We start from the raw sequence: 57,671 nt of genomic DNA, 5'->3' as shown, positions 1-57,671 counted from the left end.
CGTAGAGAGGATATGGATAGCATTGTCTTTGGCAAATTCGATATAGCCTTAAAAAGAGTCAAGTGTAGAAGAGGTTTTAACCGTAACAAACATTGCCCAGAAACCTTGATTGAATACGATAAAAAACGTGCCATGGCTTTAGAAAATTGCAGCCAGCAATAAAAATCCCAAATCACAAACAGACTTCTCTTTGGGAATTGCAATAATAACCCCTAAATCCTTCCTACTTTCTACTTCCTACTTCCTACTTTTTTTTATCTTTTCCCCGTAAAATTACGGAGTTTTTATGTCCAACTATTGTCCTGTTATCGGTCTCGAAATCCATTGCCAGCTCGCAACTAAGACGAAGATGTTCTGCGGCTGCGAAATCGAAGTGAATACGACCCCGAACAAGCACGTTTGCCCTGTTTGCCTCGGTATGCCGGGTGCCATGCCCGTTCCGAACAAGAAGGCGGTGGAATACGCGATTCGCCTGGGCCTTGCCCTGAACTGCGAAATCGACCTGAATGCGATGTGGACCCGCAAGAACTACTTCTACCCGGACCTGCCGAAGGGCTACCAGATTACCCAGACGGGCGGACTTCCGGTGTACGACCACCCGATTTGCAAGAACGGCTGGCTCGAAATCGTCAAGGAAGACGGCACCAAGAAGCGCGTGGGCATTACCCGTATCCACATGGAAGAAGACGCCGGTAAGCTCATCCACGACATGAGCCCGACCGATTCCCATTTTGACGCGAACCGTTGCGGCACCCCGCTCTGCGAAATCGTTACCGAACCGGATATCCGTAGCCCCGAAGAAGCCGTGCTCGTTTTGAAGAAAATCAAGCAGACTCTCGAATACACGCGCGTTTCCAACGCCAACATGGAAAACGGCAACATGCGCTGCGACGGCAACATTTCTCTGCGTGCCAGCGAAGACGCTCCGTTCGGTATCCGCGCCGAAATCAAGAACCTGAACAGCTTTACGAACCTCGAAAAGGCTCTCTACTGCGAAATGAACTTGCAGGCCTCGACGCTCGACGCCGGCAAGGAAGTGGAACAGTGCACCAAGCGTTACGACCCCAACGCGGACAAGACCATCGTCATCCGCAGCAAGGAAGACGCCCACGACTATAAGTACTTCCCGGAACCGGACATGGTCCGCCTCGTGACCGACCCGGCCTTCGTGGAAGAAATCCGCCGCACGCTTCCGGAACTGCCGGATGCCCGCCGCAAGCGCTTCATGGACGACTTTGGTGTTTCCGAATACGACGCCATGGTGCTGACCGAAGACCGCGACGTGAGCGAATGGTACGACACCGCCGCCAAGAACTGCAAGAACGGCAAGGTGCTCGCCAACTGGGTGATTACCGAACTCCTCGCCAAGGTGAAGGAACTCGAAGGTGGTCTTTCTGCCCTCAAGATCAAGCCCGAAGACCTCTGCAAGCTCGTGAACCTGATTGCCGATAACACCATCAACGGTAAGATTGCTAAGACGGTCTTCGCCGAGATGTTCGAAACCGGCAAGGATCCCGAAGCCATCGTGAAGGAAAAGGGCCTCGTGCAGGTGACCGACACCGGCGCCATCGAAGAAGTTGTCCGCGCCGTGTGTGCCGAGAACGCTGCCCAGTTCGCCGAATTCAAGGCTGGCAAGGTTGCGCTGAAGGGCTTCTTGGTCGGTATGACCATGCGCAAGTCCGGCGGCAAGGCCAACCCGGGCCTCGTGAACCAGATCCTCGACAAGCTCGCGAAGGAATAATTTTAGAGATTAGAATCTAGGGGCTAGAGGCTAGCGTGAATAACGAAGTTCAAAAGGAACAGCCCCGTAGGGGCGTGGCAATCCAGGGCAGTTTATTGCTCGTGGTCTTGCTGGCCCTGTTCCTCGCGATTCCCGCAGCCGCTGCCGACACCCAAAATAGGTGCGACAGCCTTAACATAAGCACGCTGAATATGAGCGATGAGCAGATTGCTGAAATCTGCGGCGTAGATTCAACGAAGATTAATACAGGACCGACACTCCAGGAACTCAACGAAGAAGACCCCAAGTACGTCAAGCGCGATTACGACCACCGCCAGCAAGTCGTTGTCGGCAGCGTCGTGATGCTCTGCATCGCCGTCGCCATGGTCTTGATGAACAACTACAACCCGAAACGGTAGTTTCGTTTATAAATAAATTAGCTGATAAAATTTTCTCCTTTCGGGGGCAAATTTATTGCATTATACATAATGTATAGTATTTTGTGCTTGCTGGGCAAGAGTTGCTGGAAAAGCGTGATTTTTGCTCAAAATTCTTAATTTCGTATATTTTTTTTTATTTGCGTTTTGAAGAACATAACGTATATTGTATAATATGAGGCCGATTCTTGAGTTTCGTTCCAGGAAAGGTAAAGGGGGTTGACTTGAAAAAGACACTTGCACACATTGTCGTCTCGGCTCTGATTCCGTTGACCCTGGCCCTTGTGGCCTGCGGTGACGAAAAGACTTCAAACGCGATTGACCTGAATACGGTCAATCAAGAAATACCTGGCATCTCCGATAACGATTCGGTATCCCTAAAAAAAGTGCTTGCCAATTCGGGCCCTTGTAGCCTTAATCGTACCAATGGAGGAGAACTAGCCTACCTGACTAATAACGAAAAAGTCGGTTACCAGATTATTATTCCAGATATGAGTGGTAGGAGAACTTACACTAATCATGAACTTAATGCAGAACGTGTGGGGGATACTTTGCGTGTCTTGAATGGTACGGATACCATCTTAACTTGGGAATGTTATGCGTACTTCACCTTTAATATTCCGGCAGAAGATGCGGATGTCAAATATTTTGAGTACGATAATAGAGGGTTCAAGGTCGTTCCTGGCCCTGCTCCCGAAAAAGCGCCCGATACGTCATGTCATCGTATTCCGCCTTTGGATAAACCTTATGAAGAAGGAGTTTACGATACAACCTTCTGTATAATAACTACATTCACCCCGTCTGCCGAAGGTGTTTATGATTCGACCTGGACCGTCTTTCCGTACGACATTTATCAATCATCTTCGTCCGATTCAATTGACCGCCGTTCCTATTAACGATTAGGGCGGGTTGCCAAGAATATTTAAAGGGAGGAAATATGAAAAAGATGCTTGCATACGCCATGGTTATGGTTTTCGCTCCCTTGCCGTTCGTGGCTTGTGGTAGCGATGATTCGCCGGCTGCTTCTGGACAGGGCGCTGCACGAGAAGTGAACATGGACTTCAAGGGCTGCTACGAAAGTCTTTCCAGAATTCTGTTAAAAGATGGCTCGGAAGATTTGCCGAAAGCGTATCTATATCATGAAAACGATAAATACCAGGTGATGATCCCGAAGTTAGATGATTATTGCGGGTTTGCAGATGTGAAATTGGATGTGAATCGTTTTGGTGATACGCTTTCTGTCGATGTAAAATCAATCATTCCAACAAAATGCATGTGCGTGAGCGACCATTGGTTCGATATAGAGGCGAGGGATGCGGACATCAAGTACTTTGCATTCAGTCCTAAATCAAGTGGCAAAACGGTGTACGAGGTGGTCCCTGGCCCAGCTCCGGAAGGACCGTAATAATTTATTTTTTGAGTATGAATGCTTAGGGAGGTGGAATTATGAAAAGAATGATTGTGTGTGCTGCTGCACTGTCGTTTGCGCTTGTTGCTTGCACAGAAGACTGCTGCGGGGACGAGTCCTCGTCGGGTGCCGACAGGAAGATAATAAACCAGGCAAATTGTGTCCACCGTGGAAACTGCGATGGATCTTACAGAAGTTGCACTACTGTGAAGACTGCGTTCTTGCTCCAGAGCGAAGAAGGGGGGTATCAGGTGCTTCTCAGGGGGATTCAGTCAACACTCCTTCGGATTAGCGGCGATTATTACTCGAAACGTTCCGGTGATACATTGCGTGTTTGGGACGAAATAAAAGAAAGTGACGATATAAATTTATGGTGTCCAGCCGATGTCAAGTTTGATATTTCTGCCGAAGAAGCCGATATCAAATATTTCATGCACTACAGTGATGTCTATAAGGTCTTGCCGGCGGATTCAATCGAAACCACGCCTTATTGCCTTGAAGAATCGAACTAAATTTTCCCAAAACATAGGAGGCCAGTCCTCCTTTTTTTATTTTTGTAACTGCAATGCGCCGAAGGCGCCCCAACCACCAACCACTATTTACTAATCACTATGTCCTACATCGACGAAGCAAAACAGAATTTCAAAGCCCTCTCCAAGAACCCGTATCCCGGTCGTGGCATCGTTCTCGGCGAAAGCGCCGACGGCAAGTCCTACGTGCAGGTCTACTGGATCATGGGCCGCAGCGTCAACAGCCGTAACCGCGTTTTCGAAATGGAACCGAAGACCGGCTTCATGAAGACGAAGGCCTTCGACGAGTCCAAGCTCACGGACCCGCACTTGATCATCTACTACCCGGCCCGCCACACCGCCGACGTCCAGATTATCACGAACGGCGACCAGACCGACACCATTTACAACGCCATCAAGCTCGGCGGTACTTTCGAAAGCGCCCTCGCTACGCGCCAGTACGAAGACGACGCCCCGAACTTCACGCCGCGCATCTCGGGCATCCATTACAAGAACGCCCAGCCCGCCGTGTACAAGCTCTCCATCCTCAAGAGCAGGGGCAACTGCGAAGACGCCGGTTGCGAACGCATGACGTTTGAATTCGAGAAGGCTCTGCCGGGTCTCGGCCACTTCATCAGCACCTACGAAACCGACGGTAGCCCGATTCCCAGCTTCAACGGTTTCCCGAAACTGATGCCGATCTTCGACAACGCCGAAGACACGCTCAAGAAGTACTGGGCCGCCCTCGACAAGGACAACAAGGTTTCCCTGATGGTCAAGTGGATTGACAAGAAGACCTTCAAGGCCAAAACCCTGATCGTCAATAAGAATAAGTAAGTTCAAGGCTACAGTAGACAGTCAACCACTTACCGTCTACTTCCTACTTCCTACTATTTACTATTTACTTCTCCACCACGTTCCCGAGGATGTGGTGGATTTTATTTTTCCCGATTTCGGGATTTTCCAAGTAGTAGAACATTTGTTCCACGAGCGCGTCGGTGTTGAAGTCGTAGCTCCGGATGCGCAGCAGGTAGCTTTCGGCGGAGTTGTCGAATGCGATGATGTGAGGCTGGTTCCTGTCGCCGGGCAGCGTGCATTCGCCGTCTTCGGCCATTTCGATGAACAGTCCCGCAACCTCGTCGTTGACGCAGACCCACCATTCGTCGGGAGCCCATTCGTCCCGTGCAGGAATCAGCGTCTTGAGTTTTTTCTTCAGCAACCTGCGCGAGTAGGCTTCCACGGACTGCTTTGCGACGGAGGCGCGCGCAATTTGCCTGTAATCCCAGGGGCTTGCGAACTCCACGTCCACCTGGCTGTCCACTTGCAGTCCTGCCTTCTGCAGGCCTGTCAGGCGGTCCTTTGACCATGAACTGTTGTGGTACGGCGAGAAGAAGGTGACATGGTTGACATCGTTGTTGACAAGGTATTTTCCCACCTCGATTCCCGGCAGTTCACCGAAGGTCGAATTGAAAAATGCCCAGTGCGGCTTGTTCAGATAAAATTTCGGGATGCTGTCCACTGGCTGTTCCCACCAGACGGCAACAGGGAATTTGACTCCCGCGAAAAGTTGAAGGAGGGGGAGGGGTTTCTGAATGAGCAACGTGCTCAGCAGCGCTCCGATGGCATGCGTGTAGTCTTGCAGGCGGACAACTTGGCCGCTACGGTCAATCAGGTCGCCGCTGTTCTCGTCCATTCCCAGGAGGATGAGCTTGTACTTGCGGGCACCGGCTGTTTTATAGATAAGGCGCAAAAAGTCTAGTTCACGTTCGCTTTCAGCGGTAAAGCCGCCCCAGCTATTGCATCGCGTGACGAAGATGAGTTCGCTGAGGCCATTCCCGGAATTCCCGAAGGAATCCCTGTGGTTTTGAGCGAAAAAATAACGCCTGCCATTTTGCTGGAGGATGCCGGCCTCCATTTTTTGCGCCAGAAACTTGCGCAGAAGGGGGAGGCTCGCATGGTAGCGTTCTGCCATCTCTTTCAAGAGGGGCAGCGGGTCGGTCGGCTTGTATTCCCCGTGCTTCCAGTCGTCTTCGAAAAGGCGGTTGAGCTTGGCGAGGGCGCTTTCCCTGGGCTTGGGGAGTTGAATCTGCGTCGGCGAACTGCCCCAGAAACAACCTTTACCGCGGATGCAGTAAATCTGTCCGTTATCCTGAAGCTGCCGGAGGACGGCCTGTACGGTTCCGGAACTCGCCTTGAACGTGGCCATGAGCATGCGGACGCTGGGCAGCGCATCGTCACGTTTGTGCGGGGACTGGATTAATGCTTGCAGGATCTTGTTGCGCATAGGCTCGGCACGGGGTTCGGTGGATTAGCGGTATTGTGCGCTCCAACGGCGCTTGAAACGCGGTTCGTCAAGAACCTTGGCCCAGATGAAACCCCTGCGCACGTCGGCGATGTTTTTCGTCGAGACCGCGGGGGAGCGTTGCTGCGGCACTTCGTTTGCGGATTCGGCAGCTGCAAGCGCAGCAAGATCCGTGCCGGCGGCTTCTCGGGCAGATTTTGCACGGCCTTCGAGTTCGTTCAGCTTGCGCTGGCGTTCCAACTCCAGGCGGCGTGCTTCTTCGCGCTCATCGCGCAAAGCCTGCTCGCGTTCCGCTTCGGCATCTTGTTCTTCTTGCCGATGTACACGATTTAGGAGATTGTCCAGTTCGTCCATGTCGTGCACGAGTACGTCGCAGTCGCCTTCGCCCATGTCGTGGCCTACGATGCGGTGGGCCTGCAGTGCCATGAGCATTTCGGCGGCCGTATTTTCGTCGACCTCGAATTCATCCATCAGGAATTCCAGATTGACAATATCGACTCCGATAACGACTTCAGCAACATCGCGCAGCGTGATAGGTTTGTTCGGGTCACGACGCTTTTCCACAGGGGGAACGGGCGGCTCGATGTTGCCCTGAGCAGCCTGCCGCTGCGCTTCTTCGAACTGCCGGATTAAATCCTGCAAGGAACGCGGCGCATGCGGGGCTTCTTCAGTCCTGTATTCGTCGCTTTCCTGGTCGTCTTCAATATCTTCACGCCTGTTTACGGTCGGCGGAATCTGTTGCTGCTTCTTTCGGTTGGCGGCAACCTTCTTGATGACGATGTCGAGGACCCAGATGCCGATGAGAATGAGTAGTCCTTCCATAATAGTGGTCAGTTGTCAGTTGTGAGTTATCAGTGGTCAGTTATATGTTAGGAGTGTTGTGAGTTTATTTTTGAAAGAGCACATCATTTTTCTAATTTCAGTGATGTTTTGGCTTAGTGATTTCCAAGTTTCTTCATTTATATATTTCAGGTCTTTTGCTAATATGAGTTGATATTCAACTTCAGATGATGAGCCTATAGCCATTTGGATAAAATGTGCAAAATCTTTACTTGTTCGCCTTCCGCAGCCTTCTGCAATGTTTGTCGGAATTGATGATGCAGATCTTCTTATTTGCGATGTTAGGGCGAATTGCTCGCTTTTTGGAAAGTTGTTCTCTGTAATTTTGTAAATAGACAAAACCAGCGAATGACTTTTTTTCCAAATTTCAAGAGACTGAAAATCTTGCACAATTACCTCACAACTCAAAACTCACAACTCAAAACTCACAACTCATAACTCAAAACTCATAACTCAAAACTACTTCGCGGCTTCGCCGCCAGCACCAATTTCCTTGCGCATCTGCGTGTCGGCTTCGATGTTCTTCAAGTTATAGTAGTCCATCACACCGAGCTTGCCGTCGCGGAGAGCGGTGGCCATGGCCATCGGGATCTGGGCTTCGGCTTCCACGAGCTTGGCCTTCATTTCCATGACCTTCGCCTTCATTTCCTGTTCGGCGGCGTATGCCATGGCGCGGCGCTCTTCGGCCTTGGCCTGGGCAATCTTCTTGTCGGCTTCGGCACGGTCGGTTTCGAGGATGGCGCCAATGTTCTGGCCCACGTCCACGTCGGCGATGTCGATGGAGAGAATTTCGAAGGCGGTACCGGCATCGAGGCCGGAGGCGAGCACCTTCTTGGAAATCATGTTCGGGTTCTCGAGCACGTCCTTGTGGCTCTTGGCAGAACCAATGGAAGACACGATGCCTTCACCCACGCGAGCAATCACGGTGTCTTCGCCGGCGCCACCGACCAACTTCTGGATGCTGGCGCGCACGGTAATACGGGTCACGGCATGGAGCTGGATACCGTCGAGGGCCACGGCGGAAACCTTCGGGGTCGTGATGACCTTCGGGTTCACGGACATCTGCACGGCTTCGAGCACGTTACGGCCGGCGAGGTCGATGGCGGCAGCTTCCTTGAAGTCGAGCTTGATGTTCGCCTTGTTGGCGGCAATGAGGGCCTGGATTACGCGGAGCACGTTACCGCGGCTAAGGTAGTGGGCTTCGAGCAGGTTCGTGTCGACGGGGAGGCCAGCCTTGCAGCTCAAAATGCGGGCTTCGACAATCACCTGCGGCGGCACCTTACGCAGGCGCATACCGATGAGCTGGAAGATGCTCACGTTCGCCCTGGAGAACAAGGCCTGGAGCCAGAGGCTGAAGAACTTGCCGATGAAGGCGAGCAGGATGATGACGGCAATCGCCGCGATAACAATTCCAACGATTAAAAGAGTATCCATTTTTTTCTCCGTTTTTTGTTTTTAAACGCTTGTGTCCAGACCCACCCAGATGTGGCCTTCCTGTACGGCTTCCACTTTTACGCGGGAGCCCGCTTCGATAATCTCGCCGTGCGTCTGGACGTCGAATAGCTTGGTTGAGCCATCGGTTAGAGTAAAGCTTGCTTGGCCTACCGGGCGCAGGAAGGTCTTGGCAACACCGACATCACCGACATTCACTTCTTGCACGGCTTCGGTGGGAGATGCTGCTGTTTCCAAATCGGTCTTGAGCATGGGCGTCCAGCCTTCGGGCAAAAGCGGAATCAGGTACTTGCTTGCGGCAATCGGGAATACAAGCGCAATACCGGCACAGCATAGCATATAAAGTAATCCGAACAGCCACGGGGTTGCGTCGAAGGTCGTTTCGACTGTCTCGGGGATGTATTCGGGCATCTCGGAGGGCGAGAACGAGAGCGCGAGGGCGAGTATCATACACGCAATGCCCCCGACGCCAAAAAGGAACGTTCCTGGCATCACGAAGATTTCGACGAGGAACAGCGCCACGCCTGCCACGAGCAGGATGGCGGGGATGTAGCCGTCGAGCTGCGGGGCGAATTGCCCGAGGAACACGATGGCGATAAGGATGATGCCGATGATGCCGAACAGCCCGAATCCCGGAGTCTTGAATTCGATGTAGAGCGCACCGAACCCGAGGATGAGCAAGATTCCAGAGATGGCGGCGATGGCGGCAGCGATGTCTTCGCCGAGAGTCGTTTCGACTTCGCTACGCCTTTCTATAGCAAGTGCGGTCTCGAAGTCGGCCCTGTCCTTGAACGTTCCCTTAGAGAAACCGAGTTCTTCGGCTTCCTTGTCGGTCATCGTTAAAAGTTCGCCTTCTTTCACGAGGATTTTGGGCGCTCCCCAGAATTCCTTTTCGGCCTTGTCGAGGACTTCGTATTTTTCGCCCTCGATGATAAGCACGGTGTCGCGCTCCGTCTTCTTGCCCTTGTCGAGCTTGGCCTTGAGTTCCAGGATTTCAAGTTCCGGGGTCACGAACGATGAACTCAGCAGTTCGGGGTAACCGTTCCGCTGGGCGAGGTTCCTGAACTTCGCCCGGAGCGGGGACTGGATTTTTTCGCCGACGATTTGCGGGGTGCCATCGCCGCCCTGCACGATGGGCGCACAGTCACCGATAGTCGTGGCTTCGAGCATGTAGAGACGCTTGCAGGTGAGCGCGATAAGGCTCCCCGCACTGATGGCTTTTTTCTTGACGAGAGCGATGGTCTCGGGGCCCTTGATTGCCATGATGGTGTCTACAATGTCGAATGCAGCGTCGAGTCTGCCACCGAAGGTATTGATTTCGAAAATGATGTAGTCGGGGTTTTCCTTGAGCGCGTCGTCAATGGCGCGGGCGCAAAAATCGAACATTGACGGTTCCACGTCGCCTTCGAGCTTGATCCACACTGCGTGCTTCTTTTCGAGTTCCTGGATGGAATTTGTAGAGTCGACTGGCGAGACGGATGTTGTCTCGGCGAAAGCGAATGCCGAGACGATGGCGAGAAGGGTAAAAAGCCTTGCGAATATATTCATGTTACCAATGTATAAAGTTTTCTAGGCAAAGAAATGATTGGCTGGCTTTTTTGGAAGGAAAGTAGGATGGTGAAATGGATATTTTTTTTTACCAAATGGGCCGAAAATGCCCCGAAAAACATTTTTTTTAAACAATTTGTAACATCTTGTTTACAGAATAAGACTATATTTACCATAGAGGAGTCTGCATTTGGCGAGTAGAATATGAAGAGTAAGATTTTCAGTTTCAATGCTATCATTACGTTCGTGTTAATCGCGTTCCTTTTTGGCGTTACTGAAATAGGTTTTTTCTACATATCAAAAAAGGTTACTGCGGATTGCTGGGAAAATCTGCACCAGATTGCTAAAAATGCGGATTCTCGACTTGTTTTCGTTTCTCGCTCCCAGATGGGCGCTCTTATTAACATTACGGATCTCTTTACCTCGGTAGAAACTTTTGATAATCCCGAAGTCGTGAAGTATATCCAAGAAGTGAGAATCGGCCCTCTTCAGGCTCCAGTCCGCGTTTATCGCCGCAATGGCTATTATATATATGAAAAGGGTAGTGGAACGAATCCAAAGGTCGTGGGGCTTTTGAACAAGTATTTCTCCCCGGCACCCTACATTACCCCAATTCACGAAGATGTGTTTCGACCTGGAGTGATGGTTGCCGAACAATTTTTCCCAATTCGTTACAAAGGTGAAATTGTCGGTGTCTTGGCCGCTGTAGTCGACCTGCATGTTTTGCCTGGTTTCTTCGCTCAGTCCAATGTGAATAGTGACGGATTGAATCTGCTGATTCTCGACCGTCGTGACAGTTTGCTCTTTGTGGATACGTTCCACAAGAAGATGTCAAAGATTACGGACTACGCCACGCGGAAGACGAAACGGGGCTATTCATACGAAAAATGGGTTTCGGATGTCATGGGCAAACGAACCTCCGACTTTGCATTCTTGCGCGAGGATGGCGAGGTTACTTTCTTAGCGGCTTTACCCTCGCTTGTCGAGAATTGGACCATGTTGGTAGCAATCTCTGAGGATGTCGCCCTAGCTAAAGCGCTCCTTGTACGAAAGACTTTCGTCATCATATCGCTAATTGAGCTTTTCGCTCTCATCTTCTACTTGTTCTGGATGGTCCGCGATATCAAGAAACGTCTGGAATCCGAAAACCGTGAATATGCTGATATCCTTTCGACTTTGAGCGGCAGTTTCGATGACCTTTTCTACGTCAACCTGAAGGACGATTCCTTTATCGAATTTGTCTCGCATAAGAAATTCCAGAAGTTGGAAATGAAGACCGGTAAGGAAGACTTCTTTACTTGGGCAAAGGCGAAAATTCAGGAATACTGCAATTTTGAAGACCAGGAACTTGTGCTGGACTTCTTGACCAAGTCGCGCTTTGCGGATGGCTTGAATCCCGGTGAATCTCTTTCTGTGGAATTCCGGTTAGATGACCAGCATAGGAAGAACCGGTATTACAGGTTGAGAGCGCATAAGGCCGTCAGCGCGCATGATCATGTGATATTCACTCTAGAGAACGTCGATGATGAAGTTCGTAAATCCGACATGCAGCGGCAAGACTTGGAACGGCGCAATCGCATGATTGCTTCGCTGGCTGCGGATTTTGACTGCGTTCAGTATGTCGAACTGCACGATGCAAAGTTTGACGATATGGCGGAAACTTATCGCGAAAGTGAAATGCTTGCGCGAATTATTCCCGGCTGGGCGGCTGAAAAGACGTTCATGCTCAAGCTTGATCTTTTGCTGACTTACGTTGTCTGCGACACTGACCGCGAGGATTTCCTTGCTCAGACACGTCGTGAGGTCATCCTGGCGAACCTCAAGAAGCAGTCCACATACTATGTGAATTTCAAGGCACTTATCAACGGCAAGGAACTGTTCTACCAGCTCAAGTTTATTGCCGACAAGGTCGGTAACGAGAAGATAAAGGGTTTTGTCATCGGTATCCACAGTGTGGACGAAGAAATCAAGCAGCAACTTGAAATCCAAGAGAAGCTGAAACGCAATTTGGAAATCATCGACATCTTGTCCGAAGATTATACCGCTCTGTATTATATGAACTTCAAGACGCTCAAGACGGGCGTGCTGTCGTTGGTCAATGATGAAAATGCCGATGTCCGCGATTTCATCTCGCAGAACGACAACTTGATTGATGTATTCAAGAATTTTGTTACCGAATTGGTTCATCCGTCTGATAGGGAACTTCTTGAACCCTACATGGATTTGGAATACGTGCGGAAATGCCTCGCGAACCAGAAGCGTATCAATGTTGACTTTAGACGCAACTATTCCGGCGTTTACAAGTACACGCGGATGACCATCGCGAAGGCTGAGGCTGTTGACGAAGAGCCTGAATTGGTGGCTGTCGGCTTTATCGAAATCGACGAACAGTATAGGGCCGAGGCGGAACGCCAGGAGAACATTCGCCGCGTCATGACCCTGTCTGACGAGTTCGAATCTATTTACGACGTAAATATCGACGACGGAACGTATCGCGTATCGACCAAGAGCAGCAAGCATTCCGAAGAAATCAAGGGCTACCAGGCCATGAATCTGGATTTCTTCGAGTTGAATGCGAACAGTATTCCGGTAGTCATTTACGAGGACGATCGCGAGATGATGTCCAAGTACATGACCAAGCAGTACATGCTCGACCGTCTTGAAAAGGAGATGTCGTACTTCGTCGATTATCGTGCCGTGATCGACGAGAAGATTCTTTGGTATAGGATGAAGGTGACCCGTTCGGGCAACTGGATGAACGAACGCCGCATGCTTGTGGGCGTGTTCAACAATGACGAGAACTACCGCAAGGAAAAGGCCCAGCAGGAGGCTTTGGAACAGGCGCTGCAGATGGCCAAATCGGCATCCAGGGCAAAGACGACCTTCCTCAACAACATGAGCCACGATATCCGCACTCCGATGAATGCCATCATTGGCTACACGAGGCTTGCGAAGGCGCACCTGGACAACAGCGACCAGATTAAGGATTATCTCGGTAAGATTGCGCAGTCTTCCGATCACTTGCTCTCGCTCATCAACGATGTGCTGGACATGAGCCGCATTGAGTCGGGCAAGATGAACCTGAACGAAAAGTCGGAAAATCTCTCTAACATCATCCACATGCTCAAGGACATTGTCCAAGCGGACATTCGCTCCAGAAGGATTGAGTTCTTTGTGGATTCTGCCGATGTGAGCGACGAAGAAGTTATCTGTGATAAACTGCGTTTGAACCAAGTCTTGCTGAACGTACTTTCCAATGCTATCAAGTACACTCCGGCCGGTGGCACCGTGTCGATGCGAATCATGCAGCTCGGGGTAACAGATACTGGCTACGGCAAGTACGAGTTCCGCGTGAAGGATTCCGGTATCGGTATGAATGCCGAATTCCTCAAGACAATCTACGATCCGTTCACGCGTGTGACATCTTCGACGGTCTCGGGAATTCAGGGTACGGGCCTTGGCATGGCCATCACCAAGAACATCGTGACGATGATGGGTGGCGAAATCCAGATTCAGAGCGAGGAGAATGTCGGTACCGAAGTCGTTATCACCTTTGATTTCAAGTTGGGTTGCCAACACAAGGAACCGGAACGCATTCCCGAAGTGGAAGGTATGCGTTGCCTGGTGGTGGACGACGACACGAATGCCTGCCGTAGCATTGTCAAGATGCTCAAGGATATCGGCATGCACTCGGAATGGTGCGCTAGCGGCAAGGAGGCTGTTCTCAGGGCCGAAGATTCGTTCCAGGACAACGATCTCTTTGGCTTGTTCCTGATTGACTGGTTGATGCCGGACGTGAACGGTATTGAAGTGGCCCGCCGTATCCGTAGGATGGTGGGCGATGAAGTGCCCATTCTGATTCTCACGGCCTACGACTGGTCCGATATCGAGGAAGAAGCCAAGAATGCGGGTGTGTCCGGTTTCGTGAGTAAACCGCTGTTCTTCTCCGACTTGCGCAAGATTGTCTCGACTTACTGCTGTCCTCACGAAGAAGTTCCCGTGAAGCAGGAACCCGAAGTCAGCTTTGTGGGCAAGTCCATCCTCCTTGTCGAAGACAACGAGCTGAACTGCGAAATCTCCAGGGAAGTGCTCGAGGACTTTGGCATAAAGGTTCACATGGCCGAGGATGGCTCTGTCGCCCTGAACATGATGAAAAAGGCGAAGCCCGGCGATTACGACCTGATTTTGATGGACGTTCAGATGCCTATCATGGATGGTTTCGAGGCAACGCGCAGGATAAGGGCTCTGCCGGACAAGCGGATTGCAGAAATCCCGATTATCGCCATGACGGCGAACGCTTTTGCCGAGGACTGTCAGGCGGCACTCGATGCCGGCATGAACGAGCACGTGACAAAGCCTGTCGATTTCGACAAGCTGAAGGTGACGCTCGCAAAGTTCTTGACTTAATACGTTTCGTATTTGGCGTCCCGTTCGACGGGAACGAGGCCTTCGTTTTCAATCAGTTCACGCATTCTTTGTGGGCTCATGCCAATAGGCACTGTAGCGCCAGCTGCGTGCGTAATTTTCTCTTCGATAATGGTGCCGTCCAGGTCGGAGGCTCCCGCATGGAGTGCCTTCATGGCCGTTTCTATGCCCATCTGGATCCAATACGCCTTGATATGGGGAATATTGTCAAGGAATAGCCTTGCGATGGCCACTGTGCGCAGAATATCTTCTTCGCTCGTGATGTGGGGGACAATCTTGTGCAGGGCGTTGTGTTCGGGGTGGTAGACGAGCGGGATGAACGCAAAAAAGCCGGGAGCTTCGTCTTGCAGGTCGCGGAGCATGCGCATGTGGGCAATTCTGTCTTCGGGCTTTTCGATGTGGCCAAAGAGCATGGTCGCGTTCGTGGGAATGCCCAGCTTGTGTGCCGCCCGGTGGACGGCGAGCCATTCCTCGCCGGTTTCCTTGCCTGGGCAGATTTGGTCCCTGACGCTTTGTACAAGGATTTCTGCGCCGCCTCCGGGGAGTGTGTCGAGCCCTGCATCCTTGAGCGTCGCCATGATTTGTTCGGGGGTCTGGCCAGAAATTTTTGCGAAATGGCAGATTTCAACCGCAGTGAAGGCTTTCAAGTTCACTGCCGGGAATTCCTTGCGCAATTTGCGGAGCATTTCGATATAGTAATCGAAGGGATGGTCCGGGTGCAGCCCACCCACGATGTGTAACTCCCTAGCTCCGCCCGCAATGGCCTCGGCGGCCTTGTCGCGGATGGTGGAGTAGTCCCAGTCGTAGGCCGTCGGGCTATCTTTCTTGATTTTGGAGAATGCACAGAATCGACAATGCAGAACGCAGACGTTCGTGTAGTTGATTTGGCGGTTGTTCACCCAATAAACGGATTTTCCGTGTCGCGATTCTTTTTCGGCATTGGCGAGTTTGCAAAGTTCGTCCAAGGGGGCGTTCAGGAAAAGGTCGAGGGCTTGTGATTCTGTCAGGCGGTTCATACGCAAAATTTATTAATTGTGAGAATGAAAAACAAAACATCCTTGTAAGGGCTTATAAAATCTAAACGGAAAAAGGCCCTTCAGGGCCTTTTCTCGTAGGATAGTTTGTTCTGTGCGAACTACTTCTTGGGCTCGATGCGCTCCATTCCTCCCATGTACGGGCGAAGCACTTCGGGGATCAACAGCGAGCCGTCCTTCTGCTGGTAGTTGTCGCAGATGCCGACCATCACGCGCGGGGTGGCGAGGCCGGAACCGTTCAGCGTATGCACGAACGTGTTCTTGCCGTTAATCTTCGTCTTGATGTTGGCGCGGCGAGCCTGGTAGTCTTCGAAGTTGCTGCAGGAGCTGACTTCGAGCCACTTCTTTTCGACCGGGGCGTAGACTTCGAGGTCGTAGCACTTGGCGGCACCGAAACCGAGGTCGCCCTTGCAGAGGGCCAGACGGTGGTAGGGGAGGCCGAGCTTTTCGAGGAGCATTTCGCCGAAGCGGGTGAGCTCTTCGTGGTCTTCGTAGCTACGTTCCGGGTGGGCGAAGTAGACCATTTCGACCTTGTTGAACTGGTGCAGACGGAGAAGGCCGCGGGTGTCCTTGCCGTAGGAGCCGGCTTCGCGGCGGAAGCAGGCGGAGTAGGCGCAGATGCGCTTCGGGAGTTCGGATTCCGGAATCACTTCGCCGGCATAGAGGTTGGTCAGAGGCACTTCTGCAGTCGGGATGAGGAACAGGTCGTCGTCCTTGTCGCAGCGGTACATGTCTTCTTCGAACTTCGGGAGCTGGCCCGTGCCGCGCATGGTATTGCGGGTCACGAGGTACGGCGGCGTGAATTCTTCGAAGCCGTTCTTCATGTGTTCGTCGAGGAAGAACTGGATGAGGGCGCGTTCCAGGCGGGAGCCCCAGCCACGGTAGACCGGGAAGCCGGAGCCGGAAATCTTGGCGCCGCGTTCAAAGTCAAAGATGCCGAGGCGTTCGCCGAGGGTCTTGTGGTCCACGCGGGCGAAGTCATCGTTCTTGGTGTAGTAGTCAAACGGAATCGGGCCGTCCTTCTCGACCACGTTGTCCGAGCTGTCCTTGCCTTCCGGGGAACGCGGGGCGATGTTCGGCACGTGCATGAGCATTTCGGTCTGCTTGTAGTCGAGGTCCTTGAGCTTCTTGTCGAGTTCGTCGATCTTGTCGCCGAGGGCGCGCATAGCGGCAACGGCTTCGTCGGCGTTCTCGCCCTTCTTCTTCAAGTCGCCAATCTTCTTGGATTCGGCGTTGCGTTCGCTCTTGAGGCGTTCCACTTCGGTGAGGAGCGGGCGGCGCTCGTTATCGATTTCGAGAACGTCCTTCAGGCTGACGGTCGTATACTTCTTTTCGGTTTCAGCAATGTAGTATTCCGGATTTTCACGGATTTTCTTTATGTCAAGCATGTTATGCCTCGGTTAGGAAATTTTACGCGGGTAAATTTAGCAAAAGTGGTTGATGTTTAGTGGTCGGTGGTTAGGGAAATGCGGCGGGATTTCGCTCCGATTCTGACGATATAGGTCCCGGCCCTTTGCAAACGGATTTCCGTATGGCCATTTGAGTAGGCGTCGCGGACCAGGTTGCCGTTTAAATCAAATACGGTAACGAGGCCGTTATACTGTTCAACAAAGATGTTTCTGCCCTGAGAATAGACTTTTGCCGTTTCTTGCACAGGAATTGCAGATAAAATGGATGTTTTCTTTGAACTGGAGCTTTTCGCCTTTGAGGATGACGATTTTCCGGATGAACTGGATTTTGCACTGGAACTGGTTGATGCGGAAGAAGATGCTTTGGGTGAAGAACTGGAGGAAGAGGCGATTTTCACGGTGTCGATTTTTCCGGTGTGGACGGGGTAGAGGTCAATTCCGACTCGTTGTCCCCAGATGGAACCGTCGATTCCGTTCTCGTTGTAGTCGTGCAAGGCCTTGGCGATTGAACCGTTGGCGAAATTTTCTAAGTTCCCCGATTTCCCAAAGGAATTGATTATTGTTACTGTATTTGTGCTATCCTTTAGTCCAATAAAATCTGGATTGGAATAAATATTGGTTTTATGGGAACCATAGTTGAATGAATTAATTATAGAAATGGAACTATTGGAAAGAAGTCCTCCTACAAGCCCAGCTTCGTTATTCGAGTTTGCAGCATTGTAAGAGTTAATGATTGTTACTTTCCCGTTAACAAATCCCAAAAGACCTCCACTATAATGTTTAGCATTCATGCTACCCGTATTGTACACGTTTTTCAGAATGAGTTCTCCTGTGTGATAGCCAACAATTCCGCCTACATACCAAAGGGCGTTGATATAAGAATTAACAAGTCCGAGGTTTTGGATGATGACGGGTTTTCCTTCGATTCCTTGTACGGTTTGTGCAAATAGTCCGACGTAATTTCCTTCGCTGAAATCGTAGTAAAGCCCTGATATGGTATGTCCCTGTCCGTCAAACAATCCCATAAAATTGTTCATGGGGGTCCAATTTGTTTTTGAAGAACTATCATCGTTAAGAACAATGTCAGCAATCAGTTTTCCACATAGCTTTCCTTGTGCGGTATCACCTAGACTTCCATTGACTAAACCGGCAAATACATAAAGATCTCCGGCACTGGCTAGTTCATAGCAGTTGTCTTTAAAGGCTGGTTTTCCCCACCATTTCGCAAAAAATTCTTTATCACCAGAATCCGAATGGATTATAGAATAAAATTTTTCACCTGTAAATTGACTATTTGTGTACCATCCTACGAAAATGTGATTTTTTCTTATCGGGATAGGGAGCTGAATAGACATTCCCTCAACATATTGTGTAGGGTATCTTGCCGTATCTCCATCAAAAGTATGAAGGTTAATTTTGGATATCTTGATAGGCTTTGTATAGTTTTGGATCATTCCTGTGAATAAAGGTGTCGTGTCTATCCCTATATTTTGCCCCCAAATTTGACCGTCTAGCCCATAATGAAGAGATACAGCTACGGTTCCATCAATAAACTCTTGCTTTGTTTTAGCATAGGCATCAACATTCGCACTGTCGCTTAAATAATAAGAGTTGGATATAAATGCATTAGAAGATGATTTGTCGTATTCGCCAAGAAGTTTCAGATTCACGGGGTTGACACTGTATGAATTTTCAATGATGACTGTTGAATTTGATAGACCCGCAAAACCAACTAATCCTCCAAAGTCACGAAATGCATAAATGTTTCCGATATTATAACTATTTTTGATTGTTGTTGTTCCTTGGCTGGATAGTCCAATTAAGCCTCCAACATACCTTTTTTCACCAAAATCAATGGATATTGCTTCAATATCTGATTTATTGTAAGATTCGGAAATTACATTTACACCTTGTGTCGATCCGACAAAACCACCTATTTCTCGCTCACCTCTTATCATGTTGTCTGCAAAACATTTTTCTATGACTACATTGTCTGCTGTTCCTGCGATTGAGCCGATTTTACGTCTTATTAAGAAATGAGAATCTATGATTCCCAAATTCTTAATAATTGTGGGCTTGTCTTTTGAAAATCCCTTGATATTTGCGATTAGACCAGCATTGTCAAAGTATAACTCATCATACATAAAAAGACCAGAGATGGTATGACCCTGTCCGTCAAAAACTCCTCGAAAATATTTGATGGGAGTCCACTTGTAAAATTCGTAGAATCTTATTCCTGGTTGGATTTGATTAATAACATTTTTATTAACAACAATATCTGCAGTCAGTTTTGCACATGTTTCATTAATTACATATGCACCATTTTCATTTTTAGTGTTCAATAATTCTGCAAATCCGTAAAGCTCTTCGGCGGAGCCGATCTGGTAGCATCCGTCAACTTTTGACGGTGTTTTGGGTGTGCCGGAATAAGCGGCGAAAGAAAAGCTCGCAAGGAGGAGCACCGTGCCAATCAATCTGAAATTCATAAAACCCCCTTTGTAAAAAATAAAAAAAAAACTTCTTTTTCCTTTATTTTTGTTGAAAAAGCAGAAAATTTGTCTGTTGTATGTGTTTACACCGCTATTTTGGTGTGGTTTGGCGCATTGTTTTTTTTTGAATATATAATATAGACTGGAGTTGTTATGGTTTGGGCCATAACATAAAAAAACATAAATGAGGAGTACAAAATGAGAACAGCTATACTGTTTTTCTTTGCTGCAACAATATCCTTCGCTCAATGGGGCGGCGGTGGCGGCGGAAAATCCATCAACGATTATAAAAAGATATCTGTTTCGGGCAGAGAAGTCTATGTCTATGCCCCGTCTAATCTTGCGGACAATAGCCCGTTGCTCATGTCTTTCCACGGCATGGACCAGGACCCCAATTACCAGCAGTCCAATACCCACTGGGAAGCGGTTGCTGATACGGCGGGCTTTGTCGTAGCCTATCCTAAGGGCGCAACGGGTTACAGCACCTGGGATATCAGCGGTGACCAAGATACCAAATGGATCACGCAGATTATCGACCAGTTGGCCAACGACTACAAGATCAACAAAAAGCGCGTGTACATGTCGGGCTTCTCCATGGGCGGCATGCTCAGCTACCATGCCATGGGTAAGATTGCCGACAAGATTGCCGCTTTTGCCCCCTGCTCCGGCTACCTGATGATGGGTGCTGGCACGGCTCAGCGTCCGGTGCCTATTTTCCATACCCACGGAACCAGCGACAACGTGGTGGGATACGATGGTCTTGAAAACAACCTGAAGAGCTACCGCAACCAGTTCAAGTGCCCGTCTCAGGCAGAAGTCGAGAACAACCACCCGAACAGCGAGAACAAGGCTACGCTCTACACTTGGGGCCCGTGCGACAATGGTATCTACGTGAAGCACTTGAAGCTCGAAGGCCGTCAGCATAGCCCCTCCAAGGCCGATGTTTCCGATATCTGGAATTTCGTGAAGGGTTACGACCTGGATGGTCCTATTGGCGCTAGCAAGCCGGAATCCTCTGCTAGTGCTCCCGCCTCCTCGGCTGACGTGGCTAAGTCTTCCAGCAGTGGTGTCACAGGGCCGAAATCTTCCGGCGTCGCGACGGGATCTTCTTCTTCTGGTCGCGGTTTCTGGGGTGGAAATAGGTCTTCTTCTAGCGGTCACCACAGCGGGTTTGGTTCTTCCTCTAGCATTGGCGGCTTGGCTGTTGGATCTTCTTCTTCCATTGGTGGTGTCGCAGTCGGATCTTCTTCTAGCGGAATCGGTGGTCAGTTTGCTGCAATCGCCCAGAAGGATCCGAGCCTGCTTTTGGTCTCTGTTTACAAGTCTTTTGACAACTACATCGTGGTCTCTAATGCCCAGGGCAAGACTATCACTGTGTTCAACAGCCTCGGCCATGTTGTCAGCACGACTCGCGGTCTCGGAACCCAGCAGAAGGTTTACACCGGTGCTAAGGGTATGTACATCGTGAAGGTTGGCAGCAGAACTTTCAAGACTGCTCTCTAAAATCAATCGATTAGTAACATAAAAAAAGCACTCCCATTGGGAGTGTTTTTTTGCATTATCAATGAAAGCAAATTACCCGAAGCATTCCCGGATGGTCTGGATGATGGCGTCCTGCTGCTCCGGGGTCATCTTGTTGTCGCTCGGGAGGCATAGTCCGCGCGCAAAGATGTCGGCACCCACATCGTTGAAGCTACCTGCGATATAGGCATTAGTTTGGGCGCGACCATTCCCATTTGCAATGATGAACGCGTGGCTCATGTACATGGGCTGCATGTGCATGGGTTTCCAGATGGGGCGTCCTTCGGCGTTCATGGCGGCGATGCGTTCGAGAATTTCGGTGGGGCAGCTTTTGCCCTTCTCATGCGTGTACAGTGCTTCGGTTTCGCCACGAACCTGCTTGCACATGGCGTCTTTATCGATAATCATGCAACTGAGCCAAAAGTTCGGTTCGCTGTTTTTTGCATCGTAGGGGTTCATGCACACGGGCAAGCCCTTGAGCCCTTCGCGGTAGCGTTCGTAAATCGCCTTTTTTTGCGCAATGTGTTCGGCGAGGTAAGGCATTTGGCCGCGCACCACTCCAGCAATCACGTTGCTCATGCGATAGTTATAGCCGATTTCTTCGTGCTGGTACCACGGAGCGGCCTCGCGCGACTGCGTGCTCCATTTGCGGACTTTTTCGGCGTCTTCCTGGCTGTCGGTGAGGAACATGCCACCGCTAGAGCCGGTAATGATCTTGTTCCCGTTGAAACTGATGGCGCTGTAGTCACCCAAATTGCCTGTTTGCTTGCCTTTGTAGCTGGCACCAAAACTTTCGGCAGCATCTTCGATGAGCAACGCATTGTGGCGCTTGCAAATTTCGCGGATTTCATCGACCTTGGCTGGCGTTCCGTACAAATGAACGAGAACCACGAGGCGCACGTCCGGGTAAATTTCAAAGGCTTTCTCAAGTGCGACGGGATCCATGTTCCATGTGTCGTACTCGGTGTCGATGAACACAGCCTCACCGTTTTCGTAGGCGATGGGGTTTACGGTGGCATCGAACGTCATGTCGCTGCAAAACACTTTGTGCCCACGCAATGACCCTTCGCCTGCCTTGGGCATGCCATACAGGGCCTCGCCGGCAAGTTTGGTACACATGTGGAGCGCAGCCGTACCCGCAGAGAGCGCCACGGCGTACTTGCAACCCACATGAGCGGCAGCGAGCTTTTCGACTTCGTTGATGTTCGCACCGACGGTGCTCATCCAGTTGGTTTCGTAGGCTTCGGTTACATACTTGATTTCGTCCCCATGCATCGTGGGGCTCGAGAGCCAAACTTTCTTTTCAAAGCGTGTCGTCATTTTCCTCTCCAAGAGGTTTATTTCTGTATGGTCACGGCGTTTCTCGGCTTGGCTTTGAGCCTGTTGCCGAGCAAGTCAAAATAAACAGGCTTGCCGTTTATTTGCAGCGGTCGAATGAATTTACGGTTGTCCTTCGCAATCCGGGTCGTCGTGGTGTCTTCTTCCACGTAGGGCTTGTCCGGGTCGTCTACCACAATCTTGATTTTGGCCTGGCTCTTGCAGCCGGTCTCGTTGGTGTAAACCACGGTGTAGTAGCCGCTGTTGTCGCCGTCCACATTCTTGAGCGTAACTTCGCGGTCGGTGGACTTGAACTTGTCCGGGCCGTTCCAGCTCCAGATTTTGCCGTCCCACGGGTGCGGGCCAAGGGTCACGTTCGCGCCTTTCTTGACCGTCAAATCAGTCGTCTCGCTCCATTCGCCGTCGCCAACTTTCACATAAGGGATAATCTTTGTGCCGCTGCACGGGGCCACGACTCTCTTGCCATCGCACACGCCAATAGAATCGGGAATGTCAATAACGCGAGGCTCGAAATCCTTGGTGGGGAAGGCTTTCATGAGTTTAGCCGTCTCTTCGGCGGTAATGGGGAGTACGGTACCGTGGCGGGGTGTAAAGGCTCCGCTTGTCTTGGTGTCTTGCACGAACTTGAAGTTTTCGAGGTCGCTGCTGGTGGTGAACTGGTAATGCCCGTTGTTGTAGCAGTCGTACATCAGCACCCAGACATTCTGGTTGATGAGTTTGAACACGCCTGCACCTTCGACAGCTTCGGTCGTCTGCTGCAAAGCCTTGCTCGGCTTGCTCCACTGCGAACCGGTGGCCTTTCCGCTTGCAGGCATGAGAGAATACGAAGTCACCTTGCAGATGCCTCCGTCGCCCTCGTTCTTGTAGAAGGCGTGGTACTTCTGGTCGACGGGGTTGTAGACGATGTCCATGTCGATAGTCGACTTGCCGCGGTCAAAGAAATGTGTCGGCTCGCCTTCCAAATCGGTAAAGTCCTTGTTTGCGTAGGCGTAGAACACTTTGTCATAGCTGATGGTGCCGTCGTTGGTCAGGAGCGAGAAATACACGAGCGGGCGGCCCTTGGTGCCGTCGCCGTTGTCGTAGGTGTCATCCCAGAACGTCTCGGGGGCCCACACGCGGGTCACGTTCGCGAAGTTCTTGCCCTTGTACTTGTCGGGGAAATGGACTGTGCTATGTTCCCAACTAATAAGGTCGCGGGAGCGCATGAGCACCATGCCACGATTGCTCGCCCAGCCTTCGGCGCTCTTCATGTCGGTGTTTACCATGTAGAACCAGCCGTCGGGGGCGCGCAACACGTGCGGGTCGCGCAGCCCCTTCTTGATGCTCACCGTATCGGCAGCTACCACGCGGTTCCCGTTATTCATGGCAGTAAAGTTGTAGCCGTCGTTGCTCAGCGCGTAGTAAATGTTCTCGTTATTGTTCGCCGGGAAGTACGCGAACAAGTAGTTGGAGTACGGCTCAAACCCATGGATGGAGATCTTGAACTTGTTGACCTTTGTCTCCGTACTCCCGATGACGTTGTCGTACAGGGTGCCTGTGAGAGTCACTTCGTGGTTTTCGCCCACCAGTCGCCCGTTGATACGGCCATCGTGCCCCAAAAAGAGTGTATCGGAGCTTTCCCAGGTGACGTAGAACTTCTCGCCGGCGGCGGATATCGTGTCGGGGAGGTCGAGGTCATTGTAGAGGTCGTGGATGCCCGCGGGCTCCATTTTAGCGAACGCCTGCCATAGCGGGGTCACGTCATCCTGGGCAAATGACTGCCCAATGACGAAAATCACAGAAAAAGGGGCTAAAAAGCGCTTCATTTTCTTAATATACGTTTTTTTGCCGTTCACGTATGTTTATATTCCATATTGGAATAGAATAATATGTTCCACTTTTAAAAAAAGGCATATATTCAAATATATGGAAAAACCTCGCGCCAAGATTCTAGTCATCGACGATACCAAGACCAATATCGATGTATTGGACGGTATCCTGTCTATGGATTACGATATCTATGTTGCGCTGAATGGCGAAAAGGGAATCTCTCTGACTGAAAAGATTCATCCGGATCTTATCCTGCTCGATGTGATGATGCCCGAGATGGACGGTTACGAAACGTTGCGCCAGTTGCACGAGCGCAATATTTTGCACGATACGCCAGTCATTTTCCTTACGGCAAAGGCCGATGCAAAAAGCGAGCAGACCGGGCTTGACCTAGGAGCCGTTGACTACATCACCAAGCCGTTCAATCCATCGCTTGTCAAGCTGCGCATCAAGAACCAGCTCGACCTCAAATTCCAGCGCGACCACTTGAACGACCTCGTAGACGAGAAGACTGCCGACATCCGTAAGACGATGAAGGTCATGCTTACGAGTCTCGGTTCTTTGGCTGAATATCGCGATCCCGAGACGGGGGAGCACATCCGCCGTACACAGGTCATTGTACAAAAGCTCGCAGAACAGCTCAAGGACCATCCGCGATTCAAAATGTTCATCAAGTCCATCGAGTACATCGACTACTACGCGACAGCGGCACCGCTGCACGACATTGGCAAGGTGGGCATTCACGATGAAATCCTTCGCAAGCCGGGCAAACTTACTGATTCCGAACGCGACATCATGATGTTACACCCCAAGATGGGTTACGATGTGCTGCTCGAGGCGACCAAGGAACTGAACGGAAACCCCATGGTGCGCATCGCGGCCGATATGGCCCTCGGTCACCATGAACACTGGGACGGGAACGGTTACCCGAACCACCTCAAGGGCGACCAGATTCCAGTCGGGGCACGCATGATGGCCGTTGCCGACGTGTACGATGCCCTCGTGTCCAAGAGACCCTACAAGGATCCGTACCCGCACGAAGTTGCAGTGAAGGAAATCATCAATGGGCGCGGCACCCAATTCGACCCGGACGTTGTCGACGCCTTTATGAAAATCGCTCCGGAACTTCCTGAGATTTACGAAAAATTCAACGATAGGGAAAAAGCATCTTGATCCATAGCCCGGCGAACGTAAAGCGCCGCAAACTCAGTTGGCGCATATCTCTTGTGTACATAGCGCCAATGTTTGTCGTGGCGCTGGCTATGGTTTTTATTTTCTCTTTTTATATCCGCAGCGTTTTCATTGATTCCTCGTACATGAGTACCGAATCCAACCTCAAGAAGACGGCTGTCGATACGGAAAACTACATCAGAGGGCTAAGCGAGGATTTTATCCAGCTCCCTAGGCGGCTCGTGGGCGTTACGCGAACGAATGCTATCAAAAGCCAACTAGTCAAGCATGCCCAGTCAAAAAATGGAGTACACGACGCTTACTACGGAGCCTCCGATGGTGTGTTTGTCAGCGCCCGCGATATTTCCCTGGATAAGGACAATGCCGAATTCCGTACAAAGACCTGGTACCTGGAAGCAGCGCGAAACAAGGGACTGGCCATTACCGGGCCTACGCTCAAGAAGGTGGGCAACGAGAAAAAGCCAGTAATGACGCTTTCCATGCCTATCTGGAACAAAGCGGAACAACAGATTCGCGGGGTTGTCGCCGAAGATTTCAGCCTAGTCAAGTTACGTGAAAGCATGGGCGCCGTTGCTAGAGACGAGGGCGGCATTACCATTCTCGTCAATGCGCAGAACAACAACATCTTTACATTTTACCCGTACATGCTGAACACGGGGCGCGTTACGCAAGACACGATTCTGGAGCTTTTCCGCCTTATCGAAGATTCATTCAATGCTGATACTTTAAAGCGAGGAACTGTACGGCGTATCGAAAAGACGAATATCCATCGCCAAGACATGGTATTCATGATTGTTCCCTTGAACCATCAGCCATTCTACATTGTCCATGTGCTGCAGCAGAACAAGGTGGTCATGAGGCTCAAGAAAGACCTTTCGGCCATTCAGCTCATCATGTCGATTGTCGTGTTGTTGCTAGTCTCCTTCTCTGCATTTGTTTCCGGCATTCTCTTCCGCATTTTCATCAAGAAAGATTTGCGTGAAAGCGTTCACTCGAGTACGCTTTTCGACACATTGCTCGGGAGCCCGCACCTTTCGCTTATCTTGACAAACGACACTTACGATATTTTGCACGCGAGTGCGAACATCGAAACCTTCTTCAAAGAAGACGGGAAGGAGATGAAGGGGCAGATTCTCTTCGATTACATTCCGTCGGACCAGTTCAAGCATTTTGCACACCGCGTAGCCATGGGTGGCGACCTCTATCCGAGCGAGCGCAAGATTGTCGTCTCGGTATCAAACAAGCGCGGCGAAGAAGTCTGGTGGGAAATCAGTTTCCAGGTCCTTGTCGAAGACAACGGCACAATCCGTTACCTCTTCATGATTAACGACGAGACGAGCGGCATCCAGAAAGATACCATCCTCGACACGATTCTCCTTTCGGCCGACCGCTCGTTGCTGATTATTTTCGACAGGAACATGAACGTCAAGTACATGTCCAAGCAGATTGCAGATATCTTCGACAAGAACTGGCGCGACCTCATTGGCGTTTCGTTAGACAAGTTGAAGGAATTCGGCTTGCCCGAGACGGTCTGTGAATCTGTGGACAAGGCGTTCCGCTCCCAGGATACATGGAAAGATTCCTTCATGCTCACGCTTGCGAACTCAAGCGAAATCTGGTTCCGTGGCGAAGCCGTCACACTCAAGGCGCAAGAGTCCGTGGTGGGCTACATGCTCTCAATGACCGATATCTCGGAGGTGGTCGCGACTCGTGAAATCGCAGAGAAGGCGACGCAGGCCAAGAGCGAGTTCCTCGCGAACATGAGCCACGAAATCCGCACGCCGATGAATGCCATTATCGGCATGGTCCACTTGATTGCCGAAACCGACCTCGACAACCGCCAGCGCGGTTTTGTGGAACGCATTGGCCATGCGGCCAAATCACTGCTCGCCATCATCAACGACATTCTGGACTTCTCAAAAATCGAGGCAAAGAAGCAGGAACTCGAAATTACGCAGCTCGTACTCCACGATGTCATCAGCGAGGTCACCACACTGGCCCAGGTCCGTATCGCATCGAAGCCCATCGAACTCATTATCGACGTAGACCCCGACATTCCCGAAATTCTCCTGGGCGACCCGCTGCGCCTTTCGCAGATTTTCACGAACCTCATCAACAACGCGACAAAGTTTACCGAAAAAGGCAACATCACGCTCCGTATCGAGATGGAACAAGCGACCGAAACGAACGTGCGGCTTTCCATCAGCGTGTCGGACACGGGTATCGGCATGAGCCCCGAACAAGTCAGCCGGCTTTTCAACGCATTCACACAGGCAGACGGCTCTACAACGCGCAAGTACGGTGGCACGGGTCTCGGCCTTGTCATTTGCAAGTCGCTCGTGGAACTCATGGGTGGCCAGCTCAATGTGGAAAGTACAGCAGGCGTGGGCTCCAAGTTCTCCTTCCGGCTTACATTCCCAATTGCACCGCAAAATACACCTCCCAAGTGGAAAGACGAACTGTCGTTCAAGAACAAGAATGTATTGCTTGTCGACAACAGCGCCGAATTGCGCAAGGTGCTACGTCACTTGCTCGAAAGGTTGCAGTGCGTTGTCGAAGAGGCCATGACAGTAGACGAGGCACTTGACGTAATTCAAGCGCACGAGGCGGCGGGCGAGGCCCGTTACGATCTCTTTATTGTCGACTACGAGATGCCCTTCCTTGGCGGGTTCGATTTCGTACGCGGTTTGCCGGAATCCATGAGGGACATTCCGAAAATTCTCATGCACCCGATTAATTTTGAAGAGGAGAACGCAAAAATTGCCACCGAAGAGCTGCATTTCAACAGCTGCGTAGCCAAGCCGTTGCAGATGGTGAACTTGCTGAGTGCCATGCAGCAGGCATTTGGGCTCGAGCTCACCTACAAAAAACAGGTGAAAAAGGAAAAGCGCAAGATTTACTTCAAAGAAGCGAAGATTCTCCTAGTCGAAGACAACCAGATGAACCAAGAACTGGCCGTATCGCTCTTGAACAGTGTGGGGCTTACCGCCATGGTCGCCGAAAATGGAAAGCAGGCCATCGAAAAGCTCAAGGAAAAGGCGTTCGACCTTGTGCTCATGGATATCCAGATGCCTGTAATGGACGGCTTTACCGCGACAAGGATTATCCGCCGTTCAGATGACGAGTATTTCAAGAAACTTCCCATACTCGCCATGAGCGCCCGCGCCTTCCAGAAAGACAAGGACGAGTGCATCAAGGCCGGGATGAATTCCTATATCGTGAAGCCGATTGATCCGCCGCTCCTTTACGAAGAACTCGCTAAGTTCCTGAAGATAGCAGGGGAGGCTCCTCAGCAAGAGTCGACGATTCAACTCCTTCCGCCTTCGCAGCCGGACAATGAAGAATCCAATTTCCTCATGCAGTTCCAGAAGGTGCGTAATTTCGATGCGACCACAGGCCTATACCATGCGAACAATTCGACGTCACTCTACCTCAAGATTGTGCAGGGCTTTGTCCGCGATTACGCAAATTGCACCACCGACCTGCGCAAGATGCTCGAAGAAAACCGCTTCGAAGAATCGGTACGCATGGTCCATACGATCAAGGGTCTCTGCGGCACAATCGGTTCGAACCATCTCCATCATCTTGGGCAAACACTCGAAAGTGAACTGGCCAAAAAAGTCAAAAATTTCGACACGTTCAACGAATTTGAAAAATCCCTCCACGAACTCATCGACGATTTGGATGTCTCGTTGAAGGCAATCGCAGTGCCTGAGCATGCCGCCGGGCCCGTCAAGAAGAGCCGACTCCCAGAAGCAACCGGCTATCTTAAGAAAGAGTTGGGACAGCTCCGCATATTTGTCGATGCGTGTTCGACGACCAAATGCAAGCGCGTCATCGAAGATCTGGAGCAGGTTTCGTTTGGCGAAGAAATCGAAGTAAAATTGCGCACGATTAAGGAAAAAGTGAGCGATTACGACTTCTCGGAAGCCATGACACTTATCAAGGAACTTGAAAAAATAATTGCCTAGAGCCGAGGCAATTACATCGCGACCATCGCACCAATAAAAGCGAGAGCTACTATCACCGCCGCCACAATAGCGAGCGGGTTCGCCTTTTTCTTCTTGGCATAAGGGCCGTCCGGGTCGTCTCCGAACTCATTTTCTAGAATCTCTTCGTAGTCGGGAGTTTCCAAGTCGGTAAATTCAGCGCCTTCTTTCCAGCCAGTATCGGCGTCGCTCCCGCAATGCGGGCAGAACGTGGCATTTTCTTTGAGAGGGGAGTGGCAGTGGGGACAGAGAGGCATGAGGTTCGAGGTCGGGGCTTCGCCCCTTTGAGGTGTGAGACGAGAGAAAAATAGTAAAGTAGACAGTAGGAAGTAGACAGTAGGAAGTAGGAAGTAAACAGTGGTTAGTGGTTAGGGGAAATTTGTCATTGCGAAGGGCGAAGCCCTGAAGCAATCTCTAGGTATGAGGTCGGGGCTAAAGCCCCTTTGAGGCATGAGGTCGCGACCTTCGGTCGCTTTGAGGTATGAGGAATTTACAGCTCATTGCTCACTGCTCATGGCTCATTGCTCACAGCCCGTGCCTTACTTCATTATCAACTTCAGATGTAGCTTCTTTTCTTCTTGGGGGATGATGTCATCGTACTTTCCTGTGTTGGTGTCATAGCGGTACATAAACCGCTCGTTCTTGTGTGATTCCGGGCGTTTTGTGTCTTTCACATCAAAAATCAAGTACGATGTATTTTTCATCAGGTAGTAGTGCAAAATCTCCATGTTCGGGATTGTAACCTCTTTCATGGCGTCCGCGTCTATGTCATAGAGATAAAAATGTCCATTGTCCAGGTCGTTCAAGTAGCCATCGTCGTTAGAATCGATAGAGGTTCCGATGAAAGCTAGGTAACGCTTTGAACCGATGCGGATGTAGTTCAGTTCCCAGCCGGTGAAGCGTTTCTTTATCAAAGTCCTGTGAATGTTCTTGACCGCATTTTCGTACACGAGATTTACGAAATAGCTGTTATAAAATGCCGCTAGGTACGTTGTGTCCGTTTTTTTTTCAGGTTGCGGTTCTCCGTTTGCCGAAAATCTGTCGTTGTTGGCGCTGTTTTCGAAAACGACTTCATCGACACTAGATTCCTTCATTCTATAACGTTCCGTCCAACGCTCCTTCTTTTCCATTGTTCTTGCCGTCACCGGAATGACAAATTCCTGTTGTTCGGAGTTCAGGACGAACATGTGGTCATAAGAAATATACTGGTTGTACAGTTCTTTCTTTGCGTTCTTTGCAGCCTCGTCTTCCGAAATGACACCCTTGTTTTCATCGTATTCGGGGTAACTTTTAGGAAGAACTTCGCAAATGATGAGGAATGCGATTCCCGCCATTGCAATGAGAGTGGGGATGGAAATAATCGCAAAGATGATTCGGTTGTATTTTTGAAGTATGTTCATGGTAATTCCTCGTTACCTAATAAATTTGTATCTACCAAGCAGGTCGAAGTAGCGAGCCTTGGGGGAAATCTTGACGGGCTTGAGCGTTTTGCGGATGGATGTTGTACTTTTGTTTCCATTAATAAAATATTCGTGGAACTCATCTTCGATTTGATAACTTAAAGAAAAACCGCTCTCGTTAGGCTTATATAACATAACGGCTACCAGTTCGCCTGCATCATTTTTTTGGATACATTTGAAATCGTCATCTGGGTCGGCAATAATGCTTAAATGCGTTGTCTTTGCGGAATCCGTGTCATAATAGATGTATATATTTTCTATGATGGAATCTTGAAAAACTAAAGCTTCACTCATCAAATCATCGGTCTGTACCTGAATATGATTTGAAGTCGCTTTGTTTGTTTGTACTCCCCAGAGCACACCTTCTTTATATTGGTTTATTTGAAAGCATGTTGTATCAGGTGTGCTACAAGTGGAATAAATATACTCATTTCCTTTTAGTAGAACGCATGTCGTATCATGTTGGTTACAAGGGGAATAATTATGCTCGTTCCCTGTATTTTTTAGAGCGGATTCATCAACATCGTAATAGATGTAATTATAAGAATAAAGAGTTTTATTATTTCTTCTACTAATTTTATGAAATTCTACAGGTTTTCCGTTTTCATAAAGGTATTTTGTCGTCACCTCGTCCCGATCATCTTTAAAAAAAACTGAATCAATATAGACTTCGCGAACAGCTGTGAAATAGGTTGAATTAAATATATCAAACCATGCATCCGTACATGTGTTTGCCGGGACGGCATCGCTCAGGGCGAGAATGGCGGCAGGGACCAAGTAGAATATCTTGCTGGTACGGAATGAAAACATGGTTGCTCCTTAGTTTGCTTTAAATATATCTTTTTTTCAATGGAGATCCCCGCCTGCGCGGGGAAGACAACAAAAAAACCGCGCGGTTTAACCCGCACGGCTTTTCGGTTCGACAGGCTCACCGACCTTGAAGGTCCCTGCTTGCACTGAGCAGGGTCGAAGTGAGCTTGCCGAAGGGCCGTAGAAATTACAGCTTGTTGTTAGAACCAAGAACGTCAACGATCTTGTGTTCGTACATCTTCTGCATGTTTTCGCGAGCCGGCTTGAGGTACTGGCGCGGGTCGAAGTGTTCCGGATGTTCGTCGAAATACTTACGGATAGCGGCAGTCATGGCGAGACGGCTGTCAGAGTCGATGTTGATCTTGCAAACAGCGGACTTGGAAGCTTCGCGGAGCTGTTCTTCCGGAATACCGACGGCATCCGGGAGCTTGCCACCGTGGGCGTTGATGGTATCAACTTCGTCCTGCGGCACGGAAGAAGAACCGTGGAGAACGATCGGGAAGCCCGGGAGCTTTTCTTCGATGGCGTGGAGCACGTCGAATGCCAGGGGAGGCGGAACGAGCTTGCCAGTCTTCGGGTCGCGAGTGCACTGTTCCGGCTTGAACTTGTAAGCACCGTGGCTGGTACCGATGGAGATAGCGAGGGAGTCGCAGCCCGTACGGGTAGCGAAGTCGATCACTTCTTCCGGCTTGGTGTAGTGGGATTCTTCAGCCTGGACTTCGTCTTCCACACCGGCGAGCACGCCGAGTTCAGCTTCGACGGTCACGTCGTGCTGGTGAGCGTATTCAACAACCTTCTTGGTGAGGGCGATGTTGTCTTCGTACGGAAGAGCGGAACCGTCGATCATCACGGAAGAGAAACCGTTGTCGATGCAGTCCTTGCAGAGTTCGAAAGAGTCACCGTGGTCGAGGTGGAGCACGATCTGCGGATTGGCGCAGCCGAGTTCCTTGGCGTATTCAACAGCACCCTGGGCCATGTAGCGGAGGATGGTGCCGTTTGCGTAGTTACGAGCACCCTTAGAGACCTGCATGATCACCGGAGACTTCTGCTTCACAGCAGCCTGCACGATAGCCTGCATCTGTTCCATGGTGTTGAAGTTGAAAGCCGGGATAGCGTAGCCACCCTTAACAGCCTTTGCAAACATTTCCCTGGTGTTCACCAGGCCGAGTTCCTTGTAAGAAACTGCCATTTGATTTACCTCTTGAGTGATTGGCGACCTAGGCCGCCGGTTTAAAGTTACGCGGCTAAATTTAGCAAATTCGCTCCCGTTTGGAAACACGGGAACGAAAAAATATCAACGCGGAATAGGGTGGCGGGGGCGCGCTCACTTGCGCAGCTTCGACATCGCAAGCAAGACCTCTTCGCGGAGTTTCCGGAGGACTTCCGGGTCGGGATTGTGCTGCGGGGCAGGGGGTGCAGTTTCAACTTTGATGGGTGCCTTGGTGGCGACCCGCTTTGCAACGTCGGCTTTTGAAATTTGCGAGACACCTTCTGGCGATTCCTTGAGCATTGCCTGGATTGCCTCGACCATCTCGATATCGTGTTTTCGCCATGCCCTTTTCCCGGCCCTGTTCCGTGGGACATGGAGAGACGGAATGACACTCTCCCAATATCGCAGGGTATAGTCCGGGATACCGGTCTTTTGGGACACTTCCTTTGTCGACCAGTAAACCTTGCCTATTTTGAGGTTTCCGTACTGCATGCGTTAAATAATATACTCTTGTGCCCGCAGCAAAGCAAGCCAAGTGTTTCCTTTAGATAGTCTATTTCGTGTAACTCCTTATTTTTCAATATGTTATGCAATTTCCGATATAATACGGAAAGAAGGGAAAATCTAGTGGAAAATGAGTGTTTCAAGGTTACGGGGCGTATAAATTTTGGAAAAATGCCAGCCTTATACGCCCTGTGGCAAAACAGGATTTCATGCGGGGCGTATAAGATGCTTGTTTTGCCGAGTCTTATACGTCCTTTGGTGATTTTTCTCGCATCTTTTTGCAGTTCCTTTTTTTGCCGACGTTTTACATGCGTTTTCGCCTGCCAGAATATAGATTTGAGATTGAAAGTCCCGAGGTCTTATGAAGTCGTTTTTTTCTATGGTAAAGATAGCCGCTTTGTTCTCTTTGGCACTCTCCTCTTTCGCTTTTGCGGAGGGCGGCGTCACGTACACACTCCATAAGTCCGCAAACCCGACCGCCGACGAGCAGGACGCTTACAAGCGTATCACCACCGTCATGGATTCGGCTGTCAAGCTGTACAATACATATTCGAACCTCTCCAAGTTCATCAACGTGTATTACTCGCCGGGAGTGCCCACGGCCGAGGCAAGCAGCAACGGCGACCTGCGTTTTGGCGAAAACCGCAGTTACATGGTGGTCCCGACGGCTATGCACGAGATGGGGCATACGATGGGCATTGGCACGACCCAGGAATACTGGGATGCATGTAAGGATGGCGTTTTCAGGAACGACAAGGTCCAGGCGAAGCTCCGCGAACTGAGCGGCAAGCCGAGTGACGAACTCCATTGCGACAGGCAGCATATCTGGCCGTACGGGTTAAACCAGGCCAGCGAAGTCAAGTCCGAGAAGGACCTGATTATCCATGTGCAGCTTGTCGATTTTATCCACCAGCAGCTATTCAAAGAGGCGTTCTATAAGCAGGGGAGGATCAAGTCCCTAGCCAACTCCAAGTGCATGGGGATTACCTCCGACAATGCGCTTGAACTGATGGACTGCTCCAAGAAAGAGACCTTCGTGAAGATTTTCTCCGTGGGCGACAATCCGGTCACCTATTACATCAAGCTCGGGAGTCGCGTGGTGGACATCCCGAACGAGTCGACTGCGGCGGGTGTGAAGGCTTCGACCTACGGCTACAACGGCGGTGGGCACCAGAGGTACGTGTTCGAAGGTGCGAACGTGAATACCCCGAACGCCCTGTATCTCAAAAACGCCAAGAGCGGCCATTACCTGCAGGCTGTCGACAATTCCGTGGTGCAGAACCCGAAAAAGAATACCGATGACTTCATCTGGCAAATTGAGGAGGAAGCCTCTGCGCCCGACACTTCCAAGACTCCGGACACGACGAAGACCGCCGACACAACCAAGACTAAAGATACCACAAAGACGGCGGATACGGCAAAGGTCGCGGATACCTCCAAGACGCCTGACTCGTCCAAGGTTACCGACCCGACGAAGCCGGCCGACACCTCAAAAGTTGCGGATTCCTCCAAAACCGGAGACTCGTCAAAAACCTCGATTGCCCGAATTCGGGAACCGAAGGTTGACCTCGCTCCGGCAAGAATTTACGACCTCAAGGGCCGTTCCGTTGGCAAGCAATCGCTCGGCAGGAACCGCGAAACGCACCGCATCTTATACCGCAAATAGCGAATTTCGCCTACATAACACCCTTTTTTCATATTGTTCGCTAAATATCGTAACTCATTGAAAAATAAAGACTTATGTATTTTTGCAAATAAAAAAAGACCGCTCGTTTGAGCGGTCGAATTTCTTTTTGACTTTCGGTTAGATTACATGCCGAAGGCGTCGTCAGCCTGGGCACTCACGTCCGGAGAGATTTCCGTGATGGGAGAGGAGGCTTCGGCTTCCGGGGCGAAAGCTGCGGCGTTGGCAGATTCGGCGGGAGCGTCGTTGGAGGTCTTTTCAGTCATCGAGAGCTTGCCTTCCTTGAACTTGTACATGGCAATCGTGGTCGGCTTCTTGGTGAGCTGGATGAATCCCTGTCCTGCTTGCTTGTTGATGAAGCGAGCCTCGTGCGCCATCATGACGACAGCACGGAATACAGAGCCCTGACATTGTTCATTGGAATAGATGTCGTCCAGGTAAACTCTCTGATCAGGCATTTGGACCTCTGGAAAAAGTTTTAGAAGAGGGAGAGGGATTCGAACCCTCGTTACCGTAAAGTAAACACGCTTTCCAAGCGTGCGCCTTCAACCACTCGGCCATCCCTCCTTAGGATGTGGAGCCAAATATAATTTATTCCTTTTGATTTGTCAAGCGATTTGGCCGTTATTTTGCATATTTTTTGCGAAAAAAACAAAAAATATTGCCACAAGCCTCAGGCATCGCGCCTCGAACCTCGGCCTCACACTTACATCTTGCTAATTTCGTCCCAGACCGTCTGCACAAGCGGCTCGATGGTCTTCGGGGTGAAGTCAAACTTGATACCCGCCGTGTTGAACATTTCCGGGATGGACACGCTGTAGCCGAGGCTTTCGGCCTTGAAAAGCTTGTCGATAGCGGCAGGGCCTTCTTTCTTGAAGTTCGCCCAGACCTGCAGGGCGCCCAGCTGCGCGATACCATATTCTATATAGTAGAACGGGCACTCGAACAGGTGAAGCTGCTTCTGCCAGAGGTTCCGGCGGACGGCTTCGAGCCCGGAGTAGTCGACGCCCGCGTCGTAGCGGGACATGATTTCGTCCCAGATGTCGCTGCGGTCTTCGGCCGTATGTTCGGGATATTCGTAAAGCCTGTGCTGGAAGCTGTCGATGCTCGCCACCCACGGGAAAAGCCAGACGACGTCGGCCAGTTCGCCCAAGACGCTACGCTGGATGGATTCATTGTCATCGCCGTAGAACGGCTTGAGGTTCGACATGCCGATGAGTTCCATGCTCATGCTCGCCACCTCGGCGAATTCCGCCGGCACGTCACGGTACGGGAAAATCGGCTGGTTTGCAAGCGCGAACTGGTGGAACGAGTGGCCCGATTCGTGCAGGAGCGTGTAGATGTCGCGGTCCGTGGCGGCCGAGTTCATGAAGATGAAGGGGAGGCGGCTCTCGTCGAAACCAATCTGGTAACCGCCCGGGGCCTTGCCGAGCCTGGAATCTGGGTCAATAAGCTTCTTGGCCTGCATTTCGCGGGCCCACTTGCCCGCCTGCGGGTGAACTCCCTCGAAAATCTGGTCGACCTTCTCGATAAGTTCCTCGCCGGTCTTGTACGGAGTCAGCGGCGGACGGTTCAGCGGATCAACATCCAAGTCCCACGGGCGCAGCTTCTCGAGGCCCATTTTCTGGGCGCGACGCTTGTACATTTCGCGCTGGAGGGGGAGAACGAGCTTTTCGATGCTCTCATGGAAGTCCTTGCAGTCGTCCGGAGTGTAGTCAAAGCGGCGCTTGGCGAGAAAGATATAATCAATGTAATCCTTGCAGTGCGCGTTCTTGGCAATCTTGTTGCGGATTTGGAACAACTTGTCGAAGGCATCGTCAAGTGGCTTCTTGTCTTGGAGGCGGCGTTCCCAGACGGTGCGCCAGGCCTTTTCGCGCAAGTCACGGTCCGTCCTTTCGAGGTAGGCACCGACTTGCTGGAGCGTCTTGACACTGCCGTCGAACTCGACGCTCATGCCGCCAGTAATCTTCTGGTAGTCCTGGATGGCTTTGGTTTCTTCGGTCGAAAGGGGGATGTTTCTCGGGTCGAACAGGTCCAGCGAGACCTGGACGCTCTTGAACCAGATGCCGAATTCGCTCTTGAGGTCGTTGAAACTGGGGTGGGCGACGAGCTTCTTGTTCAGTTTGTCGTCGTATTCGTTCGAGATGGGCTCGATATTTTCTACAAAATCTCCGTAGGCCTTGGCAGCAGCCTCGTCCTGGGTGTTCAACGTCATCGCCACATAGCGGCGGCTGGAAACTTCGGCCAGCACAGATTCCAGTTCGCTCCACTTGAAAATCCAGTTGCGCAGGGCGGCAGGCGAGGGCTCGACCTCGGCGGTGAGGAGGGACTGGAATAGGGAAGTCACAAGTGCGACGTTATCAGGATTGAAATCTTGGGGTACAAAAATTCTGTTCATGTTAGTTACCTTCGGGCAGAATAGCACCTACCCAATCGTTCACGATTCCGTTGATGATGGAAGTCCTTACGGTTTCCATGATGTTGCGCATTTCTTCGTCCGAAATGTCGCGTTCGATATTAAAATCTAGCGGGACGGTGGCTCCGTCGGAGTCCAAAGCGACCTCGATGACGCCCACAATCTTGAAATGCCGGACGTCGGGCAACTTGAAGATGCGCCAATCCAGCGGGAACTGCGTCTTGACCGACAGCGAGTTCTTGCCCGGATTGAGCAGGCAACTGTCCTTGAGCGTGACCGGCAGCGTAATAATCGTGTCAAGCGTAATGTTCGCGTTAAACGAGCGGATCCACAGCGTGTCCTTGCTCCCGTTCGTCGCCGACAGCGCGATATCCAGGCTGGCCGTCCCGAGTTCCTTCTCGATAATCCCACGGGCGAAATTCTGGAGCATCGTCACGACCTGGGGATTCGGCAGGAATCCCGAAGCGAGCCCTTTCTCCGGGAAAAGGTCCTTGTTGATGTTGACCGAGTCCAGCGAAAGCGCCTCGAATTCCAGCTTTGTCTTAGAAAGGATGTCGGCCGCGGCAATTTTCCTAGTGGCGGAGCAACCCGCCAGCACCAGGATACTCAGAAGCGCCGTCAGCAAAAAGGCCGCGATTCCCGACCGACGCATGGCGAAACTCCCTAGTCCGATATTTTTCTTGATTTTCATCTTTCTATCCATGAACAATATAATAAAATAGTTGGTTTGCCTTGGCTCCAAAAGGGCATTGGGGCCAAAAGTGGCGTTTTGCAGTGATTTTTGTCTTTGAAAAAGCCATTTTATGCAGTAATATCTATTTTCCATTAAATTTCTTCCTATTTATAATTGCCGATAATGCGGATTATGTAAACTAAACAAACGGAAAAGAATCAGGGATTTTCATTATAGTTTCTTTTGGCTGTTCCCACTCTTGTAGAAGAATGTTAAACATTATCCAGCTGTATTATCATCCTTGATAAATATTGTAAGTCGTTGAAAATTAAAAAGTTATAAAGTTTTGCTGATAAAATTTATCGTTGTATTGGCAAGACCTGATCGTGTCTATAGTTGCAGGAACTTGTAATTATCAATCACTGGGCGTATAAGGAGTCCTTTTTTCAAAGATTTATATACTTTCCTAAAATCCGCTCTTTCGACAAAACGTATAAGACGAGCTTATCTTCGATATTTATACGCCCCGAGGCCGCAACGTTTCAAAATAAAACTTTTTTGAGCGTACACCTGCCCTAACCCCATACTTTACCTTTGGCATATTTTTTGCTAAATTTGGGTCGAAAATGTAAAACAGATGCCCAGCATTTTTTCGGGCAATCAAATAAGGCAATTTAAAATGGCTGAAGATAAAAACGAACAGGAACCAACCGCAGAAGAAAAGGCAAAATTCGAACAGGACGTGCTCAAGGCCGCCGAAGACGCAATGAAGATGGAAGCCGAGGCGAACAAGGCTGACGAAGCTCAGGCCGAAGCTGCCGCCGAGCAACCCGCTGATGCCGCAGACCAGCCCGCTGACCAGGCTCCCGAATCTACAGAATCTGCCGATGCTTCGACAAGCTCAGCAACCGAGGTGCTCAAGGCCGAACTTGCTGCCGCCAACGACCGTAACCTGCGCCTGATGGCCGAATTCGACAACTTCCGCCGCCGTAGCGCCAAGGAACAGCTCGAACTTATCGAGACCGCTAACGGCAAGCTCCTGGAAAAACTCTCCGAAGTGCAGGACAACTTCGAGCGCGCCTTCGCAAGCGAAAACAAGGCCAAGGACCTGGAAGCCTTCGAGAAGGGCATGCAGATGATCTACAACCAGTTCGCAAAGATTCTCACCGACGCGGGCCTCGAGCAAATCGACCCGACCGGTGCCGAATTCGACCCGAACTGCCACGAAGCCCTGATGCAGCAGCCCAGCGAGACCGTGCCCGAAGGCCACGTGGTCACCGTGTTCCAGAAGGGCTACAAGCTCAAGAACAAGATTCTGAAAACGGCGAAGGTGATTGTCTCGTCCGGGAAGTAACCTCCCCTTTTAATGTCATCCCCGCGCAGGCGGGGGTCTCCCTTTTTAACTGAAAATCCTCCCCCGAGGAGGATTTTTTGCTGAATAAACAAACTCGGCTTAGTTAAATGCAGAAAACTGCGTAACATGGCACAGACATGATGCCGTCCGTGCATCCGAAGTTCTTCTTTGAAATCCGGATAGACGTCTCGCAATTGAATTGTTTGCGGAAGATGCTCATGCTGGTAGATTTTGTGTGAACACCCTTCTTTACTTCAACAGGTACTATTTTATCCTGGAGTTGAAGGACGAAATCCACCTCGGCAGTGTTCTTGTTTTTCCAGTAGAAGAGGCGGTGGCCATTGGTTGCAAAAGCCTGGGCTACGTAATTCTCGGTAAGACCGCCCATAAAGCCGTTGTCAGGCTCCGTCTCGGACAGTATGACTTGCGAGGCCATTCCCGACTTGAACGTGAGCAGGCCGACGTCGCCCATGTATATTTTGAAGTCTGACATGTCTACATACGCCGCCAGCGGCATAAAACCGTTGCTTACAAGGCTGCATCTGGAAATGAGCCCGGCAAATGAAAGCCAATCCAGCGATTCTCCGAATATGGTCGCGGTGCCGCCCCGTTGCACAAGCTTGTACTGGAATTTTCGATTCTCCTTGGCGAGCTGGACGGGAATGGAATCGTAGCATCTGCGAATTTTTACAGCGAGACTGGGAGTTGCATATTTCGACATGTCGGCAGAATAGTCGTTCAGGATTCTGTTCTGGATTTCGGTCGGGGCAACAATGCTGCTTGTATCGATAAATTTTTGTATGACCGCAGGCATTCCGCCAAGGACAAGATACTGTTTGTAGCGCTCGATGGCCTTGTTGTGAGCGGGTTCTTCCATGGGGGTCATCGATGCGTAATGTTCCCGAATCGAATCGGCGAGAATCTTGTCGCCGCAAGCCCAGAGGAACTCCTCGAAATCGAGCGGGAAAACCGTTATCTCGTGGACCTTGCCTACGGGGAAAGAAAATTTTTCGCGGTTGATGGCGACACCGAGCAGACTGCCCGCCGCGCTGACCGCATACTGGGGTGCCTCTTCGCAGAACGCCTTGAGCGACATGAGCGCCCTTTCGCAACTTTGAATCTCGTCCAGGATAATCAGGGTCTTGTGCGGCTTGATCTGAATCCCGGAAACCGACTCGAGCGCATGGACTATCTTTTGGGGATTGATGTCCCCGTCGAACATCTTGGCGATGGAAAGCTGGGTTTCCAGGTTCACATGGACCGTGTTTTCAAAGTAGGTCTCTCCGAGCCAGTCGAGAAGGTATGACTTGCCAACCTGGCGCGCGCCTTGCAGCAGGAGCGGCTGGCGTTCCGACGATTCCGCCCATTCGACGAGCTTATGTTTGATTTTCCTCTCCATACCCTAAATATAACTAAAAAGTATGGAAAAATCAAATATTTTTGATTTTATACCACTTTTTATTCATTTTTTTTTAATAAAAGCCTCCCCTGCGGAGGATTTTTTATTTCTATAAAACAAATTTTCTTAATTTTTTACTTGTAATTTTACTTAAAATTATGTATTATTGAGATGGAGTTTGTTTATGCCGTGCATTTTACCTGTGTCTGATTTACGAAATTACAATGAGGTTCTTCAGAACGTTTCCGAAGAATCTCCGGTATTCCTGACCAAGAACGGTCGAGGTTGCTATGTCGTCATCGACATCAAGGAATACGAACGGATGGTCGCGGCGTTGAAACTCCAGAAGGCACTTGCCGAGGGTGAACGATCCGCCGAACAAGGCGGTTGGCTTTCTGCTGCAGACGTGCGGAAGAAATATGAGGTGTAGATGCCCGTCATCATTTTTTCGCCAAAGGCATCCGAGGATTTGGATTCAATCAAAACTTATATAGAATCTGAATTAAGTAGTCCTCAAGCGGCAAATGAAAAGGTTCTTGAAATTCTTGATGCAATCAACAACCTTGCTGTTTTTCCTGAAATAGGTCCCTCTTTAAAAGGCAAAGTAGATTCGTTGAGTTGATATCGTTGTTTATCTGTATCGAATTGTATTGTCTTTTATCGAATTGAATTTGATAAGGTACTAGTTGTCCGCATTTTGAATAGTCGAATGGACTACTTGAAAATCCTGGAATTGTAGCATCCTCCCCTACGGAGGATTTTTGTCGCAAAAACCCCTGTTTAATGGGGTTAATTTTGTTTTTTTGCAAAATATACCCCCTTAACCCTGCTTTTTCTCTCATATTATTTGTTTGATGTAACTGGTCGAAAATTGCGCACTGTTTGTGGTTTACCCTATGTTCGGGTGTTTTTATGTAGAAAAACGCATAAACTTTGGGATTTTTTGTGTAAAAGTCTACATTTTATCCCCTCTACCTTGTAGAACGCGTGGGTTGTTTTGGGGCGGGGTTTGGGTTATATTTAGGGGTGAGGTTATTTATGCTGAAGAAGTTTGTTTTGGGGGGAATGGTTGTTATGGCGGCGTTGCTTGGCAATGCTTGCGGGGACGACGCATCGAGCGATTCGCCGGCGGGGCCTGCGGATGGCGAGGTTTCCCTCTCCTCCTCCAGCGACGATGTTTCCAGCAGCAGCGAGACGAACGAAGCAATCTCCAGTAGTCATTCATCGTCTTCGTCGAGCAAAAAAGCTGTCAGCAGCAGTTCCTCCAGCGACGGAAAAATCTCGTCCAGTTCCGTAAAAGTTGTGTCTAGCAGCGGCAAGGGCGAAAAGTCTTCAAGTTCCAAGAAGGTTGAATCGTCCAGTTCGTCAAAAGCAGAAGTTTCTTCAAGTTCTGCGAAAACAGAGGAATCGTCCAGCAGCAGTGTAAAAACATCCAGCAGCAGTCAAAAATCCTCGTCGAGTTCTGCGAAATCATCCAGCAGCAAACCGAAATCATCGAGCAGTAGCGCGAAGTCTTCGTCGAGTTCTGCGAAGTCGTCCAGCAGCACGGTTGTCATCCCTTCAAAACTCTACGATTGCGAAGAGTACAAGTGCGTCACGACCAAGTATCTCAACCCCGAGATAGAATACGGCGAGTATCTGGATGTACGTGACTCGCAAGTGTACAGGACCGTGCAAATCGGCGAACAGGTATGGATGGCCCAGAACTTGAACTACGAATCGGATACTTTGAGTTCGTGTTATAGGAATAATTCATTGAATTGTTTACAATGGGGACGTTTATACCCTTGGGAAAAAGCCTTGACTGTCTGCCCGGATGGATGGCATTTGCCCGACACGTCCGAATATCGAATTTTAGTTGATTATGTAAACGAACATAAAGGCGACATTAAACTTGGTTCAAGCCTAGAAAGTCTGGAAACGGGGAAATATGACATATTTGGTTTCAGTATACTCCTTGGTTCGGGATATTCTCCTGGAGGAGTCGCCTTTGATAAAGGTGGAAAAACTATTGGAGATGCTTTTATTTGGATGGCGTCAGAAACGGATGGAAAAGAAGCGACTCTCCCGCCTGAGGAGTATGCCTTAGCGCGTTGTTTGCGAAATGATAAAAGTATGTATGGTAATGTACTTGGAGTGATGGCTTTTGAAAAAGAAGATTGGTTATCCGTAAGATGCCTTAAAGACTAACTATGGTTAAACGACATTCCAATCGACTGAATACGCTGGGCTCTCCCCCGGCGTTATTTTTTATGAGGGTGTCGGGGGTTTTAGGGGGTGTCCCCCTAGGAGAGGGGGTAGCGTATGCCACAGGGCGATCCCCGCCTTCGCGGGGATGACATGGGGCAGAAGAGAGGGGGAGGCTTCCCCCTCCCCTCCTTTTTTAGGGATTGCTTCACCACTATTCGGGGTTCGCAATGACAATCCTGCTCCCCGCTTCTTTTTTGAGATTGCTTCGTCACTTCGCTCCTCGCAATGACGTTTTCACATTCTTCCAAAGCACTGTTCCATTATGAAACGGACCTTTTTCGCCCCGATTTAGGGGCTTTTCTTGTTTCAGAACGAAACAAAATGGCCGTTTTTTGCCAGTTATTAGCATTTGGCACGGGTTTTGCTTATGTATGGGCGTAAAAAATCGCCCCGTTCAGATTGATTCGCGGGCGGCAAGAATTTAAAAATAGGAGACTCATTATGAGCAAGATTATCGGTATTGACTTGGGAACGACCAACAGCTGCGTGTCCGTGATGGAAGGCGGCAAGCCGGTCGTGATCGCTAACGCGGAAGGTTTCCGCACCACCCCGTCCATTGTCGCTTTCGGCAAGAACGGCGAACGTCTGGTGGGCCACGTGGCAAAGCGCCAGGCCATCACCAACCCCGAAAAGACGATTTACTCCATCAAGCGTTTCATGGGCCGCACCGCCGGCGAATGCTCCGCTGCCGAAAAGAACATGCCCTACAAGCTGGTGGGCACGGGTTCTGACCCGGTGCGCGTGCAGGTGGACGACAAGCAGTTTGCTCCTCCCGAGATTTCGGCCATGGTTCTCCAGACCATGAAGAAGATTGCCGAAGACTACCTCGGCCAGCCGGTGACCCAGGCCGTGATTACGGTCCCCGCCTACTTTAACGACTCCCAGCGTCAGGCTACGAAGGACGCCGGCAAGATTGCTGGCCTCGAAGTGCTGCGTATCGTGAACGAACCGACGGCTGCTGCACTTGCCTACGGTCTTGACTCCAAGAAGAGCGAAAAGGTCGCCGTGTATGACCTCGGTGGCGGTACGTTCGATATCTCCATCCTGGAAATCGACGACGGCATGTTCAGCGTGAAGGCCACCAACGGCGATACGATGCTCGGCGGTGACAACTTCGACGAAGTGATTATCGACTGGATCAACGACGAATTCAAGAAGGACAATCCGGGCATCGACCTGAAGAAGGACAAGATGGCCCTGCAGCGTTTGAAGGACGCCGCCGAAAAGGCCAAGATCGACCTTTCTGCCACGACTTCCACGAACATCAACCTCCCCTTCATCACTGCCGACGCTTCGGGCCCGAAACATTTGGACCTCACGCTCAGCCGTGCAAAGTTTGACCAGCTGACCGCCCACCTGGTGGAACGCTCCATGGAACCCTGCCGCAAGGCTATCAAGGACTCCGGTCTTTCTTTGAGCGAAATCGACGAAGTCATCTTGGTTGGTGGTTCTACCCGTATCCCGGCCGTGCAGGAAGCTGTGCGCAAGTTCTTCGGCAAGGAACCGAACAAGACTGTGAACCCGGACGAAGTGGTGGCTATCGGTGCTGCCGTCCAGGGTGCCGTGCTTAGCGGCGACTCCTCCGTGAAGGATGTGTTGCTCCTCGACGTGACTCCGCTTTCCTTGGGTATCGAAACTCTCGGTGGCGTGATGACCAAGCTCATCGACCGTAACACCACGATTCCGACCAAGAAGAGCCAGGTGTTCTCTACCGCCGAAGACAACCAGCCGGCCGTGACGATTCACGTGCTCCAGGGCGAACGCGAATTTGCCCGCGACAACCGTACGCTCGGCAAGTTCGACTTGACAGACCTTCCGAAGAAGCCGCGTGGCGTGCCGCAGATCGAAGTGACTTTCGATATCGACGCGAACGGCATTGTGCACGTGTCTGCCAAGGACAAGGAAACCGGCAAGGAACAGTCCATCAAGATTACTTCTTCCAGCGGCTTGTCTGAGGACGAAATCAACAAGATGGTGAAGGATGCCGAAGCCAACGCTGCCAAGGACAAGGAACAGCGCGAACTTGTGGACATCAAGAACCAGGCCGAACAGATGGCTTACCAGGCTGAAGGCCAGCTCAAGGAATTCGGCGACAAGCTCCCGGCCGACACCAAGAGCCAGCTGCAGGCTGCTATCGACGACATCAAGGCCAAGAAGGACAACGGCACCAAGGAAGAAATCAAGGCCGCTATGGACAAGCTCCAGGGCATGATCAGCTCCATGGCTCAGGCTGCCGGTGCAAACCAGGCTCAGCCGGGTCCGCAGCCGGGCGCTTCTGAACAGCCGAAGAACGACAAGAAGGGCGATGGCCCGGAAGTCGTCGACGCGGAAGTGGTTGACTAATAGGAAGTGGTTAGTGGTTGGTGATTAGTGATTAGTTTTAGTCATTGACAAAAACCACTAATTACATGAAAGGATTCGCCTTAAAATTGAGGCAATCCTTTTGTTGTAAAATAAGTGATTAGTGGTTGGTGATTAGTAGTTAGGATTTATAATTGCGGCGAAGCCGCTCTGTTTACTAACCACTGTTTACTAATCACTAAATGCCAAAGGCATATTATGGCTGAAAAAAGAGATTATTACGAAGTTCTAGGTGTCGGCAAGGACGCGAGTGCTGACGAGATCAAGCACGCCTACAAGAAACTTGCCATCAAGTACCACCCGGACAAGAACCCGGGCGACAAGGAAGCCGAAGAGAAGTTCAAGGAAGCTGCCGAAGCTTACGACGTTCTCTCGAATCCTGAAAAGCGCAAGAACTACGACCAGTTCGGTTTCAACGCCCCGGGCGGTGGCTTTGGTGGCGGCGGATTCGGCGGTGGCGGATTCAGTTTCGAAGATATTTTCTCGCAGTTCGGCGATATTTTCGGTGGTGGATTTGGCTTTGGCGGCGGTGGCCGCAGGAGCAGTCGCAAGGCGGGACCTCCGCGCGGTAACGATTTGCAGATCAAGGTGGCGCTCAGCTACAAGGAAATCTTCGAGGGTTGCACCAAGAAGGTGCGCCTCAAGCGCTACACCCCCTGTACCGAATGTAACGGCAAGGGCGGCCAGGACATCAAGACTTGCGATACCTGCCATGGAACGGGGCGCGTGCGCCGCGTGTCGGGCGGGTTCTTCCAGATGGTTTCCGAGAGCGCCTGCCCCACCTGTAACGGCATGGGCGAAGTCATCGCGAATCCGTGTAGCCGTTGCCACGGCGAGGGCCGCGTGCAGGAAACCGAAGAGATTTCCATCAAGATCCCGGCGGGCGTTGCCGAGGGGCAGTACCTGAACCTGCGTGGCGAAGGCAACTGCGGTCCCCGTGGCGGTGCCTGCGGCGACTTGCTGGCCGTGATTGCCGAGAAGCCCGACGACTTCTTTACCCGCGAAGGCGACGACCTGCATTGCGAAGTCAAGGTGCCCATCCACAAGCTGGTGCTTGGCGGTACGCAGCGCATCCCGACGCTGGACGGTGGCGAAGTGCAGATCAAGATTGCGGCCGGCACCCAGGCTGGAAGCATTCTCCGCTTGCGCGAGCAGGGCCTGTACCCGCTGAACAAGCGCGGTGACCGTGGAAGCCTCTACGTGAACATCGGCGTGGAAATCCCGAAGGACCTGAGCCGCGAAGAGAAGGAACTCTACCAGAAGCTCGCGGAACTGCGTCACGACAAGGAAACCGCACAGGAAGAATCCTTCCTCGAGAAGATGAAGAACCTGTTTAAATAGGAGTGAGGTCGGCGCACGGCGCCTCTGAGGTATGAGGTCGTTCGCGCAACGCGCTCACTTTGAGGATATCACCCTCGGCATTTGTGTGTCGGGGGTGTTTTTTTTGCCAAAGGCATCAATTCATCTTTAATTTTACGGATGTAATCCATATTTTTATAGACAAAACTTGACTTTACCTATATTTTTATGTATATTATCCATAAAAATAGAGGTGCTATGCTCCATCGATTTATCCAAAATAGGCTTGAGACATTATTCAAGTTTTTTCCGTGTGTCTTGCTAACGGGTGCTAGACAGGTCGGTAAAACGACTCTGGTCAAAGAACTCGTCCCGGCGGGTTCAATGGTAACATTCGACCCTGTTGAGGATATTCGCGGAGCCAAGGCTGACCCAGACCTGTTCCTGAAGCAGATGAACTCGCCTGGATTTTTGGACGAGGTGCAATATGTGCCGCAGGTTCTCGCTTCTCTTAAGCGTTTTGTTGATGAACATGCGAATGAAAAATCGCTTTTCTACCTGAGCGGTTCGCAGAATCTAAATGTGTTGCGCGGAGCGGCGGAATCCATGGCCGGACGTGTTGCAGTACTTGATCTCTACCCACTTTGTTTTAAGGAGATGTTCCAAAAGGAGGAACACGGAATACTCGAAGCTCTGCTTACAGATGGCGCAGATGATTTTTCGGGATTCGGTGATGGATCTGTACCACCTCTGAGCCGCCTGATGTGGCGCGGCGGGATGCCTGGGCTTTTGGAAATGCCCAATCAGCTTATCCCAGATTTCTTTACGGGCTATATGCGAACCTATATCGAGCGCGATGTCCGTAATATTTCCGAGATTTCTAACCTAACCCTATTTTCACGTTTCGTGCGTCTGCTTTCGGCGTTGTCTGCACAAGAGGTAAACTCAAACGAACTGGGACGAGACCTCGGGATTGACCGTACCACGGCGGTTCGTTGGGAAAATATCTGCGAAGCTTCGTACCAGTGGATAAAGATTCCTCCGTTTAATAGGAACCCCGTCAAGCGAATTTCGGGCAAGAGCAAGGGCTACTTTGTCGATACAGGTTTTTTGTGCAACCTGCAGGGAATTTTTTCTCCAGAAATTCTTGCTTCTCACCCGTTATACGGGCACATATTTGAAACATTTGTCGTGATGGAAGTCGTGAAACGGATTAACGCTTGGCATGCCAGGCCCAACATCTACCACTATAGGGCGTATTCCGGAGCGGAGGTCGATTTACTTCTGGAATGCAACGGCATGGTTTTCCCATTGGAAATCAAAATTACGACACACCCCACCAAGAAAGACACGAAGGGAATCACCTCTTTTAAAGAAACTTTCCCGAGCGAAAACATCGGTACAGCGATTGTCGCCTGCAACACGCCCACCCCCTATAAGCTTGCCGATGACATTTGGGCCGTTCCTTGGTGGGAACTCTAAAAATTATTCCGCCTCCTGCTGGAGTTGCGGGATAATTTCTGTAGACCATTCGTCAAAATCGCCCTTTTCGATATGGTCACGGGCCTGTTGCATCAAATGCAGGTAGAAATGCAGGTTGTGGAGCGTCGAAAGCGTCCAGCCGAGGGGTTCCTTGGTCTTGAACAGGTGGCGCACGTAGGCGCGGGTGTAGTTCCGGCAGCAATGGCAGTCGCATTCCGGGTCGAGCGGGCGGCTGTCATCGGCGAACTTGGCGTTCTTGTAACGGAGCACACCCCTGCTGGTGTACACAAGGCCGTCCTGCGCGTTCTTGGCGGGCAGAATGCAGTCGAACATGTCGACCCCGCGCTTGATGAGTTCCAGCAGGTTCCAGGGCGTACCCACCCCCATCACGTAGCGGGCTCGGTCAGCAGGCAGCGAATTTGTGCAAAAATCCGCAATTTCGTACATGGTTTCTACGGGTTCGCCTACGGAAAGGCCGCCCATCGCGTAGCCGTCGGGAGCGATTTCCTTGAGGGCGTCGATGGATTTTTGGCGGAGTTCCTTGTGCATGCCGCCCTGCACAATCCCGAAGAAATACTGCGGATAATCATGGACAGGCGGGTTTTCGCGGAGCCAGTCCACTGCCCGGCGTGTCCATTTGAGCGTGTAGTCGAGCGATTGCGAAGCTTCCTCGACGGTGCTCGGGTAAGGCGTGCATTCGTCGAAGGCCATGATGATGTCCGCGCCGATTTCGCGTTGGGCCTTCATCACCGATTCCGGGGTGAACATGTGGCGCGAGCCATCCAGATGGCTATGGAATTCCACGCCCTCTTCGGTAATGTGGCGCAACTCCTTGAGGCTCCAGACCTGGAATCCGCCGCTGTCGGTGAGCATCGGGCCGTTCCAGCCCATGAACTTCTGAACGCCGCCCATCTTGGCCACGAGTTCCGTGCCCGGGCGCAAGTACAGGTGGTACGTATTCGCGAGGATAATCTGCGCCTGCATTTCACGCAGATCACGAGAAGAAAGTCCCTTCACGCTCGCAAGAGTCCCCACCGGCATAAAAATCGGCGTTTCGATGGTGCCATGGGCGGTGTGGAGACGACCGCGGCGAGCCTTGCTATGGTCGCTTGTCTTTATGAGTTCGAAGGGATTATTGTTCACGGGCTAAAGATAAATAATCGGAAAACCTTCGCGGTATTCCTTTATAATGTAGGGATGCGTTTTGGCGTACTCGAAAATCTTTGCTCCGAGCCCGTTCTTGACGAGTTCAACCAGTTCGGGCCGGGGAATCGCGCCGATAGTCGGGCATGTGGGCGTGAGTGCGATGACGAGTTCGCCCCCCTTATTCATAACGCGGAGAGGCCAGATGGAACAATCGAAGGGTTTGTCTTCTGCTTTCAAGATGCAGCCTTTGTGCGGATCGAGGAAGGTACAGGGGACTTCTTCTTCGGGGTCGTCGGTGCGGAATTTGTCTTCAAGAACCAGGCGGCCAGCAGATGGGCCCTGCGGGGTCTCGACTGTCGCAAACTCCCCCACTACGCCGTAATCGTTGGGCTTGCTCAGTTTTTCAACGACCTCGGGCGGGAAAAGCGGAGTTTCCCAGAGGCTCTGCCGGCGGAATGAACAGCAGAACTTGCAGGCGGCACAGGATTGTTTTGAAAGAACGCGGGAAAGCATCACTCCCCCACTCTAACATGTGTTTTATCGAGAATCGTCTGCGGATAGTACGAGAGTTTGGCTTTGCGGAGGCCTTCAAGCCCAATGTCTTCTTCGCGGTTGATGAGCGTCGCCCCTGCAGCCACAAGGTGTTCAGCAAAGAGTTTGTTGATGACGGCATACCCGCCGTTGTCCGCATATTCGCCGATAACTTTCTCGAAATGGATGTCCCACACAGCAGGGGCGATTTCAGAAGCGATCGTCATGCCGACAGGTTTGCCTTCGACATACAGCACGCCGCCCTTCATGCCGAGCGCATCAAAGTTTTCCAGCGCCTCCACGATGGCGCAGTATTCCGCCATACGCGATTTTTCGTCTTCGGAGCGTTCCGCCAGAGCGGCTTCCGCACAATCGCACGGCGTTTCGCAATCGGTATTTTCCAGAGCCGTTTCGCCGTCATCATTCAGCCAACGCTTTTCGATTTCTAAGGCGTCGGAAATGTTTGCCGGAGTCATTGCGCGCAGTTCGAACTGCCCGTAGGTGCGCGTAAAGCGCGAGATATGGTTGCGTTTCTTGCGGTAATCGCTGCCGGGGAGCGTTGCGAGGATTTCCGCCGAATAGATGTAGTCGCTGTCGCCGCGGTTGTTTTCGAAATGGAGGGCGGGTTCCGCGCTGTTCGCCCCAGCTTTCGTATTAAAATATTCTCGCAAAATCTGTGCCCGGGGCTCGTTGACCAGGCAGAATTCCAACGGTCGGCCCGATTCACGGGCGTCTTCAGCAATCAGCTCAAGCGCCTTGGATAGGGCGCCAGCTCCTAGCGGGAAAGCATAGCCCCGGCGGCTCCCTTCCCCATTGTAGTAGCGGAACAGGAAACCCTCTTGCAGGGCAATCAGCGTGCCGTATTTTTTGCGCAGCAGGTAAACATTCGCAAATCCAGCATCGCTCCCATTGTAGCCCGATTCAGCCACCGCCTTTGCCGCAGCATCCCTGTCCGTAAGAAGTGGGGGCCTAAACAGGAGCATGATTCACCGTTCATCGTGATTCAAGGAGTTTCTGGACAGATTGAGCGAATGCCTGCAAACTGGGGTCACGTGCACCCATCAGCAGAATCGTGTCGCCCGGCTGGGCACATTCCACCATTTTCTTGGCGCATTCATCGCGGTTTTCGATGTAGATGGCTTCACAGCCCTTCAGCAACAGGTCGTCGGCGAGGTCGCCCGCACTGATATCGCGGGTAACGGTACCGCCGGCATAGTAGATTTCGCTAAAGAACATCATGTCGTTGTCGCGGTCGTCATCAAAATCTTTGGGACGGAGCGTCTTCGAGATGAATTCTACAAGGTCGTTGCGCAGGAATCGCGTAGGACCGAAACCGTGCGGCTGGAACCAGGCAATCACGCGGCCATCGGTAAAGTCCTGGGCGCTCTTGATGCTGGCTGCAATCTTGGCAGGGTTGTGCGCGAAGTCGTCCACGAGCGTGACCCCGTTGAACGTCCCCAAAATCTGGTGACGGCGGAACACGCCGGGGAAAGTGGCCAGAGCATCGGCACAGGTATGCAGGGAAACTCCCGTAAACAAGGCGGCAGCCGTCGCGGCGAGCGCATTTTCCATGTTGTGCTTACCCGGAAGCGGCACGATGAATTTCACGAGTTCGGCCTTGTGGCGCACGCGGAACTGGATGGAGGTGCCGACAGACTTGAAGTCGGTGCCCTGCACGCCCACGTAGCTTTCGAAGCCAAAATCAAATTCGCGGCCCGCACTGAACTTCTTGGCAAGCGGGTGCGCGTCGTTTACGATGAGGATTTTCCCGTTGTCGAGGATGTTGTGGCTGAACTTGAGGAAGATTTCCTGAAGCTCGCTCATTTCCTTGTGGTCCTTGTCGACGTTCAGGATAAGCCCAATTTCGGGTTCGTAGCGTACGAGCGTCCCGTCGCTTTCGTCGGCTTCGACCACAAGCCATTCGCCCTTGCCGCTCACGGCGTTGCCAATCTTGCCTTCTTTTTGCAGGTTCACGAGGCCAGCACCCGTCATCACGGAGGGCTGGAGGCCGGCATACTGCAAGATATGGTAAATCATCGCGGTCACGGTGGACTTGCCACTGGTGCCGCTCACGGCGATGGTTTTTGCCTCTTTCGAAATCTTCGCGAGCATTTCGCTGCGGTGCATCACCGGGATTCCAAGTTCCTTGGCGCGCTTGAGGTCGGGATTCGTATCCTCGATGGCGGTGCTCACCACCACGGCGGTCAGGCCATCTGTTATGCCCGAACCGTCCTGCGCAAAGCACCTGACCCCGCAATCTTCGAGCTGGCCCATGACGAGCGGCTTTTCCGTTTTACCGGCAAGGAACTCGCCAAATTGACGGTCGGACCCGCTGATAGAAACACCCTTGCCAACAAGATACTGGGCAATGGCACTCATGCCCACGCCCGCAACACCGATAAAGAAATAGGATTCCATGCGATAAAATTAAAAAATTATCGCATCTTCTGTATTGCCCCGAAAAAAATGTTCCGTTTGTTATTTATGCACCGGTTTTCGCGGTGTACGATGGATGCTCGGGCGTCTGTTACCCGGATGCAACGGCATGATCTTGGAAGTCGCCGAGAGAGTGTGCTCGATTTTTTCCTCGCCGAAGGAGGAATACTGTCCCGTAAAAAGTCTGTTGTCTATAGCCATAAATCGTACCTGTGAATGCGAAAATGGAAAAAGCTAAATGAAGTAAGAGATATTTAATCAAGATAATCTATTTTGCCAAAAAAAACAAATGAACAATTCCCTTTTTTGGGCAAACAAGCGCACATAAACGTTTTTTTACATTTCTTTTTTGCCAAAAAGCCCATTTTTAGGTATATTTCGGCACATGAAATTCGTAGCAAGCATCAACTTCTGGTGGTGGCAGGCCCTATAGTTAGGAGTCTGGTATTTTTGCTACGGTATTCAAAAAGAAGCAGGCTCCTCAAAGGGAGCCAATTTTTTTGCAAAAATTTTGGATACCCGGCAAGAACCTGAAACGGATGCTCACTACAACAAAGAAAGGAAAATAAAATGAGAAACTCTCTCAAACTCGACGGCCCGGTCAAGACTTACCTCGAAGAAAACGAACTCCCGAAGGCATGGTACAACGTACGTGCCGACATGAAGAAAAAGCCCGCACCGCTCCTGAACCCGGGTACCGGCAAGCCCGTGACTTTCGAAGACCTGCAGCCCGTGTTCTGCGACGAGCTCATCAAGCAGGAACTCGACAACGACACCCGCTTCTTCGAAATTCCCGAAGACATTCTCACGTTCTACAAGATGTACCGTCCGTCGCCGCTGGTCCGCGCCTACTTCCTCGAACAGGCCCTCGGCACTCCGGCCCACATCTACTACAAGTTCGAAGGCAACAACACCTCGGGTTCCCACAAGCTCAACTCCGCCATCGCCCAGGCCTACTACGCCAAGAAGCAAGGCCTCAAGGGTGTGACCACCGAAACGGGTGCAGGCCAGTGGGGCACCGCCCTCTCGATGGCATCGGCCTTCTTCGGCATTGACTGCCAGGTCTATATGGTGAAGGTTTCTTACGAGCAGAAGCCGTTCCGCCGCGAAGTCATGCGCACCTACGGTGCAAGCGTCACCCCGTCCCCGTCCATGACCACCGAAATCGGCAAGAAGATCAACGCCGAATTCCCGGGCACCACGGGTAGCCTCGGCTGCGCCATTTCCGAAGCCGTTGAAGCCGCCGTGAAGCAGCCGGGTTACCGCTACGTTCTCGGTTCCGTGCTGAACCAGGTGCTGCTGCACCAGTCCGTCATCGGTCTCGAGACGAAGGCCGCCCTCGACAAGATCGGCGTGAAGGCCGACCTCATCATCGGTTGCGCCGGCGGTGGTTCCAACCTCGGTGGCCTTATCAGCCCGTTCGTCGGTGAAAAGCTCCGTGGCGAAGCCGACTACGACATTCTCGCCGTGGAACCGGCAAGCTGCCCGAGCTTCACCCGCGGTAAGTACGCCTACGACTTCTGCGATACCGGCAAGGTCTGCCCGCTCGCCAAGATGTACACGCTGGGCTCCAGTTTCATCCCGTCTGCCAACCACGCCGGTGGCCTCCGCTACCACGGCATGAGCAGCATCCTCTCTGAACTCTACGATCAGGGCCTGATGCGTGCAACGTCCGTGGAACAGACCAAGGTGTTCGAAGCCGCCAAGCTCTTCGCCCAGACCGAAGGCATCCTCCCGGCTCCGGAATCCAGCCACGCCATCCGCGCGACGATCGACGAAGCCCTCAAGTGCAAGGAAAACGGCCAGGCCAAGAACATCGTGTTCGGCCTCACCGGCACAGGTTACTTCGACATGGTCGCCTACCAGAAGTTCAACGACGGCGAAATGAACGACTACATCCCGACGGATGAAGACATCGCGAAGAGCCTCGCCCAGCTTCCGAAGGTTGAGGGTTAAGCCCTAATTTGTCATCCCCGCCTCCGAGCGGGGATCTCCTATAAATTTAAAAGGCCCCGGATTTAGAATCCGGGACTTTTTGTAAGGAGTTATTGACACTCCATAGGCAAGAAATTAGCCAAGACGGTTATTGATTTCGTCCCAATTGACGATACTCCACAGCGCCTTGAGGTAATCCGGACGGCGGTTGCGGTAGTCAATGTAGTAGGCGTGTTCCCACACGTCGAAGGTCAACAGCGGCTTGAGGCCCTTGGTGAGCGGATTCTGGGCGTTGCCTTCCTGCGTAATCACGAGTTTGCCCGATGCATCGGTGGAGAGCCAGACCCAGCCGGAACCGAAGAGGCCAGCACCTTTCGCCTGGAATTCTTCCTGAAACTTCTCGAAGGAGCCGAAGTCGCGAGCGATGGCATCCGCAATCTTACCCGTCGGGGCGTTGTCAGCCTTCGGGGCGGCAAACTGCAAGAAGTACATGGAGTGGTTCAGGAACTGGCCCGCATTATTGAAAACGCCGCCTTCAGCAGTCTTCACGATGTCTTCGAGCGACTTGCCTTCGAAGGCGCTACCCGGGAGGGCCGCGTTCAGGTTGTTGAGGTAGGTCTGCAGGTGCTTTCCGTAGTGGAACTCGATGGTCTCCGCGCTCAGAGCCGGGGCCAGGTCTGCGCCCGCGTACGGGAGGGCGGGCATTTCAAATTTTCCGTTTTTCTGTTCAGTCATGTGGTCTCCTTGGTTAAATAATACTCTCTATGAATTCCTTGCGGAACGTGCCGTTGCCGAGCAAAATGTCGATGGGCAACTTCTTGAATTCATATTCGTAAGGCGGTTGCTTCCAGGCAAAATCGTTCGGATACTCGTTGAAGATGTACTGCAAAAGCTTCACCGCCATGTCGAAACTGCGGAACTTGTCGCGGTCGAGCACGTGGATCTGCGCGCCCCCGCAAATCTGGCCAGCACCCTTGTGGAATGTGGGCTGGAAGTAGTTCTCGCGGAAGTAAACTCCGGGGAGCTTAAGCCCGTTCATGTACTTGCAGAGCTTGACTGCATCGATGAACGGCGCACCGAAAATCTCGAAGGGGCGCGTGGTGCCACGGCCTTCGCTCACGTTGGTCGCCTCGAACAGACACATGCCCGGGTAAACGATGGCGGTATCGAGCGTGGGCATGTTCGGGCTCGGCAGAATCCACGGGAGTCCCGTCTGGTCGTACCACATCTTTTTGTCGTAGCCTTCCATGCCGAGCACATAGAGTTCGCACTTCGGGAAGCGTTCTTCCTTGAACTGCACCGCAAGTTCGCCAATCGTTTTCGCATGGCGCGTGCGGATGCTGTGGAGCCCCACAAAACTCGTGTAATCGAGATCCAATACCGGGCCTTCTTCGTCTACGCAGTTGATGGGGTTCGGGCGGTCCACCACAATGACAGGGATGCCGGCCTTCTCGCAGGCCTTCATGCAGAGGAAAAGCGTCCAGATAAACGTGTAATAGCGTGCGCCCACATCTTGCAAATCCACGAGCATCATGTCCACGTGGCTGAGCATTTCAGGAGTCGGTTCGCGGTGTTCGCCGTACAAGCTATAAACGGGAATACCCAGTTCGGGGTCGGTGTAGCCTTCCCATTCGATCATGTTGTCCTGGGTGTGCCCCTTGATGCCGTGTTGCGGGCCAAAAAGCGCCGAAAGTTTAAAGAGTTTACCGTCGTATTCCTTAAGAAGGTCGAGAGTATAGCGCAAATCCGGGAGGACGGATGCCGGATGAAGGACGGCACCGAGGCGCTTGCCTTTGAGATTTGCAGGGAAAACTTTTTCAAAACGTGTGAGTGCGAGGGAAATCATATTAGTTGGTAGTTGGAAGTAGGAAGTAGACAGTGGTTAGTGGTTGGTGGTTAGGATTGGCGTGGAATTAATCATTTTTCTTTAATATACAATTCTTTTGCCTTCCATATGAGTTGCTTTATAAAAGAGAATACTGGTTTTTTCTAGATTAATTGGCATGAAAAAAGCTATTAAGATTATCCTGATTTCCCTTGTCGCCTTGATTGTCCTCGTTCTCGCGGCCCTCAAATTCGCCCCGGGATTCATCAAGGATTACGTAGTAGCCCATTCCGAAGAGTTTATCGGTCGAAAAATGGCGATTGAGAGCGTAAGCCTCAATCCGTTCACGTTTACCGTGAATGTCGACAAATTTGCCTTGCTGGAGCAGGACGGAACAACGCCTTTTGTCTCCTTTGACAAGTTCCGCATCAATGTGGACCCGCTCAAGATTGTGACCAGGACGGCCGCTGTCAGCGAAATCTACATGAAAGGTCTCTTTGTGCATGTCACGCAAAATGGGGACAAGTTCAACTTCAGCGATATCTTGGATTTTCTCGCCAAAGCGGACTCAACCTCCCCCGACACGGTCGCCGTTGACACGGCTGCATCCGATACCGGCATGGTCAACGCCGCCGAAATCGCGAAAGGCCTCCCGGTCAGCATTTCCGTCAAGAATATCGTGTTCGAGAACGGCAACATTATATATGAAGACACGAAAATCGGCTCTAAAATTCATATCAAGGATTTCGGCATCGCCATCCCGGCTGTCTACCTGAGCAATAAACAGACCGACGTAGGCGTGAGCCTCAAGTTTGCCGACGGCGGCGATTTGAACGTCAAAGTGTCCGTCAATGCGGCGACGAACGATTTCAACGTGAACGTGGGCCTCAAGGACTTCGCACTGGCCTGTGGCAAGCCCTATCTGAACGACTTTATCGCTTACAAGGACTTCAGTGGTAGCGTATCCACCGACATTTCTGTCGCGGGCAACCTTAACGACGTGCTTTCAAGCAACGTGGGCGGCATCGTTTCCGTAGACAACGTTGTTTTGACCGAAACAAGCGGCAAGACTATCGGAGTTAAGCATGTCGGTGTCGGCATCGGCAAGGCGAACTTGAACGAGAATACGTTCATCATTGACTCGGTGATTGTTGACGGGGCCTACGCCCACATGGACATGTACAAGGACGGCAAGACAAACATCGACGTGCTGCTTGCCCCGCTGAACAAAAAGTCCGCCGCTCCGGCTGACAGTAGCGCCCCTGACACCACGGCCAAGGCCGAGGAAGCGAAGCCTGAACCAGCCAAGAAGATGGTCGCCAAGGTCGGCAAGCTCTACGTCCACAACACCAAGGTCAGCGCAAACGACCAGACTCTCACGAAGCCGTTCAACTACACGGTGAGCGGCATTACGGTGAATGGCTCGAACATCAATTTCGACACCCCGTGCACCGTAAACGTCACAGCATCGTTCC

General features: G+C 51.3%; 46 protein-coding genes and 1 tRNA gene (2 of these 47 cut by a window edge). 21 read left to right on the top strand and 26 right to left on the bottom strand.

Translation table 11 applies throughout. The features are described 5' to 3' along the window. The 7 genes from Q0Y46_RS04020 to Q0Y46_RS03990 all read left to right on the top strand — a co-directional run. Positions 1-162, top strand: partial view of a hypothetical protein gene (locus tag Q0Y46_RS04020; protein WP_297945195.1) — the 3' end only. The gene continues 621 nt to the left of window position 1, outside the view; only the last 162 of its 783 coding nucleotides appear in the window; its start codon lies beyond the left edge, outside the window; its stop codon occupies positions 160-162. A gap of 124 nt (positions 163-286) precedes the next feature. Next, on the top strand, positions 287-1,741 hold the full coding sequence (gene gatB / locus Q0Y46_RS04015) for an Asp-tRNA(Asn)/Glu-tRNA(Gln) amidotransferase subunit GatB (protein ID WP_088628381.1): 1,455 nt from the start codon (positions 287-289) through the stop codon (positions 1,739-1,741). A 35-nt stretch (positions 1,742-1,776) separates the two neighbouring features. Next, positions 1,777-2,139 (top strand): hypothetical protein, encoded by a 363-nt coding sequence (locus Q0Y46_RS04010; protein WP_295678213.1) that lies wholly within the window; start codon positions 1,777-1,779, stop codon positions 2,137-2,139. A gap of 242 nt (positions 2,140-2,381) precedes the next feature. Beyond that, positions 2,382-3,053: a hypothetical protein gene (locus tag Q0Y46_RS04005; RefSeq protein ID WP_297945191.1), complete on the top strand. Its 672-nt coding sequence runs from the start codon at positions 2,382-2,384 to the stop codon at positions 3,051-3,053. 50 nt (positions 3,054-3,103) lie between these two features. Further along, positions 3,104-3,562: a hypothetical protein gene (locus tag Q0Y46_RS04000; RefSeq protein ID WP_297945188.1), complete on the top strand. Its 459-nt coding sequence runs from the start codon at positions 3,104-3,106 to the stop codon at positions 3,560-3,562. A 41-nt stretch (positions 3,563-3,603) separates the two neighbouring features. Next, positions 3,604-4,077, top strand: a complete 474-nt coding sequence (locus Q0Y46_RS03995) for a hypothetical protein (RefSeq protein ID WP_295678218.1) — start codon at positions 3,604-3,606, stop codon at positions 4,075-4,077. Positions 4,078-4,176: 99 nt separating this feature from the next. Beyond that, entirely contained in the window at positions 4,177-4,911 is a 735-nt protein-coding gene (locus Q0Y46_RS03990; RefSeq protein ID WP_297945183.1) for an IMP cyclohydrolase, read from the top strand. 64 nt (positions 4,912-4,975) lie between these two features. Here Q0Y46_RS03990 and Q0Y46_RS03985 read toward each other — a convergent pair whose 3' ends face one another. The 5 genes from Q0Y46_RS03985 to Q0Y46_RS03965 all read right to left on the bottom strand — a co-directional run bounded on the left by Q0Y46_RS03985 (position 4,976) and on the right by Q0Y46_RS03965 (position 10,216). Continuing rightward, entirely contained in the window at positions 4,976-6,358 is a 1,383-nt protein-coding gene (locus tag Q0Y46_RS03985) for a GntR family transcriptional regulator (protein ID WP_297945180.1), read from the bottom strand. Between the two features lie 24 nt (positions 6,359-6,382). Further along, entirely contained in the window at positions 6,383-7,198 is an 816-nt protein-coding gene (locus Q0Y46_RS03980; RefSeq protein WP_297945177.1) for a hypothetical protein, read from the bottom strand. Positions 7,199-7,234: 36 nt separating this feature from the next. Next, positions 7,235-7,606, bottom strand: a complete 372-nt coding sequence (locus Q0Y46_RS03975; RefSeq protein WP_295678225.1) for a four helix bundle protein — start codon at positions 7,604-7,606, stop codon at positions 7,235-7,237. Positions 7,607-7,675: 69 nt separating this feature from the next. Beyond that, positions 7,676-8,650: a flotillin-like protein FloA gene (floA, locus tag Q0Y46_RS03970; protein WP_295678227.1), complete on the bottom strand. Its 975-nt coding sequence runs from the start codon at positions 8,648-8,650 to the stop codon at positions 7,676-7,678. 21 nt (positions 8,651-8,671) lie between these two features. Then, positions 8,672-10,216: an ATP-dependent Clp protease proteolytic subunit gene (locus tag Q0Y46_RS03965; RefSeq protein ID WP_297945174.1), complete on the bottom strand. Its 1,545-nt coding sequence runs from the start codon at positions 10,214-10,216 to the stop codon at positions 8,672-8,674. 204 nt (positions 10,217-10,420) lie between these two features. Here Q0Y46_RS03965 and Q0Y46_RS03960 point away from each other — a divergent pair, with 204 nt between their 5' ends. Then, positions 10,421-14,623, top strand: coding sequence for a response regulator (locus Q0Y46_RS03960; RefSeq protein ID WP_297945169.1), 4,203 nt, complete (start codon positions 10,421-10,423; stop codon positions 14,621-14,623). Here the strand turns inward: Q0Y46_RS03960 and mqnE are convergent. The 3 genes from mqnE to Q0Y46_RS03945 form a co-directional block, all read right to left on the bottom strand. After that, positions 14,620-15,657: an aminofutalosine synthase MqnE gene (gene mqnE / locus Q0Y46_RS03955; protein ID WP_297945166.1), complete on the bottom strand. Its 1,038-nt coding sequence runs from the start codon at positions 15,655-15,657 to the stop codon at positions 14,620-14,622. The genes Q0Y46_RS03960 and mqnE overlap by 4 nt on opposite strands. A 119-nt stretch (positions 15,658-15,776) precedes the next feature. Continuing rightward, positions 15,777-17,063: a serine--tRNA ligase gene (gene serS / locus Q0Y46_RS03950; protein ID WP_297945163.1), complete on the bottom strand. Its 1,287-nt coding sequence runs from the start codon at positions 17,061-17,063 to the stop codon at positions 15,777-15,779. Between the two features lie 56 nt (positions 17,064-17,119). Next, on the bottom strand, positions 17,120-19,570 hold the full coding sequence (locus Q0Y46_RS03945) for an InlB B-repeat-containing protein (protein ID WP_297945160.1): 2,451 nt from the start codon (positions 19,568-19,570) through the stop codon (positions 17,120-17,122). 201 nt (positions 19,571-19,771) lie between these two features. Here Q0Y46_RS03945 and Q0Y46_RS03940 point away from each other — a divergent pair, with 201 nt between their 5' ends. Then, on the top strand, positions 19,772-21,076 hold the full coding sequence (locus Q0Y46_RS03940; RefSeq protein WP_297945157.1) for a PHB depolymerase family esterase: 1,305 nt from the start codon (positions 19,772-19,774) through the stop codon (positions 21,074-21,076). Positions 21,077-21,148: 72 nt separating this feature from the next. Here the strand turns inward: Q0Y46_RS03940 and Q0Y46_RS03935 are convergent, their stop codons facing one another. Together Q0Y46_RS03935 and Q0Y46_RS03930 are read right to left on the bottom strand one after the other, a co-directional pair. Further along, the gene (locus tag Q0Y46_RS03935; RefSeq protein ID WP_297945154.1) at positions 21,149-22,414 is read right to left on the bottom strand and encodes a DegT/DnrJ/EryC1/StrS family aminotransferase; all 1,266 of its coding nucleotides are present in this window, start codon (positions 22,412-22,414) and stop codon (positions 21,149-21,151) included. Positions 22,415-22,431: 17 nt separating this feature from the next. Beyond that, positions 22,432-24,237, bottom strand: coding sequence for a glycoside hydrolase family 43 protein (locus tag Q0Y46_RS03930; protein ID WP_297945151.1), 1,806 nt, complete (start codon positions 24,235-24,237; stop codon positions 22,432-22,434). Between the two features lie 100 nt (positions 24,238-24,337). Here Q0Y46_RS03930 and Q0Y46_RS03925 point away from each other — a divergent pair, with 100 nt between their 5' ends. After that, positions 24,338-25,414: an HD domain-containing phosphohydrolase gene (locus Q0Y46_RS03925; RefSeq protein ID WP_295678242.1), complete on the top strand. Its 1,077-nt coding sequence runs from the start codon at positions 24,338-24,340 to the stop codon at positions 25,412-25,414. Between the two features lie 89 nt (positions 25,415-25,503). Next, a complete protein-coding gene (locus tag Q0Y46_RS03920) occupies positions 25,504-29,403 on the top strand; it encodes a response regulator (protein ID WP_297945148.1) in 3,900 nt (1,299 codons plus the stop codon). A gap of 11 nt (positions 29,404-29,414) precedes the next feature. On the opposite strand, the gene Q0Y46_RS03915 is transcribed toward Q0Y46_RS03920, so the two are convergent. From Q0Y46_RS03915 to Q0Y46_RS03895, 5 genes are all read right to left on the bottom strand, one after another. Then, a complete protein-coding gene (locus Q0Y46_RS03915) occupies positions 29,415-29,678 on the bottom strand; it encodes a zinc ribbon domain-containing protein (RefSeq protein WP_297945145.1) in 264 nt (87 codons plus the stop codon). 282 nt (positions 29,679-29,960) lie between these two features. Further along, on the bottom strand, positions 29,961-30,821 hold the full coding sequence (locus tag Q0Y46_RS03910; RefSeq protein WP_297945142.1) for a hypothetical protein: 861 nt from the start codon (positions 30,819-30,821) through the stop codon (positions 29,961-29,963). Positions 30,822-30,833: 12 nt separating this feature from the next. Beyond that, positions 30,834-31,691 carry a hypothetical protein gene (locus tag Q0Y46_RS03905; protein WP_297945139.1) on the bottom strand — a complete coding sequence of 286 codons (858 nt, stop codon included), beginning with the start codon at positions 31,689-31,691 and terminating at the stop codon, positions 30,834-30,836. Between the two features lie 187 nt (positions 31,692-31,878). Next, entirely contained in the window at positions 31,879-32,880 is a 1,002-nt protein-coding gene (locus Q0Y46_RS03900) for a class II fructose-bisphosphate aldolase (protein ID WP_297945136.1), read from the bottom strand. A gap of 135 nt (positions 32,881-33,015) precedes the next feature. Further along, positions 33,016-33,393: a MerR family transcriptional regulator gene (locus Q0Y46_RS03895; protein ID WP_295678250.1), complete on the bottom strand. Its 378-nt coding sequence runs from the start codon at positions 33,391-33,393 to the stop codon at positions 33,016-33,018. Positions 33,394-33,784: 391 nt separating this feature from the next. Here Q0Y46_RS03895 and Q0Y46_RS03890 point away from each other — a divergent pair, with 391 nt between their 5' ends. Further along, positions 33,785-35,071 (top strand): hypothetical protein, encoded by a 1,287-nt coding sequence (locus Q0Y46_RS03890; RefSeq protein WP_297945133.1) that lies wholly within the window; start codon positions 33,785-33,787, stop codon positions 35,069-35,071. 143 nt (positions 35,072-35,214) lie between these two features. On the opposite strand, the gene Q0Y46_RS03885 is transcribed toward Q0Y46_RS03890, so the two are convergent. From Q0Y46_RS03885 to Q0Y46_RS03870, 4 genes are all read right to left on the bottom strand, one after another. Then, positions 35,215-35,547: a hypothetical protein gene (locus Q0Y46_RS03885; protein WP_295678253.1), complete on the bottom strand. Its 333-nt coding sequence runs from the start codon at positions 35,545-35,547 to the stop codon at positions 35,215-35,217. A 24-nt stretch (positions 35,548-35,571) separates the two neighbouring features. Continuing rightward, positions 35,572-35,656 (bottom strand) — tRNA-Ser (locus tag Q0Y46_RS03880). A gap of 139 nt (positions 35,657-35,795) precedes the next feature. After that, entirely contained in the window at positions 35,796-37,487 is a 1,692-nt protein-coding gene (locus tag Q0Y46_RS03875; RefSeq protein ID WP_297945130.1) for a M3 family oligoendopeptidase, read from the bottom strand. Position 37,488: 1 nt separating this feature from the next. Beyond that, positions 37,489-38,196, bottom strand: a complete 708-nt coding sequence (locus Q0Y46_RS03870) for a hypothetical protein (RefSeq protein WP_297945127.1) — start codon at positions 38,194-38,196, stop codon at positions 37,489-37,491. Positions 38,197-38,857: 661 nt separating this feature from the next. Here Q0Y46_RS03870 and grpE point away from each other — a divergent pair. Beyond that, positions 38,858-39,532, top strand: a complete 675-nt coding sequence (gene grpE / locus Q0Y46_RS03865; protein WP_297945124.1) for a nucleotide exchange factor GrpE — start codon at positions 38,858-38,860, stop codon at positions 39,530-39,532. A gap of 103 nt (positions 39,533-39,635) precedes the next feature. Here the strand turns inward: grpE and Q0Y46_RS03860 are convergent, their stop codons facing one another. Then, positions 39,636-40,931, bottom strand: coding sequence for an ATP-binding protein (locus Q0Y46_RS03860; RefSeq protein ID WP_297945122.1), 1,296 nt, complete (start codon positions 40,929-40,931; stop codon positions 39,636-39,638). Positions 40,932-41,115: 184 nt separating this feature from the next. On the opposite strand from Q0Y46_RS03860, the gene Q0Y46_RS03855 reads away from it, so the two are divergent. The 6 genes from Q0Y46_RS03855 to Q0Y46_RS03830 all read left to right on the top strand — a co-directional run bounded on the left by Q0Y46_RS03855 (position 41,116) and on the right by Q0Y46_RS03830 (position 48,323). Further along, positions 41,116-41,361, top strand: a complete 246-nt coding sequence (locus Q0Y46_RS03855) for a type II toxin-antitoxin system prevent-host-death family antitoxin (protein WP_085490355.1) — start codon at positions 41,116-41,118, stop codon at positions 41,359-41,361. After that, entirely contained in the window at positions 41,362-41,553 is a 192-nt protein-coding gene (locus tag Q0Y46_RS03850) for a type II toxin-antitoxin system RelE/ParE family toxin (protein ID WP_297945118.1), read from the top strand. It abuts the gene before it with no gap. Between the two features lie 416 nt (positions 41,554-41,969). Continuing rightward, entirely contained in the window at positions 41,970-43,121 is a 1,152-nt protein-coding gene (locus Q0Y46_RS03845) for an FISUMP domain-containing protein (protein ID WP_297945115.1), read from the top strand. 501 nt (positions 43,122-43,622) lie between these two features. Further along, a complete protein-coding gene (dnaK, locus tag Q0Y46_RS03840) occupies positions 43,623-45,524 on the top strand; it encodes a molecular chaperone DnaK (protein WP_295860546.1) in 1,902 nt (633 codons plus the stop codon). A gap of 216 nt (positions 45,525-45,740) precedes the next feature. Next, positions 45,741-46,883 (top strand): molecular chaperone DnaJ, encoded by a 1,143-nt coding sequence (gene dnaJ / locus Q0Y46_RS03835; protein WP_297945111.1) that lies wholly within the window; start codon positions 45,741-45,743, stop codon positions 46,881-46,883. Positions 46,884-47,069: 186 nt separating this feature from the next. After that, a complete protein-coding gene (locus Q0Y46_RS03830) occupies positions 47,070-48,323 on the top strand; it encodes an ATP-binding protein (RefSeq protein ID WP_366522469.1) in 1,254 nt (417 codons plus the stop codon). 3 nt (positions 48,324-48,326) lie between these two features. On the opposite strand, the gene tgt is transcribed toward Q0Y46_RS03830, so the two are convergent. Genes tgt through Q0Y46_RS03810 form a run of 4 tightly spaced genes read right to left on the bottom strand, consistent with a single transcriptional unit; the run spans position 48,327 to position 52,418 of the window. After that, positions 48,327-49,466 (bottom strand): tRNA guanosine(34) transglycosylase Tgt, encoded by a 1,140-nt coding sequence (gene tgt / locus Q0Y46_RS03825; protein WP_297945105.1) that lies wholly within the window; start codon positions 49,464-49,466, stop codon positions 48,327-48,329. 3 nt (positions 49,467-49,469) lie between these two features. Then, on the bottom strand, positions 49,470-49,982 hold the full coding sequence (locus Q0Y46_RS03820) for a hypothetical protein (protein WP_297945103.1): 513 nt from the start codon (positions 49,980-49,982) through the stop codon (positions 49,470-49,472). Beyond that, positions 49,982-50,983 carry a phosphatidylglycerol lysyltransferase domain-containing protein gene (locus Q0Y46_RS03815; RefSeq protein WP_297945100.1) on the bottom strand — a complete coding sequence of 334 codons (1,002 nt, stop codon included), beginning with the start codon at positions 50,981-50,983 and terminating at the stop codon, positions 49,982-49,984. The genes Q0Y46_RS03820 and Q0Y46_RS03815 overlap by 1 nt, the downstream gene beginning before the upstream one ends. Positions 50,984-50,993: 10 nt before the next feature. Next, positions 50,994-52,418, bottom strand: a complete 1,425-nt coding sequence (locus tag Q0Y46_RS03810; RefSeq protein ID WP_297945097.1) for a Mur ligase family protein — start codon at positions 52,416-52,418, stop codon at positions 50,994-50,996. A gap of 588 nt (positions 52,419-53,006) precedes the next feature. Between Q0Y46_RS03810 and Q0Y46_RS03805 the strand changes: the two genes are divergently transcribed. After that, on the top strand, positions 53,007-54,392 hold the full coding sequence (locus tag Q0Y46_RS03805) for a TrpB-like pyridoxal phosphate-dependent enzyme (protein WP_297945094.1): 1,386 nt from the start codon (positions 53,007-53,009) through the stop codon (positions 54,390-54,392). Positions 54,393-54,506: 114 nt separating this feature from the next. Here Q0Y46_RS03805 and Q0Y46_RS03800 read toward each other — a convergent pair whose 3' ends face one another. Both Q0Y46_RS03800 and Q0Y46_RS03795 read right to left on the bottom strand, forming a co-directional pair. Next, positions 54,507-55,106 carry a superoxide dismutase gene (locus tag Q0Y46_RS03800; RefSeq protein WP_297945089.1) on the bottom strand — a complete coding sequence of 200 codons (600 nt, stop codon included), beginning with the start codon at positions 55,104-55,106 and terminating at the stop codon, positions 54,507-54,509. Positions 55,107-55,119: 13 nt separating this feature from the next. Continuing rightward, positions 55,120-56,217 carry a DUF1343 domain-containing protein gene (locus Q0Y46_RS03795; RefSeq protein ID WP_297945086.1) on the bottom strand — a complete coding sequence of 366 codons (1,098 nt, stop codon included), beginning with the start codon at positions 56,215-56,217 and terminating at the stop codon, positions 55,120-55,122. A 157-nt stretch (positions 56,218-56,374) separates the two neighbouring features. Between Q0Y46_RS03795 and Q0Y46_RS03790 the strand changes: the two genes are divergently transcribed. Continuing rightward, positions 56,375-57,671: the 5' portion of a DUF748 domain-containing protein gene (locus Q0Y46_RS03790; protein WP_297945083.1), read on the top strand. It continues 971 nt past the right edge of the window; 1,297 of the gene's 2,268 nt are visible here — the first part of the coding sequence; the start codon lies at positions 56,375-56,377; its stop codon lies off the right edge, out of view.

It is taken from the genome of uncultured Fibrobacter sp., from assembly GCF_947305105.1.
Classification (GTDB): Bacteria; Fibrobacterota; Fibrobacteria; order Fibrobacterales; family Fibrobacteraceae; genus Fibrobacter.
Note: the sequence above shows the minus strand (reverse complement) of the source record. Positions and strands in the feature narration are given on the sequence as shown.

Coding starts and splice junctions, on each gene's coding strand:
- gatB (WP_088628381.1), top strand. CDS start 287: ATGTCCAACTATTGTCCTGTTATCGGTCTCGAAATCCATTGCCAGCTC.
- Q0Y46_RS03930 (WP_297945151.1), bottom strand. CDS start 24,237: ATGAAGCGCTTTTTAGCCCCTTTTTCTGTGATTTTCGTCATTGGGCAG.
- Q0Y46_RS03845 (WP_297945115.1), top strand. CDS start 41,970: ATGCTGAAGAAGTTTGTTTTGGGGGGAATGGTTGTTATGGCGGCGTTG.
- Q0Y46_RS03855 (WP_085490355.1), top strand. CDS start 41,116: ATGCCGTGCATTTTACCTGTGTCTGATTTACGAAATTACAATGAGGTT.
- Q0Y46_RS04000 (WP_297945188.1), top strand. CDS start 3,104: ATGCTTGCATACGCCATGGTTATGGTTTTCGCTCCCTTGCCGTTCGTG.
- Q0Y46_RS03875 (WP_297945130.1), bottom strand. CDS start 37,487: ATGAACAGAATTTTTGTACCCCAAGATTTCAATCCTGATAACGTCGCA.
- Q0Y46_RS03895 (WP_295678250.1), bottom strand. CDS start 33,393: ATGCAGTACGGAAACCTCAAAATAGGCAAGGTTTACTGGTCGACAAAG.
- Q0Y46_RS03925 (WP_295678242.1), top strand. CDS start 24,338: ATGGAAAAACCTCGCGCCAAGATTCTAGTCATCGACGATACCAAGACC.
- Q0Y46_RS03820 (WP_297945103.1), bottom strand. CDS start 49,982: ATGCTTTCCCGCGTTCTTTCAAAACAATCCTGTGCCGCCTGCAAGTTC.
- Q0Y46_RS03960 (WP_297945169.1), top strand. CDS start 10,421: ATGAAGAGTAAGATTTTCAGTTTCAATGCTATCATTACGTTCGTGTTA.
- Q0Y46_RS03980 (WP_297945177.1), bottom strand. CDS start 7,198: ATGGAAGGACTACTCATTCTCATCGGCATCTGGGTCCTCGACATCGTC.
- Q0Y46_RS03900 (WP_297945136.1), bottom strand. CDS start 32,880: ATGGCAGTTTCTTACAAGGAACTCGGCCTGGTGAACACCAGGGAAATG.
- Q0Y46_RS03940 (WP_297945157.1), top strand. CDS start 19,772: ATGAGAACAGCTATACTGTTTTTCTTTGCTGCAACAATATCCTTCGCT.
- Q0Y46_RS03800 (WP_297945089.1), bottom strand. CDS start 55,106: ATGACTGAACAGAAAAACGGAAAATTTGAAATGCCCGCCCTCCCGTAC.
- Q0Y46_RS03870 (WP_297945127.1), bottom strand. CDS start 38,196: ATGAAAATCAAGAAAAATATCGGACTAGGGAGTTTCGCCATGCGTCGG.
- Q0Y46_RS03810 (WP_297945097.1), bottom strand. CDS start 52,418: ATGGAATCCTATTTCTTTATCGGTGTTGCGGGCGTGGGCATGAGTGCC.
- Q0Y46_RS03995 (WP_295678218.1), top strand. CDS start 3,604: ATGAAAAGAATGATTGTGTGTGCTGCTGCACTGTCGTTTGCGCTTGTT.
- floA (WP_295678227.1), bottom strand. CDS start 8,650: ATGGATACTCTTTTAATCGTTGGAATTGTTATCGCGGCGATTGCCGTC.
- Q0Y46_RS03885 (WP_295678253.1), bottom strand. CDS start 35,547: ATGCCTGATCAGAGAGTTTACCTGGACGACATCTATTCCAATGAACAA.
- mqnE (WP_297945166.1), bottom strand. CDS start 15,657: ATGAACCGCCTGACAGAATCACAAGCCCTCGACCTTTTCCTGAACGCC.
- Q0Y46_RS03945 (WP_297945160.1), bottom strand. CDS start 19,570: ATGAATTTCAGATTGATTGGCACGGTGCTCCTCCTTGCGAGCTTTTCT.
- Q0Y46_RS03860 (WP_297945122.1), bottom strand. CDS start 40,931: ATGGAGAGGAAAATCAAACATAAGCTCGTCGAATGGGCGGAATCGTCG.
- Q0Y46_RS03905 (WP_297945139.1), bottom strand. CDS start 31,691: ATGTTTTCATTCCGTACCAGCAAGATATTCTACTTGGTCCCTGCCGCC.
- dnaJ (WP_297945111.1), top strand. CDS start 45,741: ATGGCTGAAAAAAGAGATTATTACGAAGTTCTAGGTGTCGGCAAGGAC.
- serS (WP_297945163.1), bottom strand. CDS start 17,063: ATGCTTGACATAAAGAAAATCCGTGAAAATCCGGAATACTACATTGCT.
- Q0Y46_RS03990 (WP_297945183.1), top strand. CDS start 4,177: ATGTCCTACATCGACGAAGCAAAACAGAATTTCAAAGCCCTCTCCAAG.
- Q0Y46_RS03830 (WP_366522469.1), top strand. CDS start 47,070: ATGTATATTATCCATAAAAATAGAGGTGCTATGCTCCATCGATTTATC.
- grpE (WP_297945124.1), top strand. CDS start 38,858: ATGGCTGAAGATAAAAACGAACAGGAACCAACCGCAGAAGAAAAGGCA.
- Q0Y46_RS03805 (WP_297945094.1), top strand. CDS start 53,007: ATGAGAAACTCTCTCAAACTCGACGGCCCGGTCAAGACTTACCTCGAA.
- Q0Y46_RS03890 (WP_297945133.1), top strand. CDS start 33,785: ATGGTAAAGATAGCCGCTTTGTTCTCTTTGGCACTCTCCTCTTTCGCT.
- Q0Y46_RS03910 (WP_297945142.1), bottom strand. CDS start 30,821: ATGAACATACTTCAAAAATACAACCGAATCATCTTTGCGATTATTTCC.
- Q0Y46_RS03795 (WP_297945086.1), bottom strand. CDS start 56,217: ATGATTTCCCTCGCACTCACACGTTTTGAAAAAGTTTTCCCTGCAAAT.
- Q0Y46_RS03915 (WP_297945145.1), bottom strand. CDS start 29,678: ATGCCTCTCTGTCCCCACTGCCACTCCCCTCTCAAAGAAAATGCCACG.
- Q0Y46_RS03965 (WP_297945174.1), bottom strand. CDS start 10,216: ATGAATATATTCGCAAGGCTTTTTACCCTTCTCGCCATCGTCTCGGCA.
- dnaK (WP_295860546.1), top strand. CDS start 43,623: ATGAGCAAGATTATCGGTATTGACTTGGGAACGACCAACAGCTGCGTG.
- Q0Y46_RS03920 (WP_297945148.1), top strand. CDS start 25,504: ATGGTTTTTATTTTCTCTTTTTATATCCGCAGCGTTTTCATTGATTCC.
- Q0Y46_RS03850 (WP_297945118.1), top strand. CDS start 41,362: ATGCCCGTCATCATTTTTTCGCCAAAGGCATCCGAGGATTTGGATTCA.
- Q0Y46_RS03985 (WP_297945180.1), bottom strand. CDS start 6,358: ATGCGCAACAAGATCCTGCAAGCATTAATCCAGTCCCCGCACAAACGT.
- Q0Y46_RS03815 (WP_297945100.1), bottom strand. CDS start 50,983: ATGCTCCTGTTTAGGCCCCCACTTCTTACGGACAGGGATGCTGCGGCA.
- Q0Y46_RS03935 (WP_297945154.1), bottom strand. CDS start 22,414: ATGACGACACGCTTTGAAAAGAAAGTTTGGCTCTCGAGCCCCACGATG.